Annotated in this window: 52 protein-coding genes and 1 pseudogene (1 of these 53 only partly in view); 29 read left to right on the plus strand and 24 right to left on the minus strand. The window is 63.1% G+C overall.

Features of this window, described 5'->3' with window-relative positions; translation table 11 throughout:
• Nucleotides 1-558, plus strand: the final stretch of a protein-coding gene (locus XH88_RS29790; RefSeq protein ID WP_271671792.1) for an FAD-dependent monooxygenase. The gene continues 963 nt to the left of window position 1, outside the view; only the last 558 of its 1,521 coding nucleotides appear in the window; its start codon lies off the left edge, out of view; its stop codon occupies nt 556-558.
• A 48-nt stretch (nt 559-606) separates the two neighbouring features.
• Here XH88_RS29790 and XH88_RS29795 read toward each other — a convergent pair whose 3' ends face one another.
• Nucleotides 607-939, minus strand: a complete 333-nt coding sequence (locus XH88_RS29795; protein ID WP_271671793.1) for a hypothetical protein — start codon at nt 937-939, stop codon at nt 607-609.
• A gap of 635 nt (nt 940-1,574) precedes the next feature.
• Between XH88_RS29795 and XH88_RS29800 the strand changes: the two genes are divergently transcribed.
• Together XH88_RS29800 and XH88_RS29805 are read left to right on the plus strand one after the other, a co-directional pair.
• Complete coding sequence (locus XH88_RS29800) at nt 1,575-1,775, plus strand: hypothetical protein (protein ID WP_271671794.1); 201 nt, start codon at nt 1,575-1,577, stop codon at nt 1,773-1,775.
• The gene (locus tag XH88_RS29805) at nt 1,772-1,966 is read left to right on the plus strand and encodes a hypothetical protein (protein WP_271671795.1); all 195 of its coding nucleotides are present in this window, start codon (nt 1,772-1,774) and stop codon (nt 1,964-1,966) included. Before XH88_RS29800 ends, XH88_RS29805 begins: the two co-directional genes overlap by 4 nt.
• Before the next feature lie 28 nt (nt 1,967-1,994).
• Here the strand turns inward: XH88_RS29805 and XH88_RS29810 are convergent, their stop codons facing one another.
• The 4 genes from XH88_RS29810 to XH88_RS29825 form a co-directional block, all read right to left on the minus strand.
• A complete protein-coding gene (locus XH88_RS29810) occupies nt 1,995-2,252 on the minus strand; it encodes a hypothetical protein (RefSeq protein ID WP_271671796.1) in 258 nt (85 codons plus the stop codon).
• Between the two features lie 105 nt (nt 2,253-2,357).
• Nucleotides 2,358-2,606 carry a hypothetical protein gene (locus tag XH88_RS29815; RefSeq protein ID WP_271671797.1) on the minus strand — a complete coding sequence of 83 codons (249 nt, stop codon included), beginning with the start codon at nt 2,604-2,606 and terminating at the stop codon, nt 2,358-2,360.
• A gap of 245 nt (nt 2,607-2,851) precedes the next feature.
• Nucleotides 2,852-3,112: a hypothetical protein gene (locus XH88_RS29820; RefSeq protein ID WP_271671798.1), complete on the minus strand. Its 261-nt coding sequence runs from the start codon at nt 3,110-3,112 to the stop codon at nt 2,852-2,854.
• A gap of 777 nt (nt 3,113-3,889) precedes the next feature.
• Complete coding sequence (locus XH88_RS29825; protein ID WP_271671799.1) at nt 3,890-5,347, minus strand: adenylate/guanylate cyclase domain-containing protein; 1,458 nt, start codon at nt 5,345-5,347, stop codon at nt 3,890-3,892.
• A gap of 560 nt (nt 5,348-5,907) precedes the next feature.
• Here XH88_RS29825 and XH88_RS29830 point away from each other — a divergent pair.
• Entirely contained in the window at nt 5,908-6,093 is a 186-nt protein-coding gene (locus XH88_RS29830) for a hypothetical protein (protein WP_271671800.1), read from the plus strand.
• Between the two features lie 52 nt (nt 6,094-6,145).
• Here the strand turns inward: XH88_RS29830 and XH88_RS29835 are convergent, their stop codons facing one another.
• Together XH88_RS29835 and XH88_RS29840 are read right to left on the minus strand one after the other, a co-directional pair.
• A complete protein-coding gene (locus tag XH88_RS29835; RefSeq protein ID WP_271671801.1) occupies nt 6,146-6,394 on the minus strand; it encodes a hypothetical protein in 249 nt (82 codons plus the stop codon).
• A 64-nt stretch (nt 6,395-6,458) separates the two neighbouring features.
• Nucleotides 6,459-6,632, minus strand: a complete 174-nt coding sequence (locus tag XH88_RS29840) for a DUF3606 domain-containing protein (RefSeq protein WP_271671802.1) — start codon at nt 6,630-6,632, stop codon at nt 6,459-6,461.
• A 591-nt stretch (nt 6,633-7,223) separates the two neighbouring features.
• On the opposite strand from XH88_RS29840, the gene XH88_RS29845 reads away from it, so the two are divergent.
• Nucleotides 7,224-8,468, plus strand: a complete 1,245-nt coding sequence (locus XH88_RS29845; protein WP_271671842.1) for an NRAMP family divalent metal transporter — start codon at nt 7,224-7,226, stop codon at nt 8,466-8,468.
• Between the two features lie 137 nt (nt 8,469-8,605).
• Here the strand turns inward: XH88_RS29845 and XH88_RS29850 are convergent, their stop codons facing one another.
• Nucleotides 8,606-8,791, minus strand: a complete 186-nt coding sequence (locus XH88_RS29850; RefSeq protein ID WP_271671803.1) for a hypothetical protein — start codon at nt 8,789-8,791, stop codon at nt 8,606-8,608.
• Nucleotides 8,792-8,963: 172 nt separating this feature from the next.
• On the opposite strand from XH88_RS29850, the gene XH88_RS29855 reads away from it, so the two are divergent.
• The gene (locus XH88_RS29855; RefSeq protein WP_271671804.1) at nt 8,964-10,178 is read left to right on the plus strand and encodes a mandelate racemase/muconate lactonizing enzyme family protein; all 1,215 of its coding nucleotides are present in this window, start codon (nt 8,964-8,966) and stop codon (nt 10,176-10,178) included.
• Nucleotides 10,179-10,184: 6 nt separating this feature from the next.
• On the opposite strand, the gene XH88_RS29860 is transcribed toward XH88_RS29855, so the two are convergent.
• The 3 genes and pseudogenes from XH88_RS29860 to rocF form a co-directional block, all read right to left on the minus strand.
• The gene (locus XH88_RS29860; RefSeq protein ID WP_271671805.1) at nt 10,185-10,463 is read right to left on the minus strand and encodes a hypothetical protein; all 279 of its coding nucleotides are present in this window, start codon (nt 10,461-10,463) and stop codon (nt 10,185-10,187) included.
• A gap of 105 nt (nt 10,464-10,568) precedes the next feature.
• Nucleotides 10,569-10,943: pseudogene (locus tag XH88_RS29865) on the minus strand (c-type cytochrome); the annotation flags it as partial.
• 160 nt (nt 10,944-11,103) lie between these two features.
• Nucleotides 11,104-12,081 (minus strand): arginase, encoded by a 978-nt coding sequence (rocF, locus tag XH88_RS29870; RefSeq protein ID WP_271671806.1) that lies wholly within the window; start codon nt 12,079-12,081, stop codon nt 11,104-11,106.
• A 242-nt stretch (nt 12,082-12,323) separates the two neighbouring features.
• Here rocF and XH88_RS29875 point away from each other — a divergent pair, with 242 nt between their 5' ends.
• Nucleotides 12,324-12,584, plus strand: coding sequence for a hypothetical protein (locus XH88_RS29875; RefSeq protein WP_271671807.1), 261 nt, complete (start codon nt 12,324-12,326; stop codon nt 12,582-12,584).
• 165 nt (nt 12,585-12,749) lie between these two features.
• Here XH88_RS29875 and XH88_RS29880 read toward each other — a convergent pair whose 3' ends face one another.
• The 3 genes from XH88_RS29880 to XH88_RS29890 form a co-directional block, all read right to left on the minus strand.
• On the minus strand, nt 12,750-13,172 hold the full coding sequence (locus XH88_RS29880; protein ID WP_271671808.1) for a hypothetical protein: 423 nt from the start codon (nt 13,170-13,172) through the stop codon (nt 12,750-12,752).
• A 330-nt stretch (nt 13,173-13,502) separates the two neighbouring features.
• On the minus strand, nt 13,503-16,241 hold the full coding sequence (locus XH88_RS29885; RefSeq protein WP_271671809.1) for an EAL domain-containing protein: 2,739 nt from the start codon (nt 16,239-16,241) through the stop codon (nt 13,503-13,505).
• A 60-nt stretch (nt 16,242-16,301) separates the two neighbouring features.
• Complete coding sequence (locus XH88_RS29890) at nt 16,302-17,525, minus strand: FecR family protein (RefSeq protein WP_271671810.1); 1,224 nt, start codon at nt 17,523-17,525, stop codon at nt 16,302-16,304.
• A gap of 129 nt (nt 17,526-17,654) precedes the next feature.
• Between XH88_RS29890 and XH88_RS29895 the strand changes: the two genes are divergently transcribed.
• From XH88_RS29895 to XH88_RS29905, 3 genes are all read left to right on the plus strand, one after another.
• A complete protein-coding gene (locus XH88_RS29895; RefSeq protein ID WP_271671811.1) occupies nt 17,655-19,451 on the plus strand; it encodes a ShlB/FhaC/HecB family hemolysin secretion/activation protein in 1,797 nt (598 codons plus the stop codon).
• Between the two features lie 139 nt (nt 19,452-19,590).
• On the plus strand, nt 19,591-20,421 hold the full coding sequence (locus XH88_RS29900) for an alpha/beta fold hydrolase (RefSeq protein WP_271671812.1): 831 nt from the start codon (nt 19,591-19,593) through the stop codon (nt 20,419-20,421).
• A gap of 275 nt (nt 20,422-20,696) precedes the next feature.
• Nucleotides 20,697-21,017: a c-type cytochrome gene (locus tag XH88_RS29905; RefSeq protein WP_271671843.1), complete on the plus strand. Its 321-nt coding sequence runs from the start codon at nt 20,697-20,699 to the stop codon at nt 21,015-21,017.
• A 180-nt stretch (nt 21,018-21,197) separates the two neighbouring features.
• Here the strand turns inward: XH88_RS29905 and XH88_RS29910 are convergent, their stop codons facing one another.
• The 3 genes from XH88_RS29910 to XH88_RS29920 form a co-directional block, all read right to left on the minus strand.
• Nucleotides 21,198-21,539, minus strand: a complete 342-nt coding sequence (locus XH88_RS29910) for a phasin (protein ID WP_271671813.1) — start codon at nt 21,537-21,539, stop codon at nt 21,198-21,200.
• 142 nt (nt 21,540-21,681) lie between these two features.
• Nucleotides 21,682-21,867, minus strand: a complete 186-nt coding sequence (locus XH88_RS29915; RefSeq protein WP_271671814.1) for a hypothetical protein — start codon at nt 21,865-21,867, stop codon at nt 21,682-21,684.
• A 389-nt stretch (nt 21,868-22,256) separates the two neighbouring features.
• The gene (locus XH88_RS29920; protein WP_271671815.1) at nt 22,257-22,721 is read right to left on the minus strand and encodes a hypothetical protein; all 465 of its coding nucleotides are present in this window, start codon (nt 22,719-22,721) and stop codon (nt 22,257-22,259) included.
• A 195-nt stretch (nt 22,722-22,916) separates the two neighbouring features.
• Here XH88_RS29920 and XH88_RS29925 point away from each other — a divergent pair, with 195 nt between their 5' ends.
• A complete protein-coding gene (locus XH88_RS29925; protein WP_271671816.1) occupies nt 22,917-23,273 on the plus strand; it encodes a hypothetical protein in 357 nt (118 codons plus the stop codon).
• Between the two features lie 43 nt (nt 23,274-23,316).
• Here XH88_RS29925 and XH88_RS29930 read toward each other — a convergent pair whose 3' ends face one another.
• Complete coding sequence (locus XH88_RS29930) at nt 23,317-23,880, minus strand: hypothetical protein (RefSeq protein ID WP_271671817.1); 564 nt, start codon at nt 23,878-23,880, stop codon at nt 23,317-23,319.
• A gap of 47 nt (nt 23,881-23,927) precedes the next feature.
• The gene (locus tag XH88_RS29935; RefSeq protein WP_271671818.1) at nt 23,928-24,461 is read right to left on the minus strand and encodes a GcrA family cell cycle regulator; all 534 of its coding nucleotides are present in this window, start codon (nt 24,459-24,461) and stop codon (nt 23,928-23,930) included.
• A gap of 163 nt (nt 24,462-24,624) precedes the next feature.
• Between XH88_RS29935 and XH88_RS29940 the strand changes: the two genes are divergently transcribed.
• Both XH88_RS29940 and XH88_RS29945 read left to right on the plus strand, forming a co-directional pair.
• Nucleotides 24,625-25,233 carry a S24 family peptidase gene (locus XH88_RS29940; RefSeq protein WP_188096483.1) on the plus strand — a complete coding sequence of 203 codons (609 nt, stop codon included), beginning with the start codon at nt 24,625-24,627 and terminating at the stop codon, nt 25,231-25,233.
• A gap of 98 nt (nt 25,234-25,331) precedes the next feature.
• The gene (locus XH88_RS29945; RefSeq protein WP_271671819.1) at nt 25,332-25,607 is read left to right on the plus strand and encodes a hypothetical protein; all 276 of its coding nucleotides are present in this window, start codon (nt 25,332-25,334) and stop codon (nt 25,605-25,607) included.
• Nucleotides 25,608-25,646: 39 nt separating this feature from the next.
• Here the strand turns inward: XH88_RS29945 and XH88_RS29950 are convergent, their stop codons facing one another.
• Nucleotides 25,647-26,621 carry a quinone oxidoreductase family protein gene (locus tag XH88_RS29950; RefSeq protein ID WP_271671820.1) on the minus strand — a complete coding sequence of 325 codons (975 nt, stop codon included), beginning with the start codon at nt 26,619-26,621 and terminating at the stop codon, nt 25,647-25,649.
• A gap of 227 nt (nt 26,622-26,848) precedes the next feature.
• Here XH88_RS29950 and XH88_RS29955 point away from each other — a divergent pair, with 227 nt between their 5' ends.
• The 3 genes from XH88_RS29955 (at nt 26,849) to XH88_RS29965 (ending at nt 29,520) form a co-directional block, all read left to right on the plus strand.
• Nucleotides 26,849-27,049 (plus strand): hypothetical protein, encoded by a 201-nt coding sequence (locus tag XH88_RS29955; RefSeq protein WP_209957547.1) that lies wholly within the window; start codon nt 26,849-26,851, stop codon nt 27,047-27,049.
• A gap of 144 nt (nt 27,050-27,193) precedes the next feature.
• Nucleotides 27,194-28,141 (plus strand): AAA family ATPase, encoded by a 948-nt coding sequence (locus tag XH88_RS29960; RefSeq protein ID WP_271671821.1) that lies wholly within the window; start codon nt 27,194-27,196, stop codon nt 28,139-28,141.
• A gap of 5 nt (nt 28,142-28,146) precedes the next feature.
• Nucleotides 28,147-29,520 carry a vWA domain-containing protein gene (locus tag XH88_RS29965; RefSeq protein WP_271671822.1) on the plus strand — a complete coding sequence of 458 codons (1,374 nt, stop codon included), beginning with the start codon at nt 28,147-28,149 and terminating at the stop codon, nt 29,518-29,520.
• 22 nt (nt 29,521-29,542) lie between these two features.
• On the opposite strand, the gene XH88_RS29970 is transcribed toward XH88_RS29965, so the two are convergent.
• Nucleotides 29,543-29,725 carry a hypothetical protein gene (locus tag XH88_RS29970; protein ID WP_271671823.1) on the minus strand — a complete coding sequence of 61 codons (183 nt, stop codon included), beginning with the start codon at nt 29,723-29,725 and terminating at the stop codon, nt 29,543-29,545.
• A gap of 356 nt (nt 29,726-30,081) precedes the next feature.
• Between XH88_RS29970 and XH88_RS29975 the strand changes: the two genes are divergently transcribed.
• On the plus strand, nt 30,082-30,303 hold the full coding sequence (locus XH88_RS29975; protein WP_271671824.1) for a hypothetical protein: 222 nt from the start codon (nt 30,082-30,084) through the stop codon (nt 30,301-30,303).
• 105 nt (nt 30,304-30,408) lie between these two features.
• On the opposite strand, the gene XH88_RS29980 is transcribed toward XH88_RS29975, so the two are convergent.
• A complete protein-coding gene (locus XH88_RS29980; RefSeq protein WP_271671844.1) occupies nt 30,409-31,728 on the minus strand; it encodes a hypothetical protein in 1,320 nt (439 codons plus the stop codon).
• Between the two features lie 380 nt (nt 31,729-32,108).
• Between XH88_RS29980 and XH88_RS29985 the strand changes: the two genes are divergently transcribed.
• The 6 genes from XH88_RS29985 to XH88_RS30010 are packed head-to-tail and all read left to right on the plus strand — an operon-like array spanning nt 32,109 to nt 37,979.
• The gene (locus tag XH88_RS29985) at nt 32,109-33,221 is read left to right on the plus strand and encodes a BMP family ABC transporter substrate-binding protein (protein WP_271671825.1); all 1,113 of its coding nucleotides are present in this window, start codon (nt 32,109-32,111) and stop codon (nt 33,219-33,221) included.
• The gene (locus XH88_RS29990) at nt 33,218-34,330 is read left to right on the plus strand and encodes an ABC transporter permease (protein WP_271671826.1); all 1,113 of its coding nucleotides are present in this window, start codon (nt 33,218-33,220) and stop codon (nt 34,328-34,330) included. Before XH88_RS29985 ends, XH88_RS29990 begins: the two co-directional genes overlap by 4 nt.
• Nucleotides 34,330-35,256, plus strand: coding sequence for an ABC transporter permease (locus XH88_RS29995; protein ID WP_271671827.1), 927 nt, complete (start codon nt 34,330-34,332; stop codon nt 35,254-35,256). Before XH88_RS29990 ends, XH88_RS29995 begins: the two co-directional genes overlap by 1 nt.
• A gap of 11 nt (nt 35,257-35,267) precedes the next feature.
• Nucleotides 35,268-35,951: a biuret amidohydrolase gene (gene biuH / locus XH88_RS30000; RefSeq protein WP_271671828.1), complete on the plus strand. Its 684-nt coding sequence runs from the start codon at nt 35,268-35,270 to the stop codon at nt 35,949-35,951.
• Entirely contained in the window at nt 35,948-37,480 is a 1,533-nt protein-coding gene (locus tag XH88_RS30005) for an ABC transporter ATP-binding protein (protein WP_271671829.1), read from the plus strand. The genes biuH and XH88_RS30005 overlap by 4 nt, the downstream gene beginning before the upstream one ends.
• A 13-nt stretch (nt 37,481-37,493) precedes the next feature.
• Nucleotides 37,494-37,979, plus strand: coding sequence for a nucleoside deaminase (locus tag XH88_RS30010; protein ID WP_271671830.1), 486 nt, complete (start codon nt 37,494-37,496; stop codon nt 37,977-37,979).
• A 191-nt stretch (nt 37,980-38,170) separates the two neighbouring features.
• On the opposite strand, the gene XH88_RS30015 is transcribed toward XH88_RS30010, so the two are convergent.
• Nucleotides 38,171-39,283 (minus strand): hypothetical protein, encoded by a 1,113-nt coding sequence (locus XH88_RS30015; RefSeq protein WP_271671831.1) that lies wholly within the window; start codon nt 39,281-39,283, stop codon nt 38,171-38,173.
• Nucleotides 39,284-39,854: 571 nt separating this feature from the next.
• Here XH88_RS30015 and XH88_RS30020 point away from each other — a divergent pair.
• From XH88_RS30020 to XH88_RS30035, 4 genes are all read left to right on the plus strand, one after another.
• Nucleotides 39,855-41,426, plus strand: coding sequence for an ABC transporter ATP-binding protein (locus XH88_RS30020; RefSeq protein WP_271671832.1), 1,572 nt, complete (start codon nt 39,855-39,857; stop codon nt 41,424-41,426).
• Nucleotides 41,410-42,501 carry an ABC transporter permease gene (locus XH88_RS30025; protein WP_271671833.1) on the plus strand — a complete coding sequence of 364 codons (1,092 nt, stop codon included), beginning with the start codon at nt 41,410-41,412 and terminating at the stop codon, nt 42,499-42,501. The genes XH88_RS30020 and XH88_RS30025 overlap by 17 nt, the downstream gene beginning before the upstream one ends.
• Nucleotides 42,488-43,405, plus strand: coding sequence for an ABC transporter permease (locus XH88_RS30030; protein WP_271671834.1), 918 nt, complete (start codon nt 42,488-42,490; stop codon nt 43,403-43,405). The genes XH88_RS30025 and XH88_RS30030 overlap by 14 nt, the downstream gene beginning before the upstream one ends.
• A 79-nt stretch (nt 43,406-43,484) precedes the next feature.
• Complete coding sequence (locus XH88_RS30035; RefSeq protein ID WP_271671835.1) at nt 43,485-44,561, plus strand: BMP family ABC transporter substrate-binding protein; 1,077 nt, start codon at nt 43,485-43,487, stop codon at nt 44,559-44,561.
• A 121-nt stretch (nt 44,562-44,682) separates the two neighbouring features.
• On the opposite strand, the gene XH88_RS30040 is transcribed toward XH88_RS30035, so the two are convergent.
• The gene (locus tag XH88_RS30040) at nt 44,683-46,032 is read right to left on the minus strand and encodes an 8-oxoguanine deaminase (RefSeq protein WP_271671836.1); all 1,350 of its coding nucleotides are present in this window, start codon (nt 46,030-46,032) and stop codon (nt 44,683-44,685) included.
• Between the two features lie 150 nt (nt 46,033-46,182).
• On the opposite strand from XH88_RS30040, the gene XH88_RS30045 reads away from it, so the two are divergent.
• Both XH88_RS30045 and XH88_RS30050 read left to right on the plus strand, forming a co-directional pair.
• The gene (locus XH88_RS30045) at nt 46,183-47,010 is read left to right on the plus strand and encodes an FAD binding domain-containing protein (RefSeq protein ID WP_271671837.1); all 828 of its coding nucleotides are present in this window, start codon (nt 46,183-46,185) and stop codon (nt 47,008-47,010) included.
• Entirely contained in the window at nt 47,007-49,733 is a 2,727-nt protein-coding gene (locus tag XH88_RS30050; protein ID WP_271671838.1) for a molybdopterin-dependent oxidoreductase, read from the plus strand. Before XH88_RS30045 ends, XH88_RS30050 begins: the two co-directional genes overlap by 4 nt.
• Nucleotides 49,734-49,821: the final 88 nt, after the last annotated feature.

Consider the following 49,821-nt stretch of genomic DNA (forward strand, 5'->3'; position numbering starts at 1 on the left):
GTGGCAAAGGGCGTTGCGCCCGACAGCCTGCTCGACAGCTACCATGCCGAACGCCATCCCGTCGCCGCGCGCGTCTTGCGCAACACGCGTGCGCAGATCGCCTTGCTCCGCCGCGACGACGACGGCCTTAAGGCCGCGCGCGAGGTGATGTCCGAACTGCTTGCGATGGACGCGCCGCGCCGGCGCTATGGCGCGATGATGAGCGGGCTCGACATCCACTATGATCTCGGCGACGGGCATCCCCTGCTCGGCCGCCGCGTGCCCGATCTCGCATTGGCGATCGAAGGCCGGCCGCAGCCTCTGTTCACGCTGCTGCACCAGGCGCGCGGCCTGCTGCTCAATCTTGGTGGGCTTGAGGACCTCGACATCTCGCCCTTCGCCGATCGCGTCACGCGCATCGATGCCGTCCATGATGGCGCATGGGAACTCCCGTCCGTCGGCGCGGTCTCGGCGCCGAAGGCCGTGCTGGTGCGGCCCGACGGCCATGTGGCGTGGGTGGGTGATCAGGGCAGCGGCGGACTTGCCGAGGCGCTGACGCGGTGGTTCGGCGCGGCATAAACACGGCAGGCGTTGCTGAAGCAAACAAGCCCGCGGCGCGGCTTGCGATCAGTCGCCCGTGGGCGAGCTGTAGGACGGCTGCCCGCCGTGCTGGGATTCGTCGTACACGCCGTATGTCCGGTAGGGATGCTCCCGCCGCCCGAAGTAATAGCCCGGCGCAGGAGCGTAGGCATAGACATAGTCCGGGTCTGGGGCATAGCCATAGTCGGGACCCGGCGCATAGGCATAGGCCGACGAGGCCGCGCCTGCGAGGAGAGCGCCGGCAATCAATCCGCCGGCGAATCCAGGGCCGAAGTGCCGGGCCTGGGCGGGCACCGTGGTCGCAATTCCGGTCAGCGCCAGCGCGCCGACGGTTGCACAAATGCGTGCTGATGATCTCATGCTCAACCTTTCCAAGCTGTGTGGTGAACCAACGCCGGCGGCTCGTTGTGGTTGCCTGATATGCACGTGAAAGGATCGTCATGAGAACGGCTCCGGCGCAGACGGGGGGCACGCGCGCCGGAGCCGTCATTCCAGGCCGACCAGTCGGCGGCAGGGCCGGCCGTCTCTCCAAATCAGGTTCGAAGCGGGAAGTTCCAAACGGCGAAAGCCGGCGCGTCCGTCAGTGCTCCTGTTGGGCGATCTTGGATGCTTCGTTATGGATGCGATGGATCGGCGCGCGATGGTTCGGCATGGACGTGCTCCCTGGCTTTGCAGGCGGGCGCACACTCTCGGTCTCTCAGCCACCGACGCCCACGGACAGAGCCTTGGCCGGTGATGGGAGATAAACGACCCGAAGTCGCTCTTGTTCAAAAGTGAACTTTAGACTCGCCGGTGTGCAAGATGAGTAAACGGCTGAAAACGCTCAAACATCGCGTGAGAAAATGTCGCGGATATTTTCGCGCCAATGTATCAAAGGATGAAGACTCCCTTCGAGACGGGTCGTACAGTTAAGCATCACCGCAAGGCCCGTGGCAGATATCGGTGATGAGAACGCCGGTCGCGCTCCCGCCTTCCTCGAACATGGGAGCAGCGCCATGTTGAAGCGGCGTCGTTTCAAGCAAACCAAGACACTTTCCCAGAGACTCGCGGACGAAGCCGCGCAATTGCGCGAAGAGGCGCGCGTGCTGGCGCCGGGACGGCGCCGCGAGCTGTTGCTGCGCCGGGCGCGGCAGGACGAATTGGCGATGCAAATCGACGCCTGGCTGCATTCACCGGGCCTGAGGGCGCCGACATGACACAACAATATCGCGCCTATCTGGTCGGCGAGAACGGCGTCTTCCGCTCCGCCGAAGCGTTCGAGGCGCAAAGCGATACGTCGGCCCTCGACTTCGCGCAGCAGTTCGCGCGGCGCGGCGATGTCGAGGTCTGGCAGCTCGGCCGGAAGATCGGTCTGCTGAAGGGGCCGCGGCCGCACGAAGCCTCCTGATGCGAAGCGGGCGCGAGGGCGGGCGCGGCTACGCGGCCCGCGACACTTGCGCCGTCCGCTCGACCTGCGCCTCCAGCAGGGCGATCGAGGTCCGCAGATTGTCGCGGCGCGCACGCAAGGTCTGCGCCAGCATGGAATAGGTGGGGCTGCCGGGATCGGCATTCCCGGCCTTGCGCTCTTCCTCGGCAATGTCGCTCTCCAGCATCTGCATCCGCCAGTTGAGGTCGGAGATGAGCGCGTGGAGCTTCAAGGACGCGGTCGCTTCGAAACGGGACGTTGACTGCATGTGATCGCCTCAATCTGAAACGGCCCGATGGGCCGGGTGGGGATTGAGACATCACGGAGCAAAAGCGATGCCACGCCCTTGGACGAACCGGCGAGCCTCAGCGCCTCACTCGTCGGCCAGCTTCCGCTCGATATAGGCGTCGACCGTCTCGGCGAACGAGCGCTGCACGCCGACCGAAGTGACATGCAGCTCGATCGCGTCCTGCTGCAGCACGCGCAGGCCGCGTCTGCGTGCGCTGACCGGGGCCATCGCCAGATAGTCGTCGATGGCGCCCGTCGCCAGCGGGATGCCCTTCGGATCCCCTCTCGCGATCAGCAGGCGCAGAAAGCTCAGGCAATCGGCCAGACCCGCCATGGCTGGTATCTCAGCCTTGCTGCGACTTCGGCTTCGGCTTCCGGACGGGCTGGGTATGCGTCCCGAACAGCGCCAGCAGCAACGCGACTTCTTCCTTCGAACCGATCTGGATCATGACTGTCTCCTTTTCGCTCCGTTGGTCGGTTCCAACGGGGTGGGAGTTCAGGACGATCTGGTTTCAGGACTGTTTCAAAGCTGTTTCGTCATGGCCGGCACATCGCTTGGGAGGGGCGAATGCGGATCGCTCAGCCGTTCGGCTGCCAGCCGATGATCGCGCCGACGAGGCATAGCAGCGCGCCGAACGCCGTGCCGCCCATCTGCATCCAGTACCGGATCGGGGTGGTGTCGCGGTCAAATTCCTGCCGCGACCATCTCGACCAGTCCAGCCAGTCGTCGCTGACGAACAGGATCTTTCGCTCGACATAGCCGACCCAGGCCTTGCGGGCGCAATAGATGCTGATCCCGATCGCAAGCAGTCGATAGAGCAGATCAAGAGCGGGGTTCATGTGGAGCATCCGTTCGCCGGCTCGGGCTGGTGGGGTGCTAGCTCTGCCCGTCTTGGTCTCGCCGGAGAGGATGCAGGTTCAATCGGAACGCCAAAGCCGGCCGGAGCAACATCAAGGACGTGGAGACACGCGGCGCAGAGCCCCGACCTAGGCGGGATCGCTGCCTGCCGGCGCGGCGGCTCCGTCGGCCTTCCCGCGTGCTCTTGCCCCAGCCGCGATCGAGCAGCTCCTTTGCCGCGGCGACGCGCGCAAACGCGTTTGCGGTCTCTCGCATCATAATTGCGGAGAGCACTGGATGGCCATGTCGGTCTTGCTCCGCGCCAGCTCCTGAATGTGCGCCAGCGTCGGAGCCATGAAATCATCGCTGGTGATAGGCTGAGGGACGGGTTGGTACGCTGGTATTGGTCTCCTGATCCTGGTCATTTCAAATCCTCCTCAAATGGGCAATTGAGTCTGCGGCATAAAAAGGCTCCTGCCGCGGGCCGGCACGTTCGCGCGTGCTCGGCCAAAATTCGTTCGGACGGCGGCGCGCTGATCGGCGCTCCATGAACGCGTTTCAACGAGGCGAGGCCGCGATGCGCGGGGACGCCGTCCGATCTCGACATCGAAACGAAAAAACCCGCGGCGGACGCTTCCGGCGTGGGCGAACGTTTCGATGATGTCATTGTGCTTGTGTCCTGCCCGGCGTACCAAACGAGGGAAGTCGTCGATGATTAAGAACTCAGCATCTAGGCCAGTGTTGGACCAGAAGCAGTCGTCTGGGTTCGAGCGGATTGGCTACGATCGGACGGTGATGCGATAGACTCGTGCGTTGCCCTCCACGCCACGCAATGGGGCGTCGAATTCCTCGACATCGTGGCGGGTCAACAGCTCGCGAATGCCGGGCGCCGTGTACAGCGCTTCAGTCAGACAGATTTCTCCTGCACCTGCGAATGACTGCACTCGCGCGGCTATATTCACGGTCTGGCCGAAGTAGTCGAGATTTTCGTTGAGGGTTACGGCAATGGAGGGTCCGCAGTGTGCGCCCATTTTTAGGACAATGGCGGGCTGGTCTCGCTCAAGGTTGAACTGGTCGATTCCCTGCAGCATTTGGAGCGCCGCGGCGACCGCGTCGACCGGCCGGGAGAATGCAGCCATCACGGCGTCACCGATGGTCTTCACGATAGCACCGGCATGCCGTTGAGCGACTGTGTCGAGCAGAGCGAAATGCTCCCTGATCAGCGCATAGGCATTAAGATCTCCGAGATGATCGTAAAGCGCGGTCGAGCCTTTCAAGTCGGTGAACAGGAGGGTCACCTGCCGTACGCCGAGGCCTTCCTCCTCGTCCACGCGCTCGGAGCGGAACAGCTTCCGGAAAGTCTGTCGCGTCAGCAACATGCCGCCAGACACGTAAGGATCAAACTCGAGCGCCGGCTTTTCCGGCATGGCTACGATCTCAGGTGGCCAGTTGATCAAGAGCACCGAGCCCCGTTTCGCGCCGGTATTGCTGATCTCGAAGACGGCGCGCCCTGACGGCACGGCCGAAACAGCGGATGTGAAGCGCCGCCCATCGTAAGTGATACGAATGACTGCCGGAGTGCCGAGCGGGGCTGCCGCGGAGTCCGTCACGGGTAATGTGAAGCCAGCCTGCGTCTGAACGTTCACACCCGAGATGGCGCCACACTTGATCTCGGTCTGCAAGGTCGTGGTCACGCCTGGTGGCAGATACGTCATGCCGCACACGAAGGTGCGAAGAACATCAACAAATCGGGTTTGGCCGCCGGGCAGCCGCCCGCTGTCCGCAAACTTCAGCTTCCAATGCAAGTCCTCGATCGAGAGGGTGTCAACGTCGTGCAATGAGAGGCGCCGGACTTGCGGCGAGACGGAGAAAGAAGCTTGAATGAAGTCGTCGAGATCCGCCTGACCGTCGATATCGCATAATCCGCAGACGAAATGGCTGCGGATTGCTCTCAGCTTGCCGAAGCTTTCCAGCACCAGGCCGGAATGGGGACACAGAATGTCCCAATGCAGATCGACTAACCCGACGCGAGCGGCGTGGAGGAACAGGTCTATCGCTTCCTGCTCAGCCACACCGCGATCTCGAGCAAACGACAACGGGTTGGCGCGGAAGATGCTGACCTCGTCGCCGCTTCGGATCAGGGTTTCAAACTTTGAAATGACCCGCGGGCTCCACGCCCTGGCCTGCTCAATCTGGGTCATCTTGCTTTCGAGAAGCCGTTCGTCAATGGACGTCATCGGCAGCTCCTGGCGGTGAAACAATAATATCAATTCTATCCGCTGGCGGCCATAACACACCGGCAGCTCGTTGCCTTGCCTTAACCCCGTCGGTGATAGGTCAATCGCGCCGGTTTGGCGCCGCTCCACTCGTATCCGATCTGCCTCCGAGAGCCAACGCCTGGAGAATCATCGGAATTCGCCGGTAATGCCAACACGGCAAGTGGTTTGCCTATAACGGCGCAATAGACTCCAACCGAAAAATGCCTACCACGGACTGATCCGTGCGGGCTGACCCGAACTTTTCGATGATGCCATTCTGCCAGTGTTTTGCCCGACGGGTCAACAACAATTAACGAAAACCCGAAGCGGCGCGCGACGGGGGGACCGCAGGCCAGAGCCGCCACCAGAGCTGGCCTATCGGCGGTAGGCCGGCACGACGCAAAGTCCAGATCGAAAGCGATAGCTCCTACCGCTCCTTGCGCCTCAAACTTTAATCGAATCCCCCCCACCGGATTTGGCGGAATGAAATCTCTCCGCCCCATGCTGGTACATGTCGCGTTCTCACAATGAGGGAGCCAATGTACTACGTCGCCGCCGCATTGCTCGGGCTTTCGGGACTGTTCTATTCGGCAGGCCGTCACGAGCTTGGCTCGTTCGGCGCGGATGTGTGCAGTTATGGCGGCCCGTTCTGCGACAGCCCGATGATCATCTTCACCGGCGCGGCGCTGGCCGCTGCCTGGGGCATGTTCGTCAGCGTCAAGTAGGACGCAAAATTAAGGCCGGGCGACCGGCGGCGCCATTGTCGCACGTCCAGGCTTACTGGCGCGCCGCCCCGCTCGCTCCCGGAATCTGTCCGCCGAATTTGGACGGCCCGGTGCCGCTGACACTGGTCGGTCCACCGGCCGTCCCGTTCGGGTCGGTGCGCGCCGCGGTCCGTCCCGGACCATGCATCATGTTCATCGTGTTGGACCAACCGTGATGGCGGGCGTGGCGGGTCGCGTGGGCCGAGGCATAGCCGGCCGGGAGCGCCAACAGGATCGCCAGGGTCAGTGTCGCTGCTTTCATCGGTGTTACCTCCTGTCGGGAAAACCGTTCGGCGACCTGCTCGTTCCTCGACCCAGGGACCAGCCTACAGCGCCAGCTGTTTTCGCACCGCGGCTGCCGAATTGCCGACCTTGTCGACGGCCTGTTGCAGCTCCTCCCTGGAGACACCGAGCGCGTGGGTCCAGTACTTGACCTCCCAGGCCTCGTTCATGTTGATCTTGCTGCGGTCCGGTTGTTCGCGCTTCGTCAGATGGTCCATCGCGGCGTCCTCCTCACGACACAAGAACGTCAGAACGCCCCCGCCGTTCCGAGCCAGAGTCGCTGAACGATCTCATCCGCCAGCGCCCGAGCGTAGGCGACATGTTTTGGCGCGACACGCTGGCGGATGCCGCCGTGTCCCGGGAATGGATCGTCAATGTCGGCCTAGTCGCACCGTGTGGCAAGTCGGCGTCGAACTCGCCCGCCATGATCAGCGCCGAAGCTTCGTCGGGCTCGCCGCGAACCGTCGCGGACCAGTGCGGCCGCTTGATCCGGCGCGAGCGGATCGACAATGGTTGGGGTCAGAAGGTGGCTCATGGGCGCTCACTACAATTTAAGCGCGCGTCTCGCAGGAGCGTCGCGCGCCGCCGCAAGCGATAGAGTTACGCGCGCGTCTTGAAACGGTGCTAGAGCCGCGCAACGCAGTCGCGCCAGCCCATCGCCGGCTGCCCCCGAAGGAACTTTCCAGCCCGGTTTGCGCTTAAACCTCGAATTCACAATTTCCCGAAGGTCACCCCTGTCGAACCGATCCAAACGTGAAGCCTCCAAGCGCGCCAGCGTCGCCGCGCCGACCAAGTCGGCACCGACGCCGCTGCAGCGGCTTGGGCCAGGCCTGATCACCGGAGCGGCCGACGACGATCCGTCGGGCATCGCCACCTATTCCCAGGCCGGCGCGCAATTCGGCTACGGGCTACTCTGGACGGTATTCCTGACCACGCCGTTCATGATCGCCATCCAGCTCGTCAGCGCGCAGATCGGCCGGGTGACCGGCAAGGGGTTGGCGGCCAATGTGATGGAGCTCGCGCCGCGATGGCTGGTGCTGGGGCTCGTGGCGCTGCTCGTGGTCGCGAACACCTTCAACATCGCCGCCGATATTGCCGCGATGGCGGAATCGCTCTCGCTCGTCATCGGCGGGCTCAATCACGAGCACGCGCTGATCTTCGCCGCCGGCTCGACCCTGCTTCAGGTGTTTCTGCCCTATCGTCGCTACGCGCCGGTGTTGAAATTGCTCACCCTGACCCTGTTCGCCTATGTCGCCACCGCCTTCACGGTGAAAATTCCCTGGAGCACGGCGCTCCTGGCCGCGGTGTGGCCGAAGGCGAATATCAGCGCCGACTACTTCATGATGGTCGTGGCCGTCCTCGGCACCACCATCAGCCCGTACCTGTTCTTCTGGCAGGCCTCCCAGGAGGTCGAGGAGATGAACCTTGGCAGGCGCGACAAGCCGCTGCGCGAGGAGACCCGGCGCGGCGCCGATCCCGAGCTCACGCGCATCAGGGTCGACACGATCTCCGGCATGCTGCTGTCGAACGGCATCGCGTTCTTCATCATCCTGACCACGGCCTCGGTGCTGAACGCCAACGGCGTCACCAACATCAATTCGGCGACGCAAGCGGCCGAGGCGTTGCGACCGCTCGCCGGCGACTTCACCTTCGCATTGTTCGCCCTCGGCATCATCGGTACGGGTCTTCTGGCGATCCCGGTGCTGGCGGGCTCGGCGGCCTATGGCGTCGCCGAGATCTTCGGCTGGCGCGCCACGCTGGAGGCAAGGCCCGAGAAGGCGGTCGGCTTCTACACCATCATCGCCGCCGCAACGATCATCGGCTTCGGGCTCGGCTTCACCGGGATCGATTCCATCCACATGCTGGTGTGGAGTGCGGTGCTCAACGGCATCGTGGCCGTTCCGATCATGGCGATGATGATGTTGATCGTCTCGAGCCGCGCCATCATGGGCCGCTTCAGGGCCCGCCAATGGCTGATCGCCCTTGGCTGGCTCGGCACCGCGCTGATGGCGCTGGCCGTGCTCGCCTTGCTCGGCTCGTCGGTGTCTGGCTAAACCGGCGACAGCGCCGCCGAGATTTGCGAGGCGATGATGAACGCCGCAAACACCGCCGGCACGCTGATGAATCGCAAGAACTGATCTATTGAAAGCAAGGTTGTCTCCCCAAAGACAAAGCGCCCTCGTCCGCCGCGCTACTCTACCCCTTGCGCGACGTGCTGATCGGCCGTCAGAAGCTGGTCGGAAATAGCGGCCACACTCATCGTGAGCAGCGCCAAGATCGAAATCATCGCCATGAATTTCATGCGCGCAAAGTCGATTCGGATTGTGGCCAAAAACGTCTGGCCTTCGCGCGATTTCGGGACGATCCCAAGAAACATCACGGTCCCCGGATTCTACGGGCCTTCCGCCGGCACCGCCAAGAATCGACGGCCTGCCAAGCGTTTGCGGACTTCACGACACTCGGTCATTAGCCTAACAATTGTGGCTGGGCCCAGGCTTGCGACCGGGACACAAATCAACAAGACCCCGCGGGGCGCGATAGGGAGCGACATGACAAAATCGTCAAAAGCAACGAGCCTGGAGATCCTCGCCTGCGATGCCGGCTGGAGGAATTACCACTTCGTCAAGGTGACGACGGAAGACGGCATCGTCGGCTGGAGCGAGTTTGACGAGGGTTTTGGCTCACCCGGCGTCGGCGCTGCGATCCAGCGGCTCTCGGAGCGCGTCATCGGCCAGAATGTCTTCCAGCACGAGCGCATCTATGCCCAACTGTTCGCGGCCACCCGCCCCGCGGCCGGCGGTGTGGTCGCCCAGGCACTGGGAGCGATCGAGAATGCGCTGCTCGATGCCAAGGCCAAATGCCTCGGCGTCCCCTGCTACGAGCTTCTCGGCGGCAAGATCCGCGACCGCATCAGGGTCTATTGGTCGCATTGTGCGACGTGGCGGATCAATCATCCGTCTTGGTACAAGCCGGCGATCGAAAACCTCGACGGAGTCAAGGCGATGGGCCGGGAGGTGCGCGAGAAGAGATTCACCGCGCTCAAGACCAATATCTTCTCCTATGACGAGGGCAAGCCGACCGGCTGGCGACCCGGCTTCGGTTCGCCCTTTGCGCCCGAGATCAATGTCGACCGAAAGATCCTGCGCGATCTGCGCACGCATCTGGAAGCGATCCGCGACGGCGCGGGTCCTGATGTCGATATCCTGCTCGACTGCAATTTCAACGCCAAGACCGAAGGCTACTTGAAGATCCTGCGCGAGATCGCCGATCTCGACATGTTCTGGATCGAGATCGACAGCTTCAATCCGCAGGCCCTTGGCTACATCCGCAGGCAGAGTCCGCATCCCGTCTCATCGTGCGAGACGTTGTTGGGCCTGCGCGAATTCCTGCCCTATTTCCACGAGCAGGCAATGGATGTGGCGATCATCGACACGCCCTGGAATGGCCTGTGGCAATCGATGAAGATCGCCTCGGCAGCCGAAGCCTTCGAGGTCAACGTCGCACCGCACAATTTCTACGGTCATCTCTGCTCGATGATGAACGCGCATTTCTGCGCGGCGGTGCCGAACCTGCGCATCATGGAGATCGACATCGACCGTCTCGCCTGGGACCGCGAATTGTTCACGCATGAACCGGAGATCGTGAACGGCCATCTGATCATTCCGAACCGTCCCGGCTGGGGCACCGAACCCAACGAGGAGGCCCTTCGCGCCCATCCACCAAGGACGAGCGGCGGCCTCTTGAATTACGGCAGCAAGAGCTGAGAAATCCTAGGGCGTCACCGGGTTAACGGCTGGCGACGTCTTCGGCCGCGCGGGCTCGATTGGCGACTTGGGCTCGGTCGGAAGCACGACGGCGCCGGCCGCACGTGCCGCCTCCCCGGTGGTCGCATACATGGCGACATGGGCCGGCTGGGTCTTGGCCCGGCTCCAAGGGCCGTGGTCGACAATCAGCATCGCCGCAATCGTTACCCCGGCAACGATCAGCGCGATCACGCCGGGATGACGGAGCGCCGTAGACATGGAATTTACGAAACGTACATCCGTCATTGAAGGGTCCGCTTTCTTCCTGTCGCAGGTAAATTCAATTCCGCCCCACCCGGTTCCCAGCAGCTCCCAGCAAGTTCCGCGCCAAAGCGCGGAACTCCCGCAGCGTCACTTCACGTCCAGCCGCGCATCCCCCACGAACCCGTCACGATTTGGCATTTTGATGGCAGCAAGCGATTTCGCATCAAGCGTCGCATCGGGTCCCACCAGCCCATTGAGATTGAGGATAAAGGCCGACACCGCGTAGACATCCTCGTCGCTCAGCGACTGCGGCGCGTTCTGCGGTATGCCGCGACGGATGTAGTCGAATAACGTCGGGGCGTAGGGCCAGTAGCTGCCGACGGTGCGGACCGGCTTGGCGGTCCCGATCGTGCCCCGGCCGCCGGCGAGGCGGTCACCGACCCCGCCTTCATCTTTGTCGCCATGACACGACGCGCATTGCTGCGCGAACACCTCGCGTCCATGACTGACTGATCCGCTGCTCATTGCGGGCGCTCGGCTCAAGCTCGGCCCGCATGAAACCTTCTGCGATGCGCATTTGCAATTCGCGCGCATTTCAAAAGTTGGCAATTTTGATCAGAACCGACCTAAGCCCATCGGCCCCAACCGCAGTTCCATCTTTCGCGATGCACAATGGCGGGCGTTACTCTCCCGGCGCGATCGCGTTGCTGGGCGTCGGCCGATCAGCGATCTGCTGGCCGAACAGGCTGCCGATCAGTTCCACCGCGGTGCGCGCGGTGCGGCCACGCTCGTCCAGGAACGGATTGAGCTCGACGATATCGACCGATCCCACCACACCGGAATCGTGCAGCAACTCCATGATCAGATGCGCCTCGCGATAGGTCGCTCCACCCGGCACCGTGGTGCCGACGCCAGGCGCGACGCAGGGGTCGAGAAAATCGACATCGAAGCTGACATGCAGCACGCCGTTGTTGGCCTTGACCCGCTCGATGACGCGCCGAATCAGCACTGCGACGCCGAACTCGTCGATCTGGCGCATGTCGACGACCCTGATGCGGCGTGCACGCATGAGCTCCTTCTCGAGCTTGTCGATCGATCGCGCGCCGAACAGGTCGAGCCGGTCAGGCTCGATTGGCGCACGGGGGTCATCGCCCAGCAGACCATCGAGGCCTGCCTCACCGCACAGGAATGCCGCTGACATGCCATGCATATTGGCGGTGATCGTCGTCTCAGGCGTGTTGTAGTCGGCATGGGCATCGAGCCAGAGTACGAACAACTCGCGGCCGCGCTCCTGCCAATGCCGCGCCATCGCATTGACCGATCCCATCGACAGCGTGTGGTCGCCGCCGAGGAAGATCGGCAGAGCACCGGTTTGCGCAATCTCATAGCCGCGACGGCTGAGCACGCGGGTCCAGCGCTGGATTTCGCGATAGTGATTGGCCTTCTCCGGCGGCCTGTCGCTGAGATCCTTCACTTCGGCCACCGAGAGGTCGCCATAATCCACGACTTCGAAATCCAGACTTTCGAGCAGCGTTGCAAGGCCGGCGGTCCGCAGCGCCGCCGGCCCCATCAAGGTACCGCGCTGCGAAGCACCCATGTCGATCGGGGCGCCCAGCAGCGCGATGCGCCGGGCTCGATCCGCGATGGTTCGATCGGTCACGGCAATCTCCTGAGATCAGCAAAGGTTGCACCAGCGTAACAGAGATTCGCACCCGTCGTTTCACGGGGAAGCTGGAACGAAATCCCGGGCGCCGCATTTCCACTGCAAGGTCGGCACCCGCCGTCTAAGACGGCGCCTGTCGCGGATAGCCAAAGGCCAACGAGCCCGCTGTTCAGAGCAAGCGCACGCGCGGATAGCCAAAGGTGCCGGCCTCATTTGTTTCGTCAATTTGGAGATGGCGCTTGAGCACGGACATACCGCAGTCCTCACCCCAGCCCGGCGTGACCGAGCGCGCCATCGACGCAGCGACTGATGTGTCCCACACCATCGGAGAGGTCGCAGGTGGCCTGCGTGCTGCCGTCGATCGTCTCACCTATGCGATTGACGAAGCGCGAAAGCCCGGACGGCCGCTCGCGACGGTGGCGGCGATCACACGCGAAGCGCCCCTCGCCAGCCTGTTCGTTGCTTTCCTCTTTGGCGTTGCGATCGCCCGTCGGCGCTAGGTCGTTCGAACGATTAGCGCGAAGCTCCGGTCTTGTTGAAGCAAGTTGGCCGCGGGACAATATGTCGGCGGCCAGCTCGTCATCGCACATCGCCGACGCCGATGCTGCACTGATAGAGAAAGGCCGCGCCATCCGGAGCGCGGCCCATGATCTGGAGCGACAAGCTCACCAGTGGTGGTGATGCCAGCGGTGCCGGACCACGGGATAGGACCCGCGGTAATAGGCGTAGGCGGGGCGCACGACGCGGCGATAACGATAGCCATAGGTCACGGGCCGCGTGTAATAGGTGGTCGTGGCGTATCCGCCGCCCCAACGATACGGTGCATCGTATCCATAGTCGTAGTCATAAGCGTACGGGCCGCCATAGTAGCCGGCGCCGTAATAGCCTGGACCGTATCCGTAGTAGCCATAGCCAGGCCCCCAGCCATAGGCCGAGGAGGCAAGGCCGCCAATCACGGCCCCCGCAACAAGGCCGCCCGCGAGGCCCGGTCCCCAGTCGCGCCACTGAGCTTGGGCGGGAGAGGTCGCCGCTATCGAACTTAAACCAAGAGCGCCGACCATCAAGGTCGACATCGCAATCTTGTTCATCGAGATTCCTTTCACTTCCACATTGCTTGCGCCCCGTCGATAACGGGAAAATTAGGCAATGGTTGCTCATGCCGGCTTGTCTCCTCTCTTCGTCTAACGAACGGGAAAAACCGGAAACCTTCCGAAGTGCGTTGAGTTGGCAGCGACGAGGCCCGCTTGCGAAGAGTGAAGTATGGTCGACGAAACTGTCTTGAAGAACGCAGCGGAGACCGCATGAACGGTGTATCGGGCGCAGCACCCCGATGTGGACGCCAAGGATACCGGTACTCGCGCAGGGTCGGAGCTTCCCGATACTTCCGTGGGCCACGCGCGCGACGAGCATTTTCAGATTCACGCCGCGCTGACGGCTTCTAGCTCGGCCGCCAGAAATTGCTTCTCGAAGGCGTCGGCTGGCATTGGACGACCGAAGAAGTAGCCCTGCCCTTCCTCGCATCCCATGCTTACCAGGAAGTCGGCCGTCGCGCGATTCTCGATGCCTTCGGCAACAACGGTCAGGCCAAGCTGCTTGCTGAGACCGATGGTCGAGCCGACAATTGCGGCGTCGTCGGAGTCCGCGAGCAGATCGAGTACGAACGAGCGATCGATCTTGAGCCCGTCGAGCGGAAACTTCTTCAGATAGCTCAAGCTCGCATAGCCCGTTCCGAAATCGTCGAACAGGATGCGCACCCCGAGCTGCTGGATCCGCTTGAACATGTCGAGCACCCGGATTTCGTCGTGCAGCAGGATGTCCTCGGTGACTTCGATCTCCAGCAGCGAGGGCGTCAACGCCGTCGTCTTCAACAGCTCCGCGACCGAATGCGCCAAATCGCCCGATTGGAGCTGCGATGGCGAGAGGTTGATTGCAACGCGCACAGCGTTGCCGGACAATTCCCACGCACGGGCCTGGCGGGCGGCGGTCTCCATCACCCAGCTCGAGATCCGCTCGGACAGCGCAGAGGTGTTGACCACGGGCATGAACTCTCCCGGCGAGACGTAGCCACGCACCGGGTGTCGCCAGCGGATCAGCGCTTCGGCTCCGACCAGACCGCCATCGATCAGGCGAACCTGGGGCTGATAGAACAGCTCGAACTCGCCGCGATCGGCGGCAAGCGCCAGTTCGCTCTCCAGCGTCAGCCGGCTTTCCAGCTCCTGCCTGATCGCGCTCTCGAAGATCACGTGACCGCCACGTCGCGTCTGCTTGGCTTTGGATAGCGCGAGATGGCCATTGCTCAGGAGATCGTCCGCGTTCTGTCCACCGTCCGGATAGACAGCAACACCCATACTGATTCTGACCCGATGCTGGCGCGTACCCGTTGCGAGCGGCGCCTCGAACGCAATCACAATCCGCTCGGCGAATGCGGCAATCGGCTCGCTTGCGCAATCCAGCGCAATTGCAAACTCGTCACCGCCGAGGCGGGCAACTACCGCCTTGCTGCCGGCTTCGGTCTGCAGCCGCTCGGCCACTGCCCGCAGCACGAGATCGCCGGCCGAGTGTCCAAGCATGTCGTTGATCTGCTGAAAGCCATCGAGCCCCAGCACGAGCAACGCGACCTCGGAAGATCGCCGCTCCGCAGCAGCAATCAGACTGACGAGGCCCGCATGGAGCATGTTGCGGTTGGCAAGCCCCGTCAGCGCATCATGTTCGGCGAGATACCTGACGCGCTCGGTCTCGCGCTTACGAGCGGAAATGTCGCGCAGGATCGCGCCAAATTGGAAGCCGTCCGTTCCCTGCCAGCCCGAGAAGCTCGCCTCGACAGGAAAGGTTTCGCCGTTCTTGCGCCGGCCCTCGAACTCGACGACGACGGCACCGCCGGGGACCAGCAAGGCCTGGCGCGCAGCGTCCCGGATGGCGAGGGTCTTTGCGCCGGCTTCCGCCGGAATGGCGCAGAGCGTCTCGAACGGGCGACCAAGCATTTCGGTCGGCATATAGCCAAAGATCGCGCTCGCGCCGGGATTCCAGACCGTGATCCGGTGATGTTCGTCGGTGCAGACCAGACCATCGCCGAGCGACATCGCAATGCGATGAAAGCGGCTTTCCGCGATCCGTCCGAGCAGGCTGCGGAAATCGATCTCATCCAGCGCGATCGCCGTCAGATAAGCGACGATCGCGATGTGGAAGAGCGACGTATCGATGACGAGCGGCCAATGTTCCTGCACAAGACCCGCAGTCAGTTCGATACCTGCCCCGGATGCGATCAGGACCGCGACGCGGACACCCGGGGCGACCCGGCGCCATGAGTACATCATCAGTAGGCTGATGATGCCGAGGCCGGCGATCATGCCGACATCGGACGTCCAGTGCAGCATGCGGTTCTGCAGGACCGATTCTGCCGCCAGGGCCTGGAGGACCGGCCCCGCGACGATACGGCCATTTGGCACACTGAAACGGTCGCCGAGTTCGAGTGCGGTGGCGCCGACAATGACCTTCTTGTCTCTCACTTTGTCGAGCGCCGCGGCATCCCCCCGCAGTACGTCGACATAAGAAACGCTGGGAATGGATGTCGCCCGAATGCTGAAATCGATCAGGAAAGGCGGTCGTCGATTGACGTCCTGCCCGGCCAGCACGATGGCCATGGAGGGCATTTGGACATCTCCGAGCTTCTCGCCGACCGGGTAGCGGCGAACGAGCCCATCCGGTTCGATCGCGACATTGACGACTGCCGGCCACGATTGGTTGCCGAACGGCTTCAGGGGACGATTGATGTGCGCCGCGCCGCCATTTGGCGTCGGCTGCTTGAAGGACGGCAGGATGGTCGAGCCTCCGACCTCCCGAAGCGCGGAGAGGAAGGCCTCGTCGGAGGCAGTATCTGAGGGCGTGCTGAAGTCGACGTCGAAAGCGATATCCCGAGCGCCGGCAGCCTCAAGCCTGTGCAGGAGGTCGGCATGCAGACGACGCGGCCAGGGCCACACGCCGATCTGGTCGATCGAGGGGGCGTCGATCGCCACCACGACGACGTTGCCGCTGGCGGAACGCGATTGCCATGCGAAGCGGAGATCCGTGAGCGCGTTGCGAAGCGCGGGGTGCCATCCCGTGGACAGCACGACCGCCAGCGCGATCATGACAAGGATATGCGGCCGATAGCGTTTCACCTTGCTCCCCTGCACCGGCGACCCTCGCCGCCAAGTGCCCCCTCTGTTCGCGGCATGCGCCTAGTGATGTCCCCTGCCCGGCTCCGGACCGTGCTGGTTACCGCCGTTACCAGCGTTTCTGCTGCCGCTATTTCCGTAGCCGTAGCCGTTGCCGGTGGCACCGCCGTTGCCGCTGTTGCCGTTGCCGTTATTTCCGTTGCCGTTGTTGCCGTTATTTCCGCCCGGCGCGTCCCTGGGAGACCCGGCTGTGGCGGCAGCGATGGACGGACCGGATGACGCCGAGTCCGAACGGGCCGCGCCGGTGCTGCTGCTCTCGGTGATCGCCGTGACGGTCGCGCTGTTGGTCGCGCTGGTCGTCGCACCCGACTTGCCGTCGCTCCACACCGTATTGGTGTTGGCGTCCGCGTTACGCACGCGCCCGTGCGCGACGCCGTCGTGAGCGAGCCCATGCGTCACCTTGTGGAAGTTGAGCCTGACGTCGCCGAGCGGGCTCGAGATGCGTACCAACCCGGCCTTGGGCGCCTGAGCTCCGCCGGCGTGATGCGATGGCGTCGGCGCACCGGTGATCTTGACGCCCTTGTCGATCGGACCGAGCGCATGGATGGTGTGGCCGTCCGCCGCATTGCGCGGCGCCGACAGACCCGACTTCGGCACAGGGACGCGCTCGATCGTCGAGGCACGCGGCGTGCCTTGCTCGATCGGATTGAGCGTACCGGGGCCATCCAGGCGCAGGCCGGGCTTGCCGTGCTCGAAGGCGGTGGCCACCTGCCCCGGCATGACCTGGGCGACCTGGCCGGTCTTGAAATCGGACACTTCAACCTGGCCGCGGAGCACGCCGACCTTGGTGCTGCCTGCGCCGACCTTAACGCTGAAATGCGTCCCTTTGACCACGGCGGCGAGATAGGGCGTCTCGACCTCGAAGTGCTTGACATTGCGCTTCTCGACCTCGAGCAGGATCGAGCCCGCCTGCTGGATGATGGTGGTCGGAAGTCCCTCTTTCTTCTCGGCCGGCACGCCGACCACGGAGTTCGGAGAGATCAAGATCGTCTCTTCGCCGCGAACGAGCAGCACCCGTCCGTTACGCCCGGTGCGAATGGTATCGCCCGGCTTCAGCGTCTCTTCCTGGTTCAAGGATACCTGCTGGGCGCCGTTGGTGGCGAGCCAGACCTCACCCGACGACTTGCTGACCGACCAGACGCCGTCATCCGCAGCGGATGCGTCGGGCGCCGATCCCAGGATCAGCGCTGCCATCAAGGCGCACCACGTTCCAATTCGGACAATCATGACGGACTCCAGCGTGAATCACCGCGAGCCTGATGCGTATCCGAAATCACTCAAGATTGGCTTAGCAGGAACCGGGGAGTCCCACGGGTGCGTTAACCGATCATTGACCATAAAAAACTATGAAAAATCATGCGGCTACCCAATCGTTACCGGCCTCTGGAGATCTCTCCGTCAAACTACGCAGAAGGGCACGCGCATGGCGCGGCGGGGCGGTATCTCGCTGCCGCGCTCGTGCTGCTCGCGTCGACATTTGCGGGAATCTCACAGGCGGTGGCGCAACAGGCCAACCAGCCGGGGTTCGACCCCCGTCAACCCGAGAAATACTTCGAAAACCAAACCGAGCAGGAATCCCTGAGCCGGCCTCCGGTGACGCTGCCTTCGGTCGGCCAACCCAAACCCGGCGGAGATACCAGACCACAATTCGTGCTGCGCGGCATCAGCGTCAGCGGCGCCGACGCCATCCCGCACGATAGCATCGCCACCATTTACCGGCCCTATCTCGGCAAGCAGGTCGCGCAAGCCGACCTCGCCGCAATCGCCGGTGCGATCAGCGATCTCTACCGCGCACAGGGCTTTCATCTGAGCCGGGCGATCGTGCCGCCGCAGGACATCACCGACGGCCGTGTCCGGATCCAGGTGATTGAAGGCACCATCGTCGAGGCCGACCTGAAAGGCGATGGCGTCGAGCAGTTCGGCGTGAGATCGATGCTCGCGCCGGTCCTGGCCGAACAGCCGTCGCGCCTTGCAACACTCGAACGCCAGCTCTTCCTCATCAACGGCAGGCCGGGGGTTCGTATCACCGATACTGCGCTGGAGGAGATCGAGGCGGCGACGGGTCGCTTCCGCCTCACCGTCTATCTGAAGACGTGGCACGTCTTTACCTCCTTCGGCCTGGACAATCTCGGCTCATCGTCGGTCGGTCCGTGGCAGAGCTATGCGACGGGCGCCTTCAATTCCTACCTCGCGCCCGGCGACACGCTAGCTGTCAACCTGTCGACCATTGCCAGCGACCCGCGCGAGCTTGGTTTCGGGCGGCTGTCCTATGACACGCCGGTCGGGGTCGATGGTGTGCGCCTTGGTGCATCAGTCCTCTACAGCGCAGTCCGGCCCGGCGATGCCCGCAGGTTCTCCAGCGACATCACCACGACCGAAGCGTTCGAGATGCGTGCCGGCATCGTCCCTCTACAGTCGCAGTCTTCCTCGCTCGTCCTGACGGCGGCGACGACCTTCAGCAACGTGTCGGAGCACGATCTCTACGGTCCCTGGTACAACGATCACATCAGGACTGCGAGCCTAACTGCCGATTACCGGCTCCAGGATCGCTTCGGCGGCACCACCTACGCAACGATGACCTATCGCCAGGGCCTCGATGTCTTCGGCGCCTCGCATTTCAACGACGATCTATTGTCGCGTGATGGTTCGTCCTCGAACTTTTCTGTGCTGGATTTCTGGTTCACGCGCTACCAGACTCTCAATGACGCATGGTCGCTCAAGTTGGCTGCGGCGAGCCAGACCGCGTCGCGTCCACTGTTCACTTCGCAGCAATTCTATCTGGGCGGCGCAGCCTTCGGCCGCGGTTATGGTGCGGCCGAGATCAGCGGCGACAACGGTCTTGCCGGCTCGCTCGAGCTGCGGTTCGACCAGAAGCTCGATTTCCGCTATTGGAGCGGTTACCAGCTCTACGCCTTCGGCGATGCCGGAGCGGTCTGGAACGATGGTTACCGGCTGCGCGACGGCCTGGCCCTGACGTCGGCCGGTGCCGGCGTGCGATTTTTTCTGCCGCAAGATCTACAAGCAGATTTCGGCGTAGCCGTCCCCTTGAGCTACCGGGCGCCCGACAATGAGGGCCGCAGCCCTCGCTTTCTCTTCACCCTGTCTAGCGCCTTCAGGCTTTGCCCTGACCGCGGCAGGGGCGGCTGTCTCTAGTCGCGCAATCTCGCCTCGATGGGACCCTTCCGGGGCCGTCCGCATACTTGCCTAAATTTAATCCCGTAGCGTGCTCACAATCGCTCGATCCGGGCGTTTTCAATAGCCATGTTCAGTCAAAAGTGATTGAGACGGAACCATGAAGAGGGTGTTTGCAATTCTTGCCTTTCTCTGCGTCCTTGCGGTGGGCCAATACATCGTCGTCAGCAAATTCGCGATCCGTCACGAGACGCTGTCCTTGTTCGATGCTTCACGCCAGAGGCCCATCTCTGTTGAGATCGCCGTGCGGCACGACTACGAGACCAAGGCCAATCTCGGTCTCTGGAAGCTCCCGGTCGCCATCATCAGCAATGGCAATACCGTCAAGGCGACCGAATACTCCTTCCTCGCCAACGTGCTTGCGGCACGCGGCTATCTCGTCGCCAGCATACAGCAGGATCTTCCGAGCGATCCGCCCCTGATGACCCATGTCGGCCAGCCATATGTCGGCCGGCGCGAGGTCTATATGCGGTGCGAGGCCAACATCCTCTTCGTGCTGAACACGTTGAAGGGTCGGCAGGAGAATGCTGACTACGACCACATCACGCTGGTTGGCCATTCCAATGGCGGCGACGTCTCCATGTATGTCGCCAAGCAGCATCCCGAGCTTGTGTCGAAAGTGATCACGCTCGACAATCTCCGGGTGCCCTTCGTCCTTAACGACCGCATGAAGATCCTGTCGTTCCGCTCCAAGGATCCGCATTTCGTGACCGACCCCGGCGTGCTACCGACACCGGAAGAAGCCAAGGCGCGCGGCATCGACATCATCCATACCGGCGCGCAGCACACCGAGATGAGTGATCGCGGTCCTGAATCGGTCAAGGAGAAGATCCAGGCAACCCTTGACCGCTTTCTGCGCGACAGCGCCAGCAGCACGCTCGCACCGGCCGATACGACCACCCCGATGATCATGAATCCCGGCGACTTCTAGGCGGGACGCTTTGCGGCAGATCAACGCAGTTCCATGCCGACCAGGATAGAAAGGTCACGCAGTATTGGAGAGGCACGTGTCGCACCATACCGAAAGGCTTGATATGGAGAGCCTTGGCCTGCCGCCGGCGAGGGTGCCCGGATTTGCAAGGCATTTCTATCGTTCGGTCCGCAGGCTGCTGCGGTCAATCATTGCCCGCATCGACCTCTCGCAGTTTCCGGGATCGTGCTGTGGGTAAGTACCCGGTCCGCAGTCGAATGAGACAGGTAAATCTGATGCGCGAACGTGTGGGACAAATCTGGCTTCTGCTCGCAACAGTTTCTGGCCTCGGTGTGTCGCCGGCTTTCGCGGCCGATGCCGACCACGGCGCTGATCTCGCCCGGCGCTGGTGTGCGACCTGCCATGTGGTGGCGAGCGGTCAGACCCAAGCCAGCGCGGATGTGCCCTCTTTCGCATCGGTTGCGCGCAAGCCCGATTTCAGCCCGGAGAGACTCGCCTTCTTCCTGCTCGACCCACATCCGAAGATGCCGAACTTTCCCTTGAGCCGGACCGAAGCCGCCGACCTAGCGGCTTATATCGGGTCACTGCGGCAATAGCCTGCGCCAAAGTCCGAAAATGCAAATCCCTGCCGGGGTGAACCGACAGGGATCAGCAGAAAGGATGATGGACGGCGGATGACGCACATCCGGTGGCCCATCATGGACCTGCACCAGGATTGAAATGCGCATCACGCCGCTGCGCAAGACCAATTTGTGAGCAGCCGAGGACTTGCCTTTTCAGGACTTGCCCTTGCCCGACTGCATGAAGTTGCCGGTCATCTGGCGCATGTGATCGCCGGCATTGGTGAACTGGCTGCGCAGGAACTCGGACTGGATTCGCATCGCTTCCTGAAGATCGGTTGCATGGACCAGCTTGCGGGCATGTTCGAACGCCGCCTTCATGTTCTGCTCGGTGAAGGCGAGCGCCTGCTTGGACACGTCTGCACTCGCTCCGGGGACAGACGACATCGATTTGGTGGCGGCATCGAAAAACATTCCGAATGCCTTCTCCGCCTGGTCAATCGTCTTTTCGGCCAGGTCACGCAGTTCTGCCGGCACTTCGAGCTTCGGTTCGATCATGGTCGCTCTCCTCCCATTTTCCTGACTGATTATCACATTTGTCGCACCGCCATCTAGCGGCCAAGCTCTGGCAGCACCCGCCGACCGGCCGGTCCGCCTCAGGCTGGAAGCTGGACAAAGCGTAATGTCGGCGCGATGGGGCTCAGGACAATGGAAGTTCGGGGAGGGTTTCGTTGGCGACAAGGTCTTCCACCAGCTTGATGACCTCGAAGCGCTGGCGGGGCGCCAGCTTGAGAAAGGCGCGCAGCAGGCGGAGACTCTCGACAGTACTGTTCGCGGGCGCGCCGAGTTTGAGATGCAGTTCAGCCGCGAAATTGAGGTTTTTCATCTCGCACCTATGACAGGACTCGGGCTTTCGCGGTCGAACATCGGAGGCCCGATCGAGGACGGGACGTCGTCACCACGCCATGGCAACGACAAACTCAAGGTCGGAGCATCCCAGCATCTTGCACGCTGGGGCTACGCGTCTGAACGAACCTCGGCCGACCCGAGAAGTTGCAACTATGGCAAGGAACAACCCTCCAGGCAAGCCCAACAGTAAGACTCAGCGATGCTTCGCCAGCATCGCGCCTCGGCAATTCCGGATAACAGGAATACGCACCGCCGTCACCCACCTGCGTCAAGAAGCAGCAACAGTGACCACACAGTCCCGATCACTGTCAATTAGACCAGCGTTTCATCTTGTTTCCGCGGTGAACGGAGGTTGGCAACCGCCGACTAGCGCTTCTTCAGCGTATACACGTAATCGTTGAGCCCGATTTCAGCGGTTGCATCGTCCAGGAAATGAACGTCGATTTCGCACCCAGTTTCCAGCGTCCTGATACTGGCCCCTGTGAAGCCGAGTGAAGCGGCAAACGCCCTGGGATCGGCTTTCTTATCGGCATTCATCATCTCATCGAATGCGCCCTGGAACAGCATCTCGGGGCCATAATTCGTCAGCTTGTATTGCGGCCTGGCACAGGCAAATGGATGCGGACCGGATATCTCCCTGGACTTCAAAACCACTGTCTTGCCCAGCAGCCGCGCGCGCTCGGCATCGTCAGGCTTGCGGTGCGGATCGGACCATGGCGCGACCACGGCCGCGGTCAATGTCCAGCTTCCGAGATAGAAGGGATCGGCAGCCGCGGCGGGGCCGGCCATGCCGAAAGATGCGAACAAGCAAACAAAGCTGGCGAATTTCATCCGACGGGTCCCCCTTGGTTCTCTTGGCTTGGACTCGCCGCTCCGCAACATGGTTCATCAGCACCGATATTTCCGGTGCCGTGAACCGTTGTTCAATATCCCGCGACCAAGCGGTTGCGAAACGGCCACGCAGATAACGGGCGCCATGGCTGACGGTCTATTCGATTCAGGCGCGCGTCAGCAAAGGACGACGGCATGCTTTCTCGCTGCGATCTCATCAAGGGCGCCGCGGTTGCGCTTCTCACACTCTCGACACAGGGCGCACGGGCGCAGGAGACCAAAATGAACCTTTTCAAGATCGTGACCATCAAGGACGAGATCATCATCGGCTTGTCGCCCGATGAGCTGCAGGCGCTGGGCGGCAACGACGCCAGCGCGGTCGCGCACGCCCTGGCGAAGAAGGGCGATCTTACCGTCTGGCAGTACAACGTACACCGCGGACAGAACGGTGAAATGCAACAAGCGCCCACCGCAAGGATCGGCCTGCTGGCCAACGCCTCGCTCCGCGTCGAGCCCTACACCACGCCCTATCAGATCATACCGCATCCGTAAGACGCAGGAGGTCTGCCGGCGGCACAGCCCGCCGGCTCCTCATTCAGCGACGCCGGACCGAAGCATCCGTCGCAAAACCGTAGACCAGCGCCAGCCGATCGAGACATTCGCGAAAGCGCCGCCCGAAGTAGTCATTCCAGCGCTGGGTGCGGACGGCACGTCGCTGACCGATCTGGTCCATGGTCAAGCCGAGGACCAGCACGTCATGGACCAGCGCGACTCCGTCGGTGCCAAGCTCGCGCTCGACCCGGTTCAGCCGCAGCACAGCCTGGCGCTGGCTCTCGGTCACGGGCTCGCGGGAACGCGTTCCATCGACATATTCCCGAGTCGGATCCATGGCCTGAGGACCCCGCTCGGCCTTTTCCCAATCATTCTGATAGGCGCGGCCACCCCGGTACTGCGCCTCATCGATCTGATGGTGCGAATGCAGCCGGCCAAGCGGATCGTTTCGGATCGACCGCATGGCGACGATCTTCTCGTCCGGATCGAGCGCGAGCGGGTTATCGACCTCTGCCTCTATGACCTCGGCATTGAACGGCAGGTCGCGCGAGCGCCGGTCGTGAAGTTCGGTCAGTCGGTAGGACCTGTTACGTCTGACACGAGCCACTCGAAAACTCCTTTGCGAATTGACATTAAAAAGGAAGGTCGCGCGGATCAGGCGGCGGAGACGAGCCTCAGCACGACGGCAGCAGCCGTACGGGCCGCGCCGGGACCGCGGGTGAGGCGCGCATGCGGCGCGCAATAGCTTGAGCCTGCTTGACGTGGGTGGCCGCAGAAGCTGATCTCCTCCCCCTCCTTGTCGCCGCCATAGGGGTAGCGGCAATCGCCCCGTTCGAGCTCCTCCAGCGTGATCAGGCGCGGCTGGACGCCGACGCAGCGCAGTTTGACCGGATTGGCAGGTTTCAGGGCCGATGGCGGCGGCAGATTCAGGGCGGGTGGCGCGGCACGAGGCGGTGTGAGCGGAGCAGGCCCGTCCGGCAAGGACGGTACGATCGACGGACTTACCATTCGTTCTGGCGTGCCGATGCCGAGCCCAAGCCGCTTGGCGCGACCGATCACCGCGTTGCGCGTGTAAGCTGTTCCAAACCTTGCGTTAATCTGTCTTCCGATCTCCGCATATGACAGTCCCTTGAAGAAATAGTCGCAAAGCGCGTCGGAATGCTCCGACGACCAATGGCCCGGTTCCATGCTGCTGTCCTGTGATGCGCCCCGATTCCACGATCCGGAGGCGAAACACACATTCCGTTATTCCGAAGACGATGTCAACTCAATAATTCTGATATTCATAATTGCATTAATTCCGAATTTCGGATTACAAGGGATGGAGCCATGGGCAATCGAGGGAATCACCATGTTGGACGTTGCGATGATCGAGCGGGGTCTGGAAAAGACGGGCAAGAGCAAGGGCGGACTGGCCGCAGCGATGGGCGTGCGCCCCGGCGCGGTGTCGGAAATCCTCGGTGGCGAACGCCTGGTGAAAGCCTCGGAAATCATTCCGATCATGGAATATCTTGAGCTGAACCTCGCGCCGATCATGGGCCGCGTCGGCGCCGGAGCCGTGATCGAGCCTGACGTCGAGCAGGTTCCGCCGGAAGGGCTCGGCGATATCGCGCTGCCGTTCCCGATCATGGAAGAAACCGTTGCCTTCGAGATCGTCGGCGATTCGATGCTGCCCAAATACGAGAGCGGCGACGTGATCGTGGTCTACAAGGACCAGCGTCATCCGCTCTCGAGCTTCTACGGCGAAGAAGCCGTGGTCCGGCTCAAGACCGGCGAGCGCTACCTGAAGACGATTGAACGGGGCAAATCCCCTTCCGTCGTCAACCTCACCAGCTTCAACGCCAAGCCGATCATCGGCGTCAAGCTCGACTGGGTCGGAGAGATCTGCCTGTCGATGCCCAAGGGCCAACTTGAGAGGCTGCGCGCCAAGTCGGCGCGGCCGCGCAAGAAGGGGCGCTAGGCGCAGATTTCCGATTTCTGGAAATTGACCTTGACTTAATTCCGTTTTTCAGAAATGCTCTGCCGCGCGCCCGGCCTTGGGCGCGGCAGGATCGTTTCATGCAGTATTTCGTCGTGATGATCGATTATGGACGACGCGGGCGCGAAGCGATCGTCGACCCTGAGATCACAAGGCGCGAGGTCGTCTCCCGTGTCAGCTCCGGGGAATACCAGAACATCTCCTTCATTCACGAAATCACGGAGAATTCCGTCGAGGACCTGACCGAAGCCATTTTGGCTGAGGCCGCCCTCCCCGAAATCGCGCCTGAAGATATCGATCTCCAGGCCGATCGCCTCGATCACGCCCGCGACCTGCGCAAGCACGAGCGAACGTGACGCGGGCCTGATCGGCCTGCAGCACCGTCCAGCAGGCGATCACACCGTGAGAACGGTCGATCCCGTGGTCTTGCGCGCGGCGAGATCGGCATGCGCCTTGGCGGCGTCCTTCAGTGCATAAGTCTGGCGCACCTCGATCTTGACCGCCCCGGACTTGACGACGTCGAACAGCTCGTTCGCCATCGCGACCAGGTTCTCGCGCTTGGCGGCGTAAGTGAACAGCGTCGGCCGGGTGACATAGAGCGAGCCCTTCTGCGCGAGCAGGCCAAGATTGAGCGGCTCGACCGCACCCGAGGATGCACCGAACAGCGCGGCGACGCCGAGCGGCGCGAGGCAGTCCAGCGACTTCAGGAACGTGTCCTTGCCGACGGAATCATAGACCACCGGGACCTTCTTGCCCCCAGTAATCTCGTCGACGCGCTTCACAAAGTCCTCGCGGGTGTAGATGATGACGTGGTCGCAACCATGTGCCTTGGCGAGCTTTGCCTTCTCATCATTGCTGACCGTACCAATCACTGTTGCCCCGAGATGCTTGGCCCATTGGCTCAGGATCAGGCCAACGCCACCGGCGGCCGCATGCAGCAGAATGGTGTCGCCGGCCTTCACGCGATAGGTCTGCCGGATCAGATATTGTGTGGTCAGTCCCTTCAGCATCATCGCGGCCGCGGTCTTGTCGTCGACGCCGTCAGGCAATTTCAACAGCCGATCGGCGGGGATCAGCCGCGCCTCGGAATAGGCGCCGAGCGGCGAAGCCCCGTAGGCGACGCGATCGCCGGGCTTCAGATCGGTGACGCCCGGCCCGACTTCCTCCACAACCCCAGCTGCCTCGCTGCCCAGCCCGCTCGGCAATTGCACCGGATACACACCCGAGCGGTTGTAGATATCGACGAAGTTGAGACCGACGGCGGTATGGCGGACGCGCGCCTCGCCCGGTCCCGGCTTGCCGACGCTGACCTCCTCCCAAACCAGGACTTCCGGACCGCCGGTCTTGTGAAAACGAATGGCGTGGGTCATGGGCGTTGCTCCTTTATCGTTGCGGTGAAGGTCGGAGAAAAGCGGACCGCCCAGTGATTTAGGCATTTGGTCCATCCGTGACAGTCGGAACACGTAACAAGAATGTCACAGCTGAGAGCAAACCTCCGCTGTTCCGGCTCTGTTCGAAAGAGTTGATGACGGCATTTGCGGCGTCAAGCAGTAGCCTCTGCGCGGGGTTTGGTGGTCGCCTGCGAAGGAGAGCCGAGATGCCAGCTTATGTACAGCATCATCAGGATATCGAAATCGCGCCCGTGAATTGCCCGACGTGCATGGGGTTCCTGCCGATGTATGTGCGCGAGGTCGAACCGCATTGGAGCCTTGCCAAGATCGACTTCGTCTATGAATGCGCCGATTGCGGCGCCGAGGTCAGACAGACGATCCGCAAGCCGGAATTGCTTCGGAACTGATCGCACGACTACGCCTCACCAAGTATTTGCGCCACGCGGAAAAACGCCGTTTGCGCGGGGCGGGCCCGTCCCAAACGAGGCTTGTTCTTTGCGGGGAACGCAGGCAGAACAAGCCTCAAGCAAGACCTTTGGGAGCGCCGTTTCGTGGCTGAACAGAAGGCCTCGACCTCGATCGAGGCAGTGGAGAGCGGCCTCGCCGCGCAGGGTTATATCGCGAGCCGGCAGATCGCGACCGCAGTCTACTTGTCGCAAAAGATCGAGAAGCCGATCCTTGTCGAGGGACCTGCGGGCGTCGGCAAGACCGAGCTGGCCAAGGCGATCGCTGGCTGGCGCGGCAAGAAGATGATCCGCCTGCAATGCTACGAAGGCCTCGACGAAGCCAAGGCGCTCTACGAGTGGAAATACGCCAAGCAGCTTCTGTATACGCAAATCCTCAAGGACAAGCTCGGCGAAGTTCTCGGCGGCGCGCAGACGCTGCGCGCCGCGCTCGACCAGCTGCATGATTTCGGTGACGTTTTCTTCTCCAAGGAATTCGTCGAGCCGCGGCCCCTGCTCCAGGCGCTGGAGCAACCGGGCGGCTGCGTGCTGCTGATCGACGAAATCGACAAGTCGGACGCCGAATTCGAATCGCTGCTGCTGGAAATCCTCTCCGACTTCCAGGTCACGATCCCTGAACTCGGCACGGTCTCTGCAATCACGCCGCCGACGGTGATCCTCACCTCCAACAGCGAACGCGATCTCGGCGACGCCTTGAAGCGACGCTGCCTGCATCTGCATATCGGCTTCCCCGAGCAGCGGCTGGAAGAACGCATCGTCGAGAGCCGCGTGCCCGGCATCTCGCAGACGCTGCGCCGGCAGATGGTCGGCTTCATCCACGAGATTCGCTCGCTGGACCTGAAGAAACTGCCCTCGGTCAGCGAGACCATCGATTGGGCGCGCGTGCTGGTGCTGCTCCAGGCTTCCGGGCTCGACACGGAGATCGTCAAGGACACCCTCAACGTGCTCTTGAAATATGAGGCCGATATCGAGGCCGCGGCACCACAAATTACGACCTTCATTGCCAAGGCGGCTCGGTCCAACGTCTTCGGTTGACGCCGATGCGGGAGAACCTTCATCGTTTCTTTCGGGCAGCGCGCGGCGCCGGCGTCCATGTTTCGCCCGCCGAAAGCATCGATGCGATGCGCGCGGTGGCACAGGTCGGTCTCACCGACCGCGCCATCCTGCGCGACACGCTGCTCCTGACGCTCGCCAAGTCGCAGGACGAGAAGCTCGCGCTTGGCGACTGCTTTGATCTGTTCTTCAGCCAACCCGAGCCGCCGCAGGATCAAGCTGAAGCCAATAACGACGCCTCGCAGGACGGGGATCAGCCCCCCTCTTCTGGCTCGGCCAGCGAAGCGGGCGGCGGCCAGCCGGCGGAAGGACTTGGCCCGCTCGCGCAGATCCTACTTTCGCAGGATCGCAACGCAATCCAAGCCGCCATCGCCAGCGCTTCCGGTGCAGCCTCACTGTCCGACATCCGCTATTCCACACAGCGCGGCATCTTCTCCAGCCGCATCCTCGACGCCATGGGCCTTCAGCGTCTGCGCGACGATCTCGACGAAATCACTGCGACCAACCCGGCGCTGGCCGAGCGCCTGCGCGCCGCACTCGATGCCCTGCGCGAAGCGGTGCGCGACACCGTCTCGCAGGGGCTTGCGCTTTATGCCCGCGAGGAGGCAGAAAATCTCCGCAACGAGATCCTGCGGAATGCGCCGCTGGCCCGCATCGAGCGCCGCCAGGTCGCGGAGATGCGGGCTCTCATCCGGCAGATCGCGCGCCGCCTGCGCGAACGTTACTCCAAGCCGCGCAAGCGCCAGCGCCGCGGCCATCTCGACGTCCGCCGAACGCTGCGCCGCAACGCCGCCTGGGGCGGCGTCCCCTTCCTGACCGCGTGGAAGCGCAAGCACCGCGACCGGCCGAAGATCGTGGCGCTGTGCGACATCTCCGGCTCGGTTGCGCAGGTCTCGGACTTCTTCCTGCTCCTCATCCACTCGCTGCATGAGGTGGTGGACGACGTCCGCTCCTTCGCATTCTCCTCGCATCTGATCGAGGTCAGCGAGATCCTGGAGAAGAAGCCGCCCGAAGAGGCGATGGCCGAGATCATGTCCACGGTCGGATTCGGCTCCTCCGACTACGGTTCTTCGCTGGTCGATTTCGAAAGGGACTTCATGAGCACCCTGACGCCACAGACCACGGTGATCGTGCTCGGCGATGCCCGCAGCAACAATCTCGACCCGCGCGCCGACATCCTCCGCCGAATCTCCGAACGCTCGAAGCGGCTGGTCTGGCTCAATCCCGAAGGACGGCTGGCCTGGGGCTTTGGCGATTCCGAGATGCCGCGCTACGCGACCTTCTGCAGCGTAGTGCGGCAATGCGCCACCGCGCAGCAACTCGAGCGCGCGGTCTCGGATATCGTTGCGACTTACCAGTAAGGCTCGGGGCTCGCAGGGAACGTCAGCTTCGCACAAGCTCCGCGTGAGCGACATTGCACTCCCGAAAGTGATACGCAATTTCGTCGAGAGCGCGCTGTTCCCATTCCTGCGCCTGCGTGAGCCAGAAAACCCAGCGCTCAAAATCGCGCTCGGCGCGCTCACGGCAAAGGAATTCCTGACTGCGAATTTCCACCAGCCTGTTCATGCACTCACACTCCTTGTCTTGGTCTTGTCGTGTGAAGCCATTCCCCGCAAGTCAGCGTAGCAGAATCATGAAGGCACGTCTCATTCCTTCTCTGCATATCGCGGCGGAGAATGGGACAGCAGCGCTTCCCGTGCACTGCATTCGTCGCAACGCAACATCAAATATGGATCATCAATTAGTGATCCGTGATCGGGACGATCTCGCGTCCGATCGAACTATTGTGGCGCAACGGACTGAGGCAATTCGTGAAGAGTGGTTCTAAACAGCTCACCGAATTACCGACTCATTGTCGTCGCATGGTCTTCATGCAGCGCCGCTAACAGGGGCGCGCGAACAGGGCTATCGCTTGAGGCAAGATGAGCAACGACGTCGATTTCGATCTTTCGCCTGATCAATGGGTGGCGCTGCGTGCGCTTCGTAATCCAGTGTCGAACGGTGGCCTCTCGAAGGCCTACCTGCTTGAAGATCTCGTCAAGCTCGGGCTCGTTGTTATTCACGACGGCACGCCGGCGATGACTGCGACCGGCCGCAAGGTGCTGGTGCGCGGATCGTGCCGGCTCCTCGACGTCGCGGCATGAGATCTGCTGTGCGGAGAGCGGAAGGCGACGTCGACCGCACCGAGACGGCGTGGGTCTTGTAGGCGGCGAGCTGGCTGGACATGACCGCGGGATAGCACCCACGGATCAGTCGTTCCACTCCAAGAGCGGCGCCCCGTATGCCCTCCTCCAGACCGACAGGAAGCGCGGAAACCAGGAATGGGCCACCGCGCCCTGATAAGCCCAGGTGCGATATTTCAGCCCCTGCTCGGAAATCAATTCCTGATAGCCACCGTGGACCTCGGTCGCGGTGCGGATGTCCTTCAAGATCGCTTGCGCGCACGGCCGATAGGTTTCGCGCCCGGCGAACTCGTCGAAGTCCAGCATTCGATCGGCGAACTCGACGTTGAACGTCGGCCACGACGATCGCCCCTGATAGGCCGGCGCCGCAATCTTGTGGATCATCTTGTTGCGCGGATTGTCCGCCGACACCAGGAAGTGGAACGTGCTGGGAATGCGGAAGCGTGGCTCGGCGATGATCAGATCCGCCGTGGCCGCAAACAATGCGCGCTCGCTCGCATCGTTCATATTCCAGAAGCCGCGATGCACGCTGACGAAATCCAGCGCGACCGAGGACGCCGGCGTGCCTGCCGAGCCATCCAGCGAATGCCTGATATAACCGTCCCTGCCGAACAGGCGGAGCAGGTCCTGCTTGTATTGCGCGAGGTCGCGCCCGAGCAGCCGCTTCAGCTCGCTCTCCTCGATCACGCCGTGTTGCACGCCCCAGACGAAAGTCGTGTACACGCAGGCATTCGTGACGAAACGCCGACGTTCGGCGCGGGTGTCGGTTGCCGCAGAGCGAGGCCGGCTGGCGTCGCAGAGCAAATATCTGCTGCCCTGAGCGTCGAACGGCTCCAGCTCGCTCGCAAGCCTCAGGATTGCGCGCTTCAGGTCGCCACCATATTCGGTCAGCAACAGGCGACCGGCATGCGCGCATTGCGCCATCGCCAGATAGGACGACGTCCGGTCCTCGGCGGAGAGCATCTGCTGGAGCCCGGCCAGAATGCCGAGCAGCGTATCCGAGGGCCGCGAGAAATAGTTCACCCCGAGATACCGGCCGCGCCCTGCCGGAACGATGGTGGTCGTGACGACCTCGGCGCGAACGGCCTCCAACAACAGGCGCACGCTTCTTTCGAGAAGGCGCGCCCGCCGCACCGCGTCCTGCGCATCCATGATAGTCTCGGGATCGAGAACATCAGGATAGAACCAGGCGAAGTCGCGCGGATAGTAGGCGGAGGCGTGCGGCGCGCCTGTGACGAGGAACGCCTCTGAGAGCGCAAACGCGCTCTCCATCGCGTACCGATAAAGGTCCTCGATGAGCGCCGAACGATGTTGCGGCCGCCTCAGGCACCGATCACCGAGAAAATTGACCGCTTGAAGTGCGTTGGCGAGGAGGGTGGCGGCCACGCCCTGGTAGAACCGATTTCCACGATGTGACGGCAAGGAAAAATCGCTGGCTCGTATGGGCGGGTGTCTCGTGATCCCGGGAAGGAAGGGTCAGCGCGCCAAATGTGATTGATTCGTATCTCATCCAAATGACGCAACGCCTCCGGGGCAAGCCTGCCCAACTCCATTGCATACAATGATGATATTACGCACAATATTTAATCATTGAGATTTCTTGACCAAGATTCGATCTCTAAAATAAGCCATGCATATCAGACGCTCAGGTAAATATGCCCTCTCCCTAACCTCTGGCACGAAGCTTGCGACATCCTATCCTGGGCTTCGTCAGACCGGCGTAGCCGCGAGGTAAAGGCGGTCCATTCCGCCAAGGGGAGCAAGCAATGGATTTAGGCAGGATTTCACGACGTCACTTGTTGCAGGGCGGTGCTGCCCTCACCCTCGGCGCAGCGGCCGGCGTCCGTCCGACCTTTGCGGCTGAGACGACGATCGGCTTCATCTATGTCGGCTCACGTGACGACTACGGTTACAATCAAGCGCACGCCCAAGGCGCGGCGGCGCTGAAGAAGATTCCCGGCCTCAAGGTCGTCGAGGAAGAGAAAGTACCGGAGACCGATGCGGTCGAGAAGACGATCGAGTCCATGATCAACCTGGACGGCGCTACCCTGCTCTTCCCGACCTCGTTCGGCTACTACAATCCGCACATGATCAAGATGGCCACCAAGTACCCGAAGCTGCGCTTCGAGCACTGCGGCGGCCTCTGGACTGACAAGGACCCGAAGAACGCCGGCAGCTATTTTGGTTATATCGACGAAGCCCAGTACATCTCCGGCATCATCGCCGGCTACACTTCCAAGAGCGGCAAACTCGGCTTCGTCGCGGCCAAGCCGATCCCGCAGGTGCTGCGCAACATCAACGCCTTCGCGCTCGGCGCCAAGCTCGCCAATCCCAAAGCCACCACCCAGGTCATCTTCACCGGCGACTGGTCGATGCCAGTCAAGGAAGCCGAAGCCACCAACAGCCTGATCGACCAGGGCGTGGACGTGCTCACCTGCCATGTCGACGGCCCGAAGACGATGGTCGAGAATGCCGCACGCCGCGGCGCCTTCGTCTGCGGCTATCATACCAACCAGTCGCCGCTCGCGCCGAAAGCATATCTCACCGGCGCCGAGTGGAACTGGGAGGCGCTCTATCCGAAGTTCGTGAAGATGATCGCCGCCGGAGAGAGTATCCCGAACTTCTATCGCGGCGGCCTCAAGGAAGAGATCGTGAAGACGTCGCCCTATGGCGAAGCCGTCTCCGCCGAGGCGCGCAAGCATGCCGACGACATCAAGGCAAAATTCCTGTCGGCCGAGGGCTACACCATCTTCAAGGGCGGGCTGGTCGACAATAAGGGCAAGACCGTGATCGCGGCCGGCACCGACCGCGGTCAGAAGGATCCCGAACTCGAGAAGATGGACTATCTCGTCGAGGGCGTGATCGGAGCGACTTCGTGACGACGGAAGCTGCGGATTCTGCCGAGGCGGTCGGGATAATTGCCCCGGCCGCCGATCCCGGCTTTCTCCAGCGTCACGGCGGCACGATCGAATATGTCCTGATCCCGGGCGCCGCACTCGTCGCTGCGCTCGCGGTGTTCGGAATCTTCGTCATGCTGTCCGGCAAGGACCCGCTCGACCTCTATTTCTACATGTACTACGGCGCGTTCGGCACTTGGTTCTCCTGGCAAAACACGCTGACGCGTGCAGCGCCTCTCATCCTCACCGCGCTTTGCACGGCGCTACCGGCGCAACTCGGCATGGTCATCATCGGCGGCGAAGGCGCGCTGCTGATCGGCGCGCTGACGGCGACAAGCGCCGCGCTCGCACTCCAGGGCCTGCCGCCGCTGGTGATCCAGATTGCGATGGTCTGCGCCGGCGTGATTGGCGGCGGCTTGTGGATCATGCTGGCAGGCGCGCTGCGACAGTATCGCGGCGTAAACGAGACGATCTCGAGCCTCTTGCTCGTCTACATCGCACTCGCGATCCTCAATCATCTCGTGGAAGGCGCGATGCGCGATCCCGCGAGCCTGAACAAGCCGTCGACCCGCGAGATCGGCGCCGCCAACATGATCGGCACGATCCCCGGCACCGACGTGCATTGGGGGCTTGTCTTCGGCGTGATCGCGGCGATCGCCGCCTACATCCTGATCTATCACACCGTGTTCGGCTTCGCCGCGCGGATTGCAGGCGGCAATATCCGGGCTGCCAAGATTGTCGGTCTAGGCGTCAGCAAGCTGATCCTGACCATCTGCTTCCTCGCCGGAGGTGCCGCAGGCCTTGCCGGCATGGTCGAGGTCGCAGCGGTGCAGGGCCGCACCAACGCCAACCTCGCTGCCGGCTACGGTTTCACTGGCATCCTTGTCGCCTTCCTCGCGCGGCAAAATCCGCTTGCGATCATTCCCGTAGCGATCCTGCTCGGCGGCATTAGCGCCAGCGGCGGCCTGTTGCAGCGTCGCCTGGGACTGCCCGATGCATCCGTGCTGGTACTGCAGGGCATCATCTTCGTCTTCGTGCTCGCCAGCGATGCGCTCTACGGCCGAATCGGTTTCCTGAAAGGCAAGTCGTGATGGCAGACGGATCGATCGGCCTCTGGACGGTGCCGCTCGCCGTACTCGGCGGCGCCATTCGCGTCTCCACGCCCTTCCTGTTCGTCAGCCTGGGCGAATGCATCACCGAGCGTTCGGGCCGGATCAATCTCGGCCTCGAGGGTACGCTGGTGATGGGCGCGATGAGCGCTTATGGTATCTCCTACCTGACGGGATCACCCTGGCTCGGCGTGCTCGCCGCGGGCATCACCGGTGCGCTGCTGGGCGCGCTGCATGCCGGCATCTGCTCGCTGCCCCGCGTCAACGACGTCGCGGTCGGCATCGCGCTGATGCTGTTCGGCACCGGCCTCGCCTTCTATCTCGGCAAGCCACTGATCGAGCCGACCGCACCGCGCCTGCCCGCGATCGATTTCGGCTGGTGGAGCGACATCCCGCAGGTGCGCGCCGCGCTGCGGGTCAACGTCCTGTTCCTGATCGGCGTCGCACTTGCGCCAATTCTTTACTGGGCCTTCCGCACCACACGCTGGGGCCTCCTCATCCGCACCGCCGGTGAGAGCTCTGACGCAGCGCGCGCGATGGGCCACTCCGTGCTGCTGATCCGCCTGCGCGCCACAATGGTCGGCGGCTTCCTCGCCGGCATCGGCGGCTCCTTCTTGTCGCTGTTCTACCCCGGCAGCTGGAACGAAGGCCTCTCCTCAGGCCAAGGCATCACCGCGGTCGCGCTCGTCATCTTCGCACGCTGGGATCCCCTGCTCTGCCTATGGACCTCGCTGGCCTTTGGCGGCGCGGCGGCGCTTGGACCGGCGCTGCAATCGGTTGGCGTCACCTCCGGCTACCATCTCTTCAACGCGGCGCCCTACATCCTCACCCTGGCAATCATGATCATCACCTGCTCGCCCAAACGCACCCTGACCGGAGCCCCGGCCGAATTGTCGATCACCCGCTAGAGAGCACAACCATGCCCGAGCGCTACATCAAGTCCGAGCCATACGCCTGGCCCTACAACGGCGATCTCCGGCCTGAGAACACCGCACTCATCATCATAGACATGCAGACCGATTTCTGCGGCGTCGGCGGCTATGTCGACAAGATGGGCTATGATCTCTCGCTGACGCGAGCTCCGATCGAGCCGATCAAGAACGTGCTCGCTGTCATGCGCAAGCAGGGTTTCCACATCATCCACACTCGCGAGGGTCACCGCCCGGATCTCTCCGACCTTCCCGCCAACAAGCGCTGGCGCTCGCGCCAGATCGGCGCCGGCATCGGCGATCCCGGTCCGTGCGGCCGGATCCTCGTGCGCGGCGAGCCCGGCTGGGACATCATCGAGGAACTGGCGCCGCTGCCGGGCGAGCCGATTATCGACAAGCCCGGCAAGGGCTCGTTCTGTGCCACCGACCTGGAATTGATCCTGCGCGTGCGCGGCATAGAGAACATCGTTCTCACAGGCATCACCACCGACGTCTGCGTCCACACCACGATGCGCGAGGCCAACGACCGCGGCTTCGAATGCGTGCTGCTGCATGACTGCTGCGGCGCGACCGACAAGAGCAATCACGACCACGCGCTGAAGATGATCAAGATGCAGGGGGGCGTATTCGGCGCGGTCTCGACCTCGGACGCCTTCATCGGGGCGATTTCGTGATCATCGGCGAGCCGCCTCCGCCGTCGGGTGCGTTCGGCGTCGACGCCATCGCCATGACCATGCGCTTCGGCGATTTCCTCGCGCTTGACAATGTCGAACTGAAGGTGCGGCCGGGCTCGTTTCACGCGCTCCTCGGCGAGAACGGGGCCGGAAAGTCTACTCTCGTCAAATGCATCATGGGCTACTATCACGCCACCGAAGGCGACATCCTCATCGGCGGCCGCGAGCAGGCGATCGCCAACCCGAAGGATGCCCATGCCCTCGGCCTCGGCATGGTCTACCAGCACTTTACGCTGGTGCCGGCCATGACGGTGGCCGAAAACCTGGTGCTGGCGCGCGACGACGTGCCGGCCGTGGTGAACTGGCCGATGGAGATGAAGGAGCTTGAGGCGTTCCTGGCGCGGATGCCCTTCAAGGTGCCGCTTTCCGCCAAGGTCTCGGATATCTCCGCCGGTGAACGGCAGAAGTGCGAGATCCTCAAGCAGCTCTATTTGGAGCGCCGCTTCCTGATCCTGGATGAACCGACCTCGGTGCTGACGCCGGCCGAAGCCGACGAGGTGCTGGGCATGCTCCGTGACATGGTCGTCAAGGGCGAGCTGACGATTTTGATGATCACGCACAAGTTCCGCGAGGTCATGGCCTTCGCCGACGAGGTCACCATCCTGCGCCGCGGCAAGCTCGCCGGCGCCGGCAAGGTTTCCGAGCTGACGCCGGCTGCGATGGCGCGCACCATGATCGGCGCCGAGCAGCTGACGGCCCAGCCGGCGCGCACCGGCGAAGCCGGCAAGGCCAGGTTGGAACTGGCAAAGCTCCGCGCGCTCGACGATGCCGGCGCTATCGCGGTGCATGACGTCTCCCTCACCGTACGTGCCGGCGAGATCGTCGGCGTTGCCGGTGTCTCCGGTAACGGCCAGCGCCAGCTTGTCGAGGTCCTGGCCGGCCAGCGCGAGGCCGAAGGCGGCGAGATCCGTGTCGCGGGCGATCCCTATCACGCCAGCCGCGAGGAAATGCGGCGCCACAAGATGTCGCTGCTGCCAGAGGAGCCGCTGAAGAACGCCTGCGTCGGCGGCATGAGCGTCGCCGACAACATCGCCTTCCGCGAGTTCGATCGTGCGCCCTTTGCCAGTGGTGGCTGGTGGCTCAACCGCGGCGCTTTCCGCGATGCCGCGAGGATGAAGATCGACCAGTACAAGATCAAGACCCGCATGCCCGAGACGCCGATCTCGGCGCTGTCGGGTGGCAATGTCCAGCGCGCGGTGCTTGCCCGCGAGCTTGCGGGCGATGTCGAAGTATTGATCGCGGCCAATCCCTGCTTCGGCCTCGACTTCGCGGCCGTGGCGCAGATTCACGCCGAGATCATGGCCGCGCGCAACCGCGGCGCCGCGGTTCTGCTCGTCAGCGAAGACCTCGACGAATTGCTCGAACTGTCGGACAGGCTGGTGGTGATGTTCCACGGCGAATTCGTGTATGAAGCACGAACCAGCGAAGCCGATCTCACCGAGGTCGGCCGGCACATGGCGGGACACTGACCAGGGAACAGGGATGAGCGGCGCAACTGAGCGCGACCAACAGTTCTTGCGCTTGTCCTTTGCGGTCGCGCGCCGTTCCCTCACGCATGGCAACCATCCCTTCGGCTGCATCGTCGTCAATGCCGACGGCAAGGTGCTGATCGAGACCGAGAACGGCTACATGCCTGATCACGACGGCACCGCACATGCCGAACGCCTGGCGGCCACCGAGGCGTGCCGAACGCTCAGCCGCGAAATACTGGCGCGGTCGACGCTCTATTCTTCCGCCGAGCCCTGCGCGATGTGTTCAGGCGCGATCTACTGGGCCGGCATCGGCCGCGTGGTCTATGGCCTCAGCGAGCACCGCCTGCGCAGGATCACCGGCAACCATCCGGAGAATCCGACACTCGACCTGCCCTGCCGCGATGTCTTTGCCAGCGGCCAGCGTCCGACCGAGGTCGTCGGCCCGCTGCTGGAAGACGAAGCCGCAGCGCTGCACGATGGCGTGTGGACGAAGTAGCGCTTCTCAGCAATCGGTGCCGTAGAGTGGGCAAAGGCGCGTTTGCGCCGTGCCCACCATCTCTCTTGGTCGCAATGCGAGGGCACGCTTTCGCTTTGCCCACCCCGCGACAGTTGCATCTCCCCATCTTAGAGCAGAATGGCGCCGCGCATTCCTGCGCGACGCCATCCCAATCGCGAAATTGCAAGCGATCAGAACTTCACAGTCACACCACCGTACACCGTGGACTCGGTGCAGCTGTTGGTGCTCTGTCCGGTCGCAGCGACCGTGCAGACGCCGGGCGCGGCGTTGTGGTCGAGACCGAACTTGTTCTGCCAGTAGCGATAGGCGACCCAGAGGTCGACGAAGTGCGAGTACTTGTCACCCCACACCGCCTTCGACGCATCGAAGGTCAGGCGGATCGGCTCGCTGTTCAGCTCGGTCTTGGATGCGGTCGACAACCGGCCAATGCCTGAGAGCGCAGGTAAGCCGTTCGAGTCGCCCTTCGGACCGTACCAGCCGGCACGGCCGCTGATCGACCAGAACTGCATGTTCGGCGGCAGGAAGCCGAGGTCCATGTAGTAGTTGATTTCGACGGCCCAGGTCGGGTCGTAGGATACGTTGCCATCGGAGTTGCACGATGTCCCCGGTACTGCGCCTCCAGCGAAGACCGTACCGCACTGCGTGAACGCGTTGTGATTCGAGAACTCCCAGTACATCAAGGGCGCAACGTTGATGTAACCCTTGTAGGGCAGGTCGAATGCGAATTGCAGACCGGCAACGACGTCACGCTTGGCGGGCGCAAGGAAGGTGTTCTCGCTGTTGCCGTCCATGCCGACTTCGAACGAGATGTTGTGCAGAGGGCCCGCCGTGAAGGCCTTGGTATTGAACAGCTCGTTCCAGCCCAAGGTCGAGCGGAACAGACCGTAGATCTCGGTTGCACCCGCGCAGTTACCCGCCGCAAAGTTGGACAGCAGTCCGGGTGCGATGCAAGGATTGGACGGATCGTTTTGACCCGACTTGAACATCGAGATGGTGAAGAAGTTGGTGCCGTAGGCCCAGAGGTCGAAGTGGGTGAACGAGTAGACCTGCTTGGCCGTCTTGCCGTTGATGCTGCCATCCGGGCGGGTGCTCCACATGCCGGGATCGGTACCCTTCGGCATCCAGGAGAACGACACACGGTCGTCGATCACCAGGAAGAACGGGAGATCAGGCGCCTTCTTCGCAGCCTTGACCGGCAAATCCGCGGCGTGCGTCAGGCCACCAGTGGCGAGCGAAGCAAGTGACAGCAGCGCGGCTGCTACTGTCCTGAAACGAAATGACATCCTGAATACCCCCAAGTTTGGACGCGTAGAAATGAACGTCCCCTGGGTGCGACACTTGCGCCGAAGTCCCGAGGTGAGAAGCCTCAACTTTTTTCAAGGCATGCCGCTTGTTTCGGCAGCACGCGGCATGGTGCGTATCATTTGAGGGGATTCGTGCGGCAACATTTCCCGCCGATCAACCACGCCACATACGCCGATGCCGAACATTCCCGTCTGATTTTGTTTGGCTTTTGGGTTGAGGCAACGACCCGATCGCGGCTATCGAAGACGATCGCCATCGTCCTGGTCTCATGCATACGAGCCGCGGTGCGACTTTGCTCAACTTCACGTCAAGCCTGCATGGCCGGTTCCGATTTAGCTTAGACCGTTACAAATTTGCAACAATCGCCAAGCCCACGACGCGATCGCAATGGTCCTCCAAGGACGAACAGGTCGCCGGAAGTGGCCACGACTCGTGACACCGGCGCCCTGCCGAAGCGTTGAGCAAGGGATGACGCTTTTTCACACCTTACGCGGCGGTTCAAACTAGCCCACTATTGAGGCAATTCATGCCATGCCAGCGCTTCAGCGAATGTTAGATCCGACGCCTAGCGGCCCGCATTCCGGCGAGTCCCCGTTGCTCAGGACGGTCGGGCTTACCAAACGCTATGGGGACTTCCTCGCCAACGATTCCATCGACATCGACGTCTGGCCGAAGGAAATCCACGCGCTGCTCGGCGAGAATGGCGCCGGCAAGTCGACGCTGGTGAAAGCGATCTATGGGCTCATCCAGCCCAGCGCCGGCGAGATCCGCTGGCAGGGCGAGCGAATCGTGCTGTCCGGTCCTGCCGAGGCGCGCAGCCGCGGCATCGGTATGGTGTTCCAGCACTTCTCGCTGTTCGACAATCTCACGGTCGCCGAGAATGTCGCGCTCGGTCTCGACGGCAAGGAATCCTTCAAGGACATGTCGGCGCGGCTGGAGCAGGTATCGAAGACCTACGGTCTGCCGCTCGATCCCAAGCGCGAGGTGTGGCAATTGTCGGTCGGCGAGCGCCAGCGCATTGAGATCGTCCGCGCGCTGATGCAGGACCCGAAATTCCTGATCCTGGACGAACCGACCGCGGTGCTGACACCGCAGGAGGCCGACCAACTTTTCGTGGTGCTGGAGCGGCTCAAAGCGGAAGGCCGCGCCATCCTCTATATCAGCCACAAGCTCGAGGAGGTGAAGCGGCTCTGCGATACCGCCACGATCCTGCGCGGCGGCCGGAAGATCCAGACCTGCAATCCCCGGCTCGAGACCGCCGCCTCGCTTGCACGCATGATGGTCGGCGGCGAGATCAAGGAGGTGAAGCCCGCCGCCGGCCGCAAGACCACGATTCCGCGGCTGGTCGTCAACGACCTCACGCTCGCGCCCGACGAGGCGCACGGGGTGCGGCTCGCGCATATCTCGTTCGAGCTCAAGGGCGGCGAGATCCTCGGGATCGCCGGCGTCGCCGGCAACGGTCAGGATGAGCTGTTCGCGGCCTTGTCCGGTGAGCGGCTGTCGAAGGATCCCGGCACCATTGTCATCGAGGGCGTTGCCGCCGGGCACCTGTCGATCACCAAGCGGCGCAAGCTCGGCGCTGCCTTTGTGCCCGAAGAGCGGCTCGGCCACGGTACCGCGCCGCGCATGAAGCTGTCGGAGAATGCGCTGCTGACGGGGCACGCGGCAAGCGGCATGGTCAATCACGGCTTCATCGACACCGCCGCGACGCTGAAGACCGTGGACAAGGCGACCGAGACTTTTGACGTTCGCAAGGCCAAGCGGGATCCGGAAGCCGCATCCCTTTCGGGCGGCAATCTGCAAAAATTCATCGTCGGCCGCGAGATCCTGCGCAACCCCGCAGTGCTGGTGGTAAGCCAGCCGACCTGGGGCGTCGATGCCGGTGCCGCTGCCGTGATCCGGCAGGCCTTGCTTGACCTTGCAACCGCAGGCGCCGCGGTGCTGGTGACGAGCCAGGATCTCGACGAGCTGGCCGAGATCGCCGACCGCATCGCCGTGATGTTCCACGGCCGGCTGTCTGCTCCGCTCGAAGCAAGCGAAGCAACCCGCGAGAAGCTCGGCCTGCTCATGGGCGGCAGCAGCCTCGAGCCGAAGGAGGCCGCGCATGCAGTTGGTGCTTGAGAAGCGCACTGAGCGCTCCAACACGATCGCCCTGGTCTCGCCGCTGATCGCCATCGGCCTCACGATCGTGACCATGACCATCCTGTTTGCGATCCTCGGCAAGAATCCGCTGCTCGCCCTGCACGCCTATTTCATCGCACCGTTGACCGACGGCTATTCACTCCAGGAGATCGCGGTCAAGGCGACGCCGCTGGTGATGATCGCGATCGGGCTGGCGCTCTGTTATCTCGCCAATGCCTGGAACATCGGCGCCGAAGGACAATTCCTGATCGGCGCCGTCGCCGGAAGCTGGATCGCGGTGAAGACGCAAGGCACCGACGCCGGCGCCTGGGTGCTGCCGGCGATGCTCGTACTTGCGGCAGCCGCGGGCGCGCTCTATGCGCTGATCCCGGCGATCTGCAAGGTGAAGTTCGGCGCCAGTGAGATCCTCACCAGCCTGATGCTGGTCTATGTCGCCGACCTGCTGCTGGACTACCTCGTCCGCGGTCCCTGGCGCGATCCGAACGGCTTCAACTTTCCGACCACGGCCGAGTTCGATCCAGTGGCGACGGTGCCATTGCTTATCGAAGGCGGCCGGCTGCATCTCGGCTCGATCATCGCGCTGCTGGTCGTTGCAGCCGCAGCAATCCTGCTCGGGCGCACGATCAAGGGATTCGAGATCCGCGTGGTGGGTGCCGCGCCGCGGGCGGCGCGGTTTGGCGGCTTCAACGCCAACCAGCTGGTCATCCTGACGTTCGCAGTATCAGGTGCGCTCGCCGGCCTTGCGGGCATTATCGAAGTCGCAGGTCCCGTCGGACATCTCCAACCCGGCATCTCGCCCGGCTACGGTTTCACCGCAATCATCGTCGCGTTCCTCGGCCGGTTGAACCCGCTTGGAATATTAATTGCAGGCCTTTTTCTCGCACTAACCTTTATCGGCGGCGAGCAGGCACAGATCGCGATGAAGATCCCGTTGGATGTCACCAAGGTTTTTCAGGGCATTTTGCTGTTCTACGTGCTCGCCTGCGATTCCCTCATCCTCTACCGCTTCAAGCTGGTCTTGGCGAACCGACAGGTGACCCGTGGAGCTGGTTGAAGCCATCATCCTGTCGGTGCTCGCCGCCTCGACGCCGCTCCTGATCGCCGCAACGGGCGAACTCGTCACCGAGCGTTCCGGCGTGCTCAACCTCGGCGTCGAGGGCATGATGATCGTCGGCGCGGCCTGCGGCTTCGGCGGCGCTTGGCTCACCGGATCAATCTTCATCGGCGCGCTGTCCGGCATCATCGCGGGAACGCTGATGTCGCTGATCTTTGCGCTGATGGCGCTTGGCCTCGCCGTCAACCAGGTCGCGACCGGCCTGGCGCTGACCATTCTCGGCATCGGCCTGTCGGGCCTGATCGGTGCCGGCTTTGTTGGCGAGCGCCTCACGCCGGCCGCACAGCTTCACATTCCCGGCCTCACGGACGTTCCACTGATCGGACGCGTGCTGTTCGGCCAGGACGCTTTCGTCTATTTCTCCATCGCACTCATCATCGGCGTCTGGTGGTTCCTGTACCGCACGCGCGCAGGATTGATCCTGCGTGCCTGCGGCGACAACCACGTCTCCGCGCATGCGCTCGGCTATCCCGTGCTGCGCATCCGCACGCTCGCCGTGATGTTCGGCGGCGCTTGCGCCGGCCTTGCGGGCGCCTATCTGCCGCTCGCCTACACGCCGTTCTTCATTCCCGGCATGACCGCCGGTCGCGGCTGGATCGCGCTGGCGCTGGTCGTGTTCGCGTCGTGGCGACCGGGCCGGCTGGTCATTGGCGCTTATCTGTTCGGCGCAGTGACGATCCTGCAATTACATGCGCAGGGCTGGGGCGTCGGCATTCCCTCGCAATTCATGTCGGCGCTCCCTTATCTCGCGACCGTCGTCGTGCTGGTCCTGCTCTCCCGCGCGCGCACTGGCGGCTCGACCGCGCCGGCCGCGCTCGGCACCGCGTTCGTGCCTGACCGCTAGAGATTTGATTTCCGCGGCGTGCGCGATGGGGCGCGCACGTTGCGGATCGTGGCTTTCCCCTGATGTTTGGAGATTGATGATGAGGAAATCACTTCTTGCGCTGGCTGCCGGCCTTCTGCTTGCCGGGAGCGTCAGCGCAGCCTCCGCCGCCGACAAGCTGAAAGTCGGCTTCATTTACCTCGGCCCGATCGGCGATCTCGGCTGGACCTACCAGCATGAGCTCGCCCGCCAGGCGCTGGTGAAGGAGTTCGGCGACAAGATCGAAACCACCTATCTCGAAAACGTGCCCGAGGGCCCCGACGCCGAACGCGCCATCGAACAGCTCGTCCGTGCCGGCAACAAGCTGATTTTCACGACCTCGTTCGGCTACATGGATCCGACGCTGAAGGTCGCGAAAAAATATCCGAACGTGCATTTCGAGCACGCCACCGGCTACAAGCGCAACGCGAATATGTCGACCTATTCATCGAAGTGGTATCAGGGCCGCTACATTCAAGGCCTGATCGCGGCGAAGATGTCGAAGTCCGGCGTGCTCGGCTATATCGGCTCGTTCCCGATTCCGGAGGTCGTCTCCGGCATCAACGCGACGATGATCGCGGCGCAGAGCATCAACCCGAACATCAAGGTCAAGATCATCTGGGCCAACACCTGGTTCGACCCGGGCAAGGAAGCCGACGCCGCCAAGGCGCTGATCGACCAGGGCGCCGACGTGATCATGCAGCATACGGATTCGCCCGCCGCGATGCAGATCGCCAGCGAACGCGGCAAGCTCGCCTTCGGCCAGGACTCCGAGATGATCAAGTTCGGACCGAAGACCCAGTTGACCTCGATCCTCGACACTTGGGCGCCCTACTACATCGCCCGCGTCAAGGCCGAACTCGACGGCACCTGGAAGTCCGAGGATACCTGGGGCGGCCTCGACAGCCACATGTTCGCAATGGCGCCGTACACCAACATGCCCGACGACGTGAAGAAGATTGCCGAGGATGCCCAGGCCGCGATCATCGCGGGCAAGCTGCATCCGTTCAAATGCCCGGTCATTGGGCAGGACGGCAAGGAGATCGAGTGCAAGGGCGGCGCCAATCTCGCGGACGGCCAGATCCTCGGCATGAATTTCTACGTCAAGGGCATCGACGACAAGCTGCCGGGCAAGTAGCACGCTTCTTGCATCACCTAAATGACCTGCTCCTCCCGGAGGAGGTTTGGAGGGGGTGGCCAGAAGCACCCGGCACTTGTGGTCGCCCCCTCCTTCTCATTTGCTATCCCGCCTGCATCTGCTATCCCGCCTGCATCGCCCGCGCCGCGGCGCCATGCCGGCGGATGAGCTCCGGAACGTCCAGTCCCGGGATGGCGCCGTCGACCACGGCCCAGTTCCCCGCCACCATGACCCGATCGGCCCGATGCGCGCCGCACAGCACCAGGGCGGCGATGGGATCGCCGTGGCCGGAGAAGCGCAACTCGTCCAGCTTGAACAGTGCGAGGTCGGCGGCGTTGCCGACCGCGATCTCGCCAAGCTCCGGACGGCCGACGCAGGCCGCCGAGCCCTTGGTGGCCCAGCGCAGCGCATCCTTGTGGCTGACCTTGGTCACGCCGTAGCGCGCCCGCTGGAGCAAGAACGCCGCGCGCACTTCCTGCATCAGGTTCGATCCGTCGTTCGATGCCGAGCCGTCGACCCCAATGCCGATGCCGACGCCGGCCTCCTCCATCTCGCAGACGGGGCAACAGCCGGAGGCCAGCAGCTGATTGCTGCACGCGCAGTGGCTGATGGTCGTTTTGGCCCTGCCGAGCCGCTTCATCTCGTCGGCGTTGAAGAAGATACCGTGCGCGAGCCAGGTTCGCGCATTCAGCCAGCCGCATTGTTCGAGATAGTCGAGCGGGCGGCAGCCATACATCTGTTGGCAGAATTTGTTCTCATCCTCTGTCTCGGCGAGATGGGTGTGCAGGCGCACATCGAGCTTGCCGGCGAGGTCGGCGGTGGCGCGCATCAGCGACGTCGTCACCGAGAACGGCGAGCAAGGCGCCAGCGCAATCTGCACCATCGCATCCGCCCCGCGCTGGTGATGCTTCGCGACCACGCGCGCACTGTCGGCGAGGATCGTGTCCTCGTCCTGCACGACGCTGTCAGGCGGCAGGCCGCCGTCGCGTTGCGACAGGTTCATCGAGCCGCGCGTCAGCAGCACGCGCACGCCAAGCCGCTTTGCGACGTCAACCTCGACGTCGACGGACTCTTCGAGGCCCGCCGGGAAGACATAGTGATGATCCGTCGTGGTCGTACACCCCGAGAGCAGCAGCTCCGACATCGCCACCGTGACGCCGAGTTGCAGCCGCTCAGGCGTCAGCTTCGCCCATATCGGATAGAGCGCCTGGAGCCAGGGAAACAGCTCGCGATCCATTGCCGCCGGCAGCGCCCGCGTCAGCGTCTGATAAAAATGGTGATGGGTGTTGATGAGGCCCGGCAGCACGACATGCACGCTCGCATCGAACACCGTAACGTCGGTGGTCACAGGCGTCCCGCCTGCGGGCACGAGTTCAATGATTCGGCCGTCCTTAACCACGATCCCGCGCTCGGCATCGTCGGCGAGGATCGCCAGGGGATCCCTGATCCAGATCGCCTTTGCGTCACTCATGCACTTGCTTCTCCTCCCATTCGCTACCGGTCTGCAACGCAAGTGCCAACCCGAGAGCGTAAATTGCCGCGACTTGTTGTTGCTACTTGGCGCTGGTCTTGCAAGACTTTCCCTCGAGCCAATTCACCCGGCGCAGGCGTTGTCGCAGCCATGGACTTGAATACCATCACAGCGGTTTCTCATCCGCAAACGCGCTCCGAGCTGCCCGTTTGGACGCCAGGTGATGCTTGGCTTGCGGGCGGCACGTGGCTGTTCTCGGAGCCACAAGCCCACCTGACGCGGCTGATCGATCTCACCGATCTGAAATGGCCGGCGCTGTCGATCACACCGAGCCACCTCAGCATCGCCGCCACCTGCACGATCTCGCAACTCGATGCGCTCACCGTCCCGCCTGAGTGGCTCGCAGCCCCGCTGATCAGCCAGTGCTGCCGCGCCTTCCTCGCCTCCTTCAAGATCTGGAAGACGGCGACGGTTGGCGGCAATCTCTGCATGTCGTTGCCCGCAGGGCCGATGATCTCGCTCACATCAGCGCTCGACGGCGTCTGCACCATCTGGAAGGCCGGTGGTGGCGAGCAGAGGATTCCCGTCGCCGATTTCGTCACCGGCAACCAGCGCAACCGCCTGTCGCCGGGCGACCTGCTGCGGCAGATCGATGTTCCGCTTGCTGCACTGAAGCGCCGCTCCGCCTTTCGTCAGATCTCGCTCGCGCCAGTCGGCCGCTCCGCGGCCCTTCTGATCGGAAGTCTCGATAGTATGGGAGCGCTGACGCTGACGATCACCGCCTCGACCGTACGTCCGATCCAGGTATCGTTTCCGAAGCCGCCGGACGCGGACACGCTTCGCGCCGCCATCGCCGAGGAGATTACCGACGATCTCTATCACACCGACCTTCATGGCAAGCCATTCTGGCGCAAGCACATGACGCTGCGGCTCGCCGAGGAGATCCGCGCCGAGCTTCTGGGGGCAACGCCGCCATGAGCTTTGAAATCAACGGCACGGTGTTCCCGCAAACACCGCGCGCCGGTCAATGCCTGCGCACATTCCTGCGCGAGCTCGGCCATTTCGGCGTGAAGAAGGGCTGCGATGCCGGCGATTGCGGTGCCTGTACCGTGCTGCTCGACGGCGAACCCGTGCATAGCTGCCTGATCCCCGCGTTTCGCGCTGAGGGGCGCGCTGTCACCACGATCGAGGGCCTCGGCAGCGAGCACGGTGCGCATCCGATGCAGCAGGCCTTCCTCGACGCACAGGGGTTCCAATGCGGCTTCTGCACCGCCGGCATGATTCTGACCTGCGCCTCGCTGAACCAGGCCCAGCGTACTGATCTCGGCACGGCGCTGAAGGGCAATATCTGCCGCTGCACCGGGTATCGGTCGATCGAGGACGCGATCCACGGCAAGACCAATGTCGAGGCCATCGTCGAGGCCGGCGCGGCGTTCGGCCACAGCCTGCCGGCGCCCGCGGGTCCCGACGTCGTCCGCGGCAGGGCGCGCTACACGTTCGACACGCAGATCGGCGGCTTGCTGCACATCAAGCTGCTGCGCTCGCCGCATGCGCATGCCAGGATCGTGTCGATCGACCGGTCGGCGGCGATGGCCGTGCCCGGCGTGCAGGCTGTCCTGACGCACGAGGATGCGCCTTCGGTTCTGTTCTCGACGGCGCGGCATGAGAATCACTGGATGGACCCCGAGGACACGCGTGTCCTCGACGATGTGGTCCGCTTCATCGGCCAGAAGGTCGCCGCCGTGGTCGCCGAGAGCGAGGGTGCGGCCGAGGAGGCCTGCCGCCGGCTCAGGATCACGTACGAAATCCTGCCCGCGCTGATCGACTCCGAGCGGGCGATGATGCCGGGTGCACCACGCGTTCATCCTGATCGCACCAGCGCGAACCGCGTTGCGGATGCGGAGCGCAATCTCGTTGCAGAGATTCATGGTGAGTTCGGCGATGTCGCCTCCGCGCTCGCGACTTCCGCGGTCACTTACGAGGCCACTTTCCACAGCCACCGTGTGCAGCACGCCGCGCTGGAGACCCATGGCGGCCTTGCCTGGCTCGATGAAGCAGGCGTGCTCAACGTCCGCACCTCGACGCAGGTGCCGTTCCTGACCCGGCGCGCGCTCTCGAATATCTTTGGGCTTCCGATCGACAAGGTCCGCGTGTTCTGCGAGCGGGTCGGCGGGGGCTTCGGCGGCAAGCAGGAGATGTTCGTCGAGGATATCCTGGCGCTGGCCGCACTGAAGACCGGACGGCCCGTCAAGCTCGAGCTCACCCGCGAGGAGCAATTCATCGCGACCTCGACGCGCCATCCGATGCGGGTCCACATCAAGGCCGGCGCCGACGTCGACGGCAAGCTCACCACGCTGCAGCTCGACGTGCTCTCCAACACCGGCGCCTACGGCAATCACGGCCCCTCCGTGATGTTCCACGCGGTGGCGGAGTCCATCGCGGTCTATAACTGCCCGAACAAGCGGGTCGACGGCTTCGTCGTCTACACCAACACCGTGCCCGCAGGTGCGTTTCGCGGTTATGGCCTGCCGCAGGCCGTCATCGCGGTGGAAGCTGCGATCGACGAGCTGGCCAAGCAGCTCGGCATCAGCCCCTACGACATGCGTCGCCGCAATATCGTCAGACCCGGCGATCCCATGCTGTCGCCGCCCGAATCCGAATACCAGGACGTGCTCTACGGTTCCTACGGGCTCGACGAGTGCATCGATCTCGTCGAGCGCGCGATGCAGGCAGACCAGCCAGCACCTGACCTGTCGCCGGAATGGCTGATCGGAGATGGCATCGCACTGACCATGATCGACACGGTGCCGCCCGCCGGCCACATCGCGGATGCCACGATCACGCTCAACGACGATGGCGGCTTCGATCTCACCGTCGGCACCGCCGAATTCGGCAACGGCACCAGCACCGTGCACCGGCAGATCGCCGCGACTATCCTTGCGACCACCGTCGATAGGATCCGCCTGCGCCAATCCGACACCGCCCATGGCGGCCACGACACCGGCGCCTATGGCAGCACCGGAATATTCGTTGCCGGCAAGGCGACGCAGGCCGCGGCCACGCAGATCGCGACTGAGTTGAAGGCCGCTGCCGCCGACGCGTGGCTTTGCGATATCTCGAATTGCATCCTCGAGGGTGAGGCCGTCGTCAGCGGCGTGCGACGGATTTCGTTTGCCGAGCTCGCCAAGTTCGCGCGCGAAAGCGGCCGTCCGCTGGCAGGCCACGGCAATTCCGAGGGAACGCCGCGATCTGTCGGCTTCAACGTGCAGGGCTTTCGTGTCGCCGTGAACAAGGGCACCGGCGAGGTCAGGATTCTCAGGAGCGTGCAGGCCGCCGATGCCGGCGTCGTCGCCAATCCCATGCAATGCCGCGGGCAGATCGAGGGTGGGGTTGCGCAGGCGCTTGGTGCTGCGCTCTATGAGGAGATGGTGATCGACGCAGAGGGGCGCGTCACCAATCCCAAGTTCCGTGACTATCATCTGCCGTCCTTCGCAGACGTGCCGCGAACCGAAGTGTTTTTCGCCCAGACGTCCGACACCATCGGACCGCTCGGCGCGAAGTCGATGAGCGAGAGCCCGTACAATCCGGTTGCAGCCGCGCTCGGCAACGCGATTGCAGATGCCACCGGCATCCGCTTCACCGCACCGCCTTTCAAGCCGGACCGCCTGTTTCCGGCGCTCCTCGACAAATTCGGCGGCTAGAGCATCCGTCACTTAAGCTGAAGCGTATCCGTCGTGGCGGAAGTAGTTTTGGCATTCCTGAGGCGAGAAGTCGTCGATGAGAACGGCG

It is taken from the genome of Bradyrhizobium sp. CCBAU 51627 (assembly GCF_028128765.1).
Classification (GTDB): Bacteria; Pseudomonadota; Alphaproteobacteria; order Rhizobiales; family Xanthobacteraceae; genus Bradyrhizobium.

Bases quoted from the DNA above. Each gene is read 5' to 3' on its own strand.
- XH88_RS29890 (WP_271671810.1), bottom strand. From the start codon at position 17,525: ATGATTGTCCGAATTGGAACGTGGTGCGCCTTGATGGCAGCGCTGATC.
- XH88_RS29825 (WP_271671799.1), bottom strand. From the start codon at position 5,347: ATGACGTCCATTGACGAACGGCTTCTCGAAAGCAAGATGACCCAGATT.
- XH88_RS30025 (WP_271671833.1), top strand. From the start codon at position 41,410: ATGCAGTTGGTGCTTGAGAAGCGCACTGAGCGCTCCAACACGATCGCC.
- XH88_RS30015 (WP_271671831.1), bottom strand. From the start codon at position 39,283: ATGTCATTTCGTTTCAGGACAGTAGCAGCCGCGCTGCTGTCACTTGCT.
- XH88_RS30050 (WP_271671838.1), top strand. From the start codon at position 47,007: ATGAGCTTTGAAATCAACGGCACGGTGTTCCCGCAAACACCGCGCGCC.
- XH88_RS29915 (WP_271671814.1), bottom strand. From the start codon at position 21,867: ATGAAAAACCTCAATTTCGCGGCTGAACTGCATCTCAAACTCGGCGCG.
- XH88_RS29860 (WP_271671805.1), bottom strand. From the start codon at position 10,463: ATGACGGATGTACGTTTCGTAAATTCCATGTCTACGGCGCTCCGTCAT.
- XH88_RS29995 (WP_271671827.1), top strand. From the start codon at position 34,330: ATGGCAGACGGATCGATCGGCCTCTGGACGGTGCCGCTCGCCGTACTC.
- XH88_RS29905 (WP_271671843.1), top strand. From the start codon at position 20,697: ATGCGCGAACGTGTGGGACAAATCTGGCTTCTGCTCGCAACAGTTTCT.
- XH88_RS29910 (WP_271671813.1), bottom strand. From the start codon at position 21,539: ATGATCGAACCGAAGCTCGAAGTGCCGGCAGAACTGCGTGACCTGGCC.
- XH88_RS29955 (WP_209957547.1), top strand. From the start codon at position 26,849: ATGCCAGCTTATGTACAGCATCATCAGGATATCGAAATCGCGCCCGTG.
- biuH (WP_271671828.1), top strand. From the start codon at position 35,268: ATGCCCGAGCGCTACATCAAGTCCGAGCCATACGCCTGGCCCTACAAC.
- XH88_RS29835 (WP_271671801.1), bottom strand. From the start codon at position 6,394: ATGAAAGCAGCGACACTGACCCTGGCGATCCTGTTGGCGCTCCCGGCC.
- XH88_RS30040 (WP_271671836.1), bottom strand. From the start codon at position 46,032: ATGAGTGACGCAAAGGCGATCTGGATCAGGGATCCCCTGGCGATCCTC.
- XH88_RS29950 (WP_271671820.1), bottom strand. From the start codon at position 26,621: ATGACCCACGCCATTCGTTTTCACAAGACCGGCGGTCCGGAAGTCCTG.
- XH88_RS29975 (WP_271671824.1), top strand. From the start codon at position 30,082: ATGAGCAACGACGTCGATTTCGATCTTTCGCCTGATCAATGGGTGGCG.
- XH88_RS29900 (WP_271671812.1), top strand. From the start codon at position 19,591: ATGAAGAGGGTGTTTGCAATTCTTGCCTTTCTCTGCGTCCTTGCGGTG.
- XH88_RS29920 (WP_271671815.1), bottom strand. From the start codon at position 22,721: ATGAAATTCGCCAGCTTTGTTTGCTTGTTCGCATCTTTCGGCATGGCC.
- XH88_RS30010 (WP_271671830.1), top strand. From the start codon at position 37,494: ATGAGCGGCGCAACTGAGCGCGACCAACAGTTCTTGCGCTTGTCCTTT.
- XH88_RS29925 (WP_271671816.1), top strand. From the start codon at position 22,917: ATGCTTTCTCGCTGCGATCTCATCAAGGGCGCCGCGGTTGCGCTTCTC.
- XH88_RS29880 (WP_271671808.1), bottom strand. From the start codon at position 13,172: ATGAACAAGATTGCGATGTCGACCTTGATGGTCGGCGCTCTTGGTTTA.
- XH88_RS29935 (WP_271671818.1), bottom strand. From the start codon at position 24,461: ATGGAACCGGGCCATTGGTCGTCGGAGCATTCCGACGCGCTTTGCGAC.
- XH88_RS29895 (WP_271671811.1), top strand. From the start codon at position 17,655: ATGCGGCTACCCAATCGTTACCGGCCTCTGGAGATCTCTCCGTCAAAC.
- XH88_RS29795 (WP_271671793.1), bottom strand. From the start codon at position 939: ATGAGATCATCAGCACGCATTTGTGCAACCGTCGGCGCGCTGGCGCTG.
- XH88_RS30045 (WP_271671837.1), top strand. From the start codon at position 46,183: ATGGACTTGAATACCATCACAGCGGTTTCTCATCCGCAAACGCGCTCC.
- XH88_RS29940 (WP_188096483.1), top strand. From the start codon at position 24,625: ATGTTGGACGTTGCGATGATCGAGCGGGGTCTGGAAAAGACGGGCAAG.
- XH88_RS29810 (WP_271671796.1), bottom strand. From the start codon at position 2,252: ATGCAGTCAACGTCCCGTTTCGAAGCGACCGCGTCCTTGAAGCTCCAC.
- XH88_RS29805 (WP_271671795.1), top strand. From the start codon at position 1,772: ATGACACAACAATATCGCGCCTATCTGGTCGGCGAGAACGGCGTCTTC.
- XH88_RS29800 (WP_271671794.1), top strand. From the start codon at position 1,575: ATGTTGAAGCGGCGTCGTTTCAAGCAAACCAAGACACTTTCCCAGAGA.
- XH88_RS29830 (WP_271671800.1), top strand. From the start codon at position 5,908: ATGTACTACGTCGCCGCCGCATTGCTCGGGCTTTCGGGACTGTTCTAT.
- XH88_RS29855 (WP_271671804.1), top strand. From the start codon at position 8,964: ATGACAAAATCGTCAAAAGCAACGAGCCTGGAGATCCTCGCCTGCGAT.
- XH88_RS29970 (WP_271671823.1), bottom strand. From the start codon at position 29,725: ATGAACAGGCTGGTGGAAATTCGCAGTCAGGAATTCCTTTGCCGTGAG.
- XH88_RS29945 (WP_271671819.1), top strand. From the start codon at position 25,332: ATGCAGTATTTCGTCGTGATGATCGATTATGGACGACGCGGGCGCGAA.
- XH88_RS29850 (WP_271671803.1), bottom strand. From the start codon at position 8,791: ATGTTTCTTGGGATCGTCCCGAAATCGCGCGAAGGCCAGACGTTTTTG.
- XH88_RS29985 (WP_271671825.1), top strand. From the start codon at position 32,109: ATGGATTTAGGCAGGATTTCACGACGTCACTTGTTGCAGGGCGGTGCT.
- XH88_RS29840 (WP_271671802.1), bottom strand. From the start codon at position 6,632: ATGGACCATCTGACGAAGCGCGAACAACCGGACCGCAGCAAGATCAAC.
- XH88_RS29815 (WP_271671797.1), bottom strand. From the start codon at position 2,606: ATGGCGGGTCTGGCCGATTGCCTGAGCTTTCTGCGCCTGCTGATCGCG.
- XH88_RS29965 (WP_271671822.1), top strand. From the start codon at position 28,147: ATGCGGGAGAACCTTCATCGTTTCTTTCGGGCAGCGCGCGGCGCCGGC.
- XH88_RS30020 (WP_271671832.1), top strand. From the start codon at position 39,855: ATGTTAGATCCGACGCCTAGCGGCCCGCATTCCGGCGAGTCCCCGTTG.
- XH88_RS30035 (WP_271671835.1), top strand. From the start codon at position 43,485: ATGAGGAAATCACTTCTTGCGCTGGCTGCCGGCCTTCTGCTTGCCGGG.
- XH88_RS29820 (WP_271671798.1), bottom strand. From the start codon at position 3,112: ATGAACCCCGCTCTTGATCTGCTCTATCGACTGCTTGCGATCGGGATC.